This is a genomic window from Micromonospora sp. DT201 (genome assembly GCF_049841575.1).
Classification (GTDB): Bacteria; Actinomycetota; Actinomycetes; order Mycobacteriales; family Micromonosporaceae; genus Micromonospora.
In genome coordinates this window covers 1-56,024 of the sequence record NZ_JBNCKP010000032.1, presented here as the reverse complement: position 1 = coordinate 56,024, position 56,024 = coordinate 1, and the positions used below count along the sequence as shown (strand labels likewise).

The following is a 56,024-nucleotide window of genomic DNA, read 5'->3' as shown; positions in this document are numbered from 1 at the left end:
GACGACAACCTCTGCCCCGGCATGACCCCTCATCCTGACGAGAATCCACCCCGTTGCAACAACCACTTGAGCCCAAGGCAGCTGATGCCCCAACATCGGCGATACGGTGTCGATCAAAGCTCTCCGGCGCATTATCGGCCCACTGGCACGCCTCGCCGGACCACGGCCAGGCCGTCATCAGTCCGGATTGCCGCGAGGTCGCCGTCTGTGTCGGTGCGTAGCACTCGGGCGCCTCCCCTACTCAGCCGGGCGAGCAGCCCCAGGTTCGGGTGCCCGTACGTGTTGCCGCTGCCCACCGGCACGAGAGCGACTGCCGGCCGTACCGCGTCAAGGAAGCCCAGGTCCTGATACGCCGAACCGTGATGGGCGACCTTCAACACGTCCGCCCGCAACTGGCCGGGCGCCGCCCGCGCCAATATCGCGTGCTGTTCCTCGGTCTCCGCGTCGCCAGGCAGCAGGATCCGCACCCCAGCCACCGTGGCGCTCAGCACCAGCGAGTTGTTGTTCGGGTCGGATCTCGTACCGGCCAGCGGGTACGGCGGGCCGAGCACCAGCAGTTCGACCCCACCAATCGGATGGCGTGCACCGGCCACGGTGGTCAGCATCGAGGCCCGCCCGTCGGCCGCCGCAGCTCTGACCACATCCCCGCCGCTATCCGGATCGGTTGACGAGGGCATCAACACGGCGTCCACCCGTCGACCCTGGAACACCCCGGCCACCCCGCCCATATGGTCGGCATGAAAGTGGCTGATCACCAGCAGCGGCACCTCCCGTACGCCGAGCCGACGCAGGCAACCGTCCACCGCCCCTGGCTCCGGCCCGGCGTCCACCACCACGGCACGTCCGGGGCCGGCCGGTAACACCACGGCATCGCCCTGGCCCACCGCGCAGACCACCACCACCCAACCCGCTGGCGGCCAGCCGGCGGCCACCAACCGCACCGGGAGGGCACCCAGCACCACGGCGACGCCGATCACCGCCACCAGTCGCCGTACGAGTGGCCGGCGCACCGCGACCAGCAATGCGACGGTCAACACGGTCAGCAGCAGGGCACCCGGCACCCCACCTGGCCAGGGCAGCGTCCCACCCGGCAGTCGGGCGCCATGACGGGCGATGACCACCAACCACCAGGCCGGCCAACTCGCCAACCAGGCGACGAACTCGGCACCAGCCGGCCAGATCGGCGACACCGCGGCCGCCAGGACGCCCAGCACGGTCGCTGGCGCGATGGCCGGCACCGCCAGCAGGTTGGCCGGCACCGCCACCAGGCTGACCGTGCCGGAGATGCCGGCGACGACCGGCCCGCAGGCCAGTTGTGCGGCCGCCGGAACGGCCAACGCCTCCGCCAGACCGGGCGGGACGCCCCGCCGCCGCAGCCCGTCCCGCCAGCGGGGTGCGAGCAGCAGCAGACCGCCGGTGGCCAGCACGGAGAGCGCGAACCCGGCGTCGCCGGCCAACTCCGGGTCAGCCAGCACCAGCACGGTGACGGCAGCGGCCAACGCGGGCAGCGCGGCTCGTGGACGACCGGCGGCCAGCGCGGCGAGCCCGATCGCCCCCATCGTCGCGGCCCGTACGACGCTCGGTGACGGGCGAACCAGGATGACGAAGCCGACCAGCGCCACCCCGCAGAGCCCGGCAGCGAGCCACGGGCCAGCCCGCGCCCACCGGGCCAGCAACAGCACCGCACCTACGACAATTGCCACGTTGGAGCCAGAAACTGCCGTCAAATGTGTCATTCCAGTTGCTTTGAAGTCCTCCTCGACGGCCGCAAGCAGTCGGCTCGTGTCGCCCACCACCAATCCCGGCAACAGCCCACCCGGCTCGTCGGCCAACGGCAGGCAGGCGCGTTGCAACCCGGAGCGAAGCGATCCGGCAGCCCGCTGCACCCACGGGGGCTCACCCAATCGGACCGGCGCGCTGTTGACCGACAGGACGGCGGCGGTCAGGTCACCGCCCCGAGGTGCCGCCAACCGGCCGGTGGCGCTAAGTCGCTGCCCAGGCAACAGATCCTGCCAGCCCGGACCGCTGGCCAGCACCAGGATCCTGGCCGGTGTCTCGATCCGCCGCGTGCCCGGCTCGCTCAGCCAGGACAGCTTGGCGGAGAACAGCAGCATCGCTGGCCGACCGGGTGCCCCGGACACCTGCCGAGGGTCGTCACGGACAACCAGCCGGGCGGTGACCGAGGCGCCGGACCGGACCACCTCGGCCAGTGGCGCCGCGTCCCGTACGGCCAGCCGGGCTGCGGTCGCCGCGCTGCCGCAGACCACGCCGAGCAGGACGGCGACGGCGATCCAGCCGAACCGCACCACGACCGAGCGGCGAGCACCGTGACTGAGGTGTGCGGCCAGCGCCAGCGCGGCGGCCCCCGCCACCGACGCGATCAACACCCCGCTCCGGATTGACAGGTAGAGCACGGCAAGGGCGGAGAGCCAGGCCGCCACCGCAACGCCGGCAAGCCGCAGGTCCAGCGGCGCCGTCCGGCTGCCCGACTCACTCGCTGGCGGCTCCGCCACCGGGGCGTCGCCCAGTGCGGCAACACCGACCCCCACCGGCAGGGCGGGACGAGCCGCCGCACCACCGAGGAGCCGGGTCAGTCGCTCCGGCGCCCTCGTCTCGTCGTCATCGGACACCAGCCGGACGGTAGGCGGGGTCGACCGGCCGCGCCGCCGACCGTCCCTCGCCTGTGGACAGCCGACCCGCCTGTGGACAACCCCCTGATCATGCTTAAATCTGCTACGGCCGTACCGGGAGGAAGCGGTAATCCTCCGCGTGCTGGCTGAGGCGATGCAACCCTCAGCAGGGAGTCCGTCGCCTGCCCCGGAAGACATGATCGTTTACAGTCGGGCTGGTGCGTGAACAAGCCCCGCGTGATGCCACGGACGCCAGCGACCGAGGGTCACTAGACCAGCCGTTGAATTCGACTCCTTCAACGGCACGGAGTCCGTCACCTGATCCAGAACCCGCGCCCTCCTCCGGTCCGGCTGCGGCTGAACGGACCGGGCGTCACGCCAGGGGCGCCGACGACCGACGGTCCGCCGACGAGAGATTGGGTGTTCGCGACACTTCTGCCAAGGGGATGTGGTCAAGCGTACTTTTTGACCTGTCCTGGGTACGGGAGGCATCCCGACGGTCGGCAGATACGGGATCACCCACCTCCACCAGTTATCCGTCGAGGCTCTGGAAAGGGCGTCTCTCGGATCTGTGGCGGATCCCGCTCCTACTGCTCACCCTGGGCGGGGTGATCTTCCTCGCCTCCGGAGTGTGGGGGGATTTCAAGGTCGGCGCCGGAATCGAAGGACAGCCCGGCAAATTGACCATCACGTCGTGCGCCAGGGATCACACAACACGCAACCATTCGTACAAGTGCGAGGGGCGATTCGTCCCGACGGATGCCGGATCACCACCGACGACGGCGTGGGAACAGACTCATCAGGTTGTTGCCGCAGGCAGCGTCGTCAAAGTAACCAGGACAGCCAACGGCGAGGCCATGACTCGACTGAACGCATGGGCCGAGGGATTCGGCGCGATCAGCCTAGCCCTGTTCCTGTTCGGGGCCGCATCTATCTTCCTGTCGAGAAGGAACTCTCAGTGGGGCCCCTGGGTCTTATGGATCGGTCTCATTCTGTTGCCCCTTGGACTCGCCGGCGGGTTGCTCTTCGCCATTGCATCGCTATCCACTGAAGCAATTTAATGATCGGTCGTCCATTTCGTTAGCCCCGGAAGGGCCGGCCGCCGGACAGCCCGCCACCACGGGCGCACGGGTCAGTTACGCCGCCGCTCACACCGTCACCAGGTCTTTGAGCTGCTCGTACCGTGCGTCGCCGATCCCGTCGACCTGGCGGAGGTCACCGACCGCCTTGAACCCGCCGTGCTGGTCCCGGTGGTCGAGGATGCGCTGGGCGAGCACCGGCCCGACCCCGGGCAGCGCGTCGAGCTGCGCCAGGGTGGCGGTGTTGAGGTTCAGCGGTCCGGCGGCGGCCGCGGCCGCACCGCCGGGCGGCCCGGCCGGCACCGGCGGCGGCGTTATCCCGACCACGATCAGCTCACCGTCGGTGACCTTGCGGGCGGGGTTGAGCAGCGCCACGTCGACCCCGGGGAGTGGGCCGCCGGCCGCCTGCACCGCGTCGGCGAGCCGGGACCCGGCCGGCAACCGCACCAACCCAGGTCGGCGGACCTTGCCCGCGACCGCCACCACCAACTCACCGGAGCCGGACGCGCTGAGGTCGCCTGCCGGAGTGACCGCTGCGGCCTCGCTGCCCAGCGGTGCGACCGGCTCGGCGTCCGGCCGGGACCGCCAGGCCCATCCGGCGGCGGCCAGCACCACCACCGCCGCGACGACGGCCAGCGCCCGCACACCGCGTCGCCCCGGGTCGAACGCGCCAGGCCCGGACAGCCGCGGGGCCACCGAGTCTTCTACCGCAAGGGGTACGCCCGCGTCCGGCTCCTCCAGCGGCACCCCGGCCCGGGGCTCCACCAACGGTGCCCCGGCCCGGGGCTCCACCAACGGCACCCCGGCCCGGGGCGGCAGCCCCCCAAACGGAGGTACGCCCACGAGCGGTGCCCCTGCCGGGTGCGACGACACGTCCAGCGGCGCCTCCGTCAGCCGGCGCAGGCGCTGGCGGACCTCGATCTCATCGTCGTGCGACACAGGGTGACGCTACGGCGACGGCGAGGGCGGTGAGGTGTGGCGACGCCGCCCTGTGGATAACCCGTGCCACTGTGGACAACGCCCTGATCAAGCTCAGACCTGCTATATAGCGCTCAGCAGCACCCGGAGCATGGCTAGCAGCCCAGAAGTTGGGCGGCGGCGCTGCGCCGCCACCGCAGCAGCCGGCGAAAGCGATGGCGCAGGGCCGACGGATCGGCAAAGATCCGACCGGGGGGTGGGCTGCGTGCGGACTCGACTGCGGCAAATACGGATCGACGGGCGCACCTTTGTGTGGCGCGCGGTGATTCATTGCGTGCGGGGCAGCGGCGACTGCCACCGGGCCATCCGCGTTCGAGCCTGGGGTGCCGGTAAGACCAGCCAAAAACTCGAGGCGGATCTGCTGTCGATCACCGGGCCAACGTCATCGGAGGCGTGTGCGACAGACGACAGCTATCCCACGGCCGTCGACGTGCGGGCAGTCATCAGCTATGCGCTGGAGAACGGTTGGCAGCCAGAGCAGCGGGGCGGAACGTTCATGCTCTCTGAGCGCGAGCATGGTGCCCGGTTCTCGCTGCCGAGTTTCCTGCTGGTCGATCCCGTACGCACGGCCGGGAGTGGCGACCCCACTGCGCAGGTGACAGGCGCCTACGAGGCTCAGCGGCGAGGCTGACGGCCGGCAGGCCCGCTACAGGTACGGCCGGGTGATGATCTCGATCGCGTGTCCCGCCGGGTCCATGAAGTAGAAGCCCCACCTACCGTGCTCGGTGTCGGTCCCCCTCCCGCCTCAGCTGCGGGTCAGCCCAGTACGTGATGCCACGCCTTTCGACGTACGCCAGGCACCGGACGAACGGCTCATCCCAGAGGGGCGACCGGTTCCGACTGTTGACCTGGTCTGGTCAGGGCTGGCCCCGGACGCCAGAGGATGAGCCAAGCCATGGTTCAGGATTGGTGGCGGGCCTGGCGAGGCGAGGGCTCCGAGCGCGGCGGACCGGACTTGCGACGACCAGCCTTTCCCCGCGGGCGCTTCCGCCGCGGGCGAGTGCCAGTCTTGGCAGCAGCGCGTCTAGAAGGTCGCCGTCGACTCGAGCCTGTCGTTCCGTCATCGTTGATCACGCGTCGGCCGGCGGCCAGCGTACTGAGCACAGCGGTGACGACGAAGATGCTCGGCCAGAGGGGCCACCCGCTCGCGCTTTCGACGAGTTCTTCCGGCAACCGTGGGTCGACCAAGCCCTGGGGATCACGCACCACCGTGACTCGTTGCCCCACTGCGCCTTCCGGCTTGTCCGACGCGCCAGTGGGGTTCCCTGGCCAACGCCCCAATTCCCCAGGAATACGCTGGTTGTGCTGATCGGCAAGCGTGTAGTGAAGCTGATGGACCTTCCCCGTTTCGTCGCGCAGAGAAACGACGGTGGCCACGACCCGCTCGCCGCGATGCGTGAGCACAGTTGACCACAGTCCCTCGGCAGCAGCGAGCATGAAAAAGGCACTCACCAGCGAAGTGAGGACCAACAGGACCACGTGCGGTGGCATCCCGGGCGAGGTCACCCGCACGGCCACCGCCAGGGAAACGCACCACAGCAGGAGGGCTGGAATGCCTGCGTCCTCGGCTCGGATCCAGGTAGTCGCTCCCACGGTCCCGACCGCCTCGGTGAGGGTGAACACCAACAGGTACACCCCGGCCAACGGGTTGATCCATCGACGAACAACGACGGCCCCCATGGGCGCAGCGTAGGTACGGTAAGCAAACTCCTGGCGGTCTATTGGAGAGTGTGAAGTAGAGTGCACCTTGTCGATCTTGAATGATCCGACGACGGAGGTGGCTCAGATGCGGGCTCGACTACGGCAGATGCATATCGACGGGCGTACCTTCACGTGGCGCGCGGCACTGCACCGCGTGCAGGTCGACGGTTTCTCCCACCGGGCCGTATACGTTCGGGCCTGGGGATCCGGCGGCAAGAACAGCCAGAAACTCGAAGCGGACCTGTTGTCGACCCCCGGGCCGTACGTTGTCGACAACGGCTACCCCACACCCGCCGAGGTGCGGGCGGTCATCATCTGCGGCCTGAAGAGTGGTTGGCAGCCAGAGCAGCGGGGCGGAACGTTCGTGCTCTCCGATCGCAAGCATGGTTCCAAATTCGCGGTGCCGGGGTTCCAACTGACTAATACTCCAACGTAATTTGGTGTCGGCGTACCGGCTCCGGTGCAGAGACAGGTACGGCTTGACGACAAAGCTGCATCGGGAGCGGGCGGCTTGCCGATGGTCGACTACCGCGACGGCTGGGAAATTCAGTGGTCGTGGCGCTGTCACTCCACTCAGGATGCTGTGCATGAGTGGTCACGACGCCGGTGCAGCGATCGGGCAGGAGGAGGTGCTGGCGGGAGGCAACATGGGCGGCGCCGTACGCGTTGGCGTCAGCGTTCGCCGCCGGGCCGATGCCTGGAGCCCAACGATCCAGAGACTCCTACGGCACCTGAGACAGCATGGCCTGGACTGGGCCCCTGAGCCCCTGGGGCGCGATCAGGACGGACGCGACAGCGTCTCCTACCTGACCGGTGAAGTGCCGCAGTACCCGCTGCCGGAGTGGATCTGGAGCGAACAAATCCTTACCGACGCGGCCCGGCACCTGGCCCAACTACACGCAGCCAGCGCAGACTTCGACACCGCCGACGCGAGCTGGCAGATCCCAGCCCACGAGCCGGTCGAGGTCATCTGCCACAACGACTTCGCCCCCTACAACATGGTCTTCACCGATGGCCGGCTCACGGGGGTAATCGACTGGGACACCGCCTCTCCTGGCCCACGGGTTTGGGATCTGGCCTACCTCGCCTACCGGTTGGTGCCCCTGACCGATCCGGCCAACGGTGACGGCCTGGACAGTGACGTGGACCAGCGAGCCCGACGCCTGCGCCTGCTCTGTGACACCTACAGCCGCCACCACGGCCACAAGGTGGGCCCGGCAACTGTGCTTCCTGTCACCGTGCGGCGCCTGCATGACCTCGCCCACTTCACTCAAACCTGCGCCGATGCCGGTCAAGAAGACCTTCGCAGCCACGTGCACCTCTACCGGCGAGACGCGGCATGGATCTCCGCCCACACCAAAGCCCTGAACGGGTACCGCCGACTGAGGCCGTCATAGCAGCCAGCGCGCATCGGCCTCTGCACATCCGCACATGCCGCGATCCGCGCACGCACCTCCGCCCTGCGGTAACCGAACGTAGTCAGTTCAGACGGCCGTCCTGGCGGTGATGACAAGGCAGAGACGTCGATCTGTCGGCATGCGGATCTCTGGCGACGAACATCCCAAGCCCGAGCCCGACGAGCCCACTACCAGCGCAGACAGGCGAAGTGACGTTGGAGTACTAATCCCGTACGCCCGGGCGAGAGCGCGGACCCCACGACCCACGAGGCTCAGCAGCGAGGCTGACGGCCGGTGGGGCAACCGCGCCCGACCGGCCGGGGCCGCTACAGGTACGGCCGGGTGATGATCTCGATGGCGTGGCCGGCCGGGTCGAAGAAGTAGAAGCCCCGCCCACCGTGCTCGGTGTTGGTTTCCCCTTCCCGCTTCAGCTGCGGGTCGGCCCAGTACGTGATGCCACGCCCCTCGACGAACGCCAGGCACCGTGCGAACAACTCGTCGTCAACCATGAAGGCGTAGTGCTGCATCTGGATGTCCACCGGCGGCTCGGCGAACTGGAGCAACACACCGCCGTCCAGCAGGATGTTGACGAACGGCCCCCACGACGGCGCCTCCGGCAGCTCGAACAGCTCCCGGTAGAACGCGGCCGAGGCGTGCTTGTCCTTGCTGGCGATGATGGTGTGGTTGAACGTGACTGTCATGCGTACCGTCTTCCCGGTCGATCCGAAGACCCGACCGGAAGCCCCGAGCGTTCACCCCGCCACACCGATGACAAAGCCCCGAGGGCGCCGACGCCCCGGATCCCGCACGAGAGACGCGCGTATCGCGTCGATCTCGGCGTGGTGGCTGAAGTAGCCAGAACCTCCGGGGGGGTAGGCCCATCTGGGGCGCGTACGGAGGCTAACACAAGGAGCCGGATCAGCTGTGCGGCGCAAGCCGGTCAGTGGGCCTCCGGGTCGAGGCCGAGCACGGCTCGTCCTCCGTCCACCGGCAGGATCACCCCGTTGACGAAGCTCGCCGCTGGTGACAGCAGGTACGCGACGGCCTCGGCCACCTCGTCGACCCGCCCGATGCGGCCCACCGGGTGCAGTCGATTCAGCTCGGCGTCGATCCATTGGGCCTGGGTGGGCTCCTGGGCGGCCAGGAAGTCGGTGTGCCGCTCGGTGGCGATCGAGCCGAGCGCGACGGCGTTGGCGCGGATGCCGTGCCTGCCGTACTCGACGGCCAGCGCCCGGGTCAGCCCTTCGACGGCGGCCTTCGCGGTCGCGTACGGCAGGGCGCCTGACACGGGCCGGCGGGCCTGGTGCGACGAGACGTTGACGATCGCGCCTCCGGCGGCGCGGGCCAGGAACCGCCGGACGGCCACCGCTGCTCCCACCACGGCCGGGCGCAGGTTCAGCCCGATCAGGTCCAGCACCGTGTCGGCCGACGCGGAGTGCAGCGTGGCGTCGCGGAACACCGCCGCGTTGTTCACCCAGCCGGTCAGGGGCGCGGCGCGTTCGGCCAGCTCGGCGGCGTGCTCGGCCACCCGCTCGTCCGCGGCGTCGCCGATCACCGCGGCGAGCCGGTCGGCGGCCGGGTGGCCGGCCAGCCAGTCGGCCGCGTCGGCGTCTCGTTCCAGCACGACGACGAAGGCTCCGGTCGCCACCAGGCGCTCCACCACGGCCCGGCCGACACCGCGACCGCCGCCGGTAACCACGCAGGACGGGGGCACTGCTCAGCCCTGCGGTCGCCGGTGGACGACCACGCAGGCCAGGCCCGGCCCGGCATGGGCGGCGACGACTGCGCCCGCCTCGGAGACGTACGTGTCGTGCAACCGGTCACCGAGGCGCTCGGTCAGCGCGGCGCGCAGCGCCTCGGCCCGTTGCGGCGCGGCCAGGTGGTGCACCCCGAGATCCACGTCGTCGCCCCCGGCTGCTTCGACGGCCAGGTCCACGAGCCGGGCCACCCCTCGGCTGGCGGTGCGGACCTTCTCGCGCAGCACGATCGCCCCGTCCGGCATATGCATGATCGGCTTGACGGACAGGGCGGTGCCGAACAGCGCCTCGGCCGCGTTGATCCGGCCGCCTCGGCGGAGGAACTCCAGCGTGTCGACGTAGAAGTAGACGGTGGTGCGGGCGACGGCGGCGAGCGCCGCGTCGCGTACACCGGCAAGGTCGACGCCGGCCTCGGCGGCGGTGACGGCCGCGATGGCCGGGAAGCCCAGCCCCATGCCGGCCGCGCGGCTGTCCACGACCTCCACCCGGCCGTCCAGGTCGGCAGCGGCCAGGCGGGCGGCCTCGACCGTGCCGGACAGCGCGGCGGAGAGGTGCACTGAGACGACCCCGTCGGCGCCGGCGTCGAGCAGCTGGCGGTACGTCCGGGCGAACTGCTCGGGTGCCGGACGGGAGGTGGTCGCTGTGACCCGGCGGGCGCTCAGCGCCAGGGTGGCATCGGCGGGCTGGGTCTCCACCCCCTCCAGGCCCTCCGCGCCGTTGAGCACGACGGTCAGCGGAATCACCGTCAGCCGGTGCGCCTGCGACAGCTCGGGCGGAAGGTAGGCGGTGGAATCGATGACGACCGCGACGGGCATGCCCGGCACGCTAGCCGATCGAGGGCCCGAACGCCGAAGCGCGAGCCCTCAGATCGCGTCGGCGACGACCGGGGCGGTGATCCGGCCGACGTTGTGTGCCCGCAGCTGCCAACCCCGGACGTCCTCGGAACGACCGACGGTCGGCGCGCTGGGTGCGCGCCGCAGCTCGGTCCAGTGGCAGTTGGCCAGGGAGCCGACGCCGCGCAGCACGGCCGGGTCCCAGCCGAGCAGGTGACCGATGCCCTGCCGGGAGGCGCCACCGTGGGTAGCGAGCACCACGGTGCCGTCGGGGGCCGCGTCGGCCGCTTCCAGCAGGGCGGCGGCGACCCGTTCGCCGAGGTCGTGCAGCGGTTCCAGATCGGCGCCCGGGTCGGGGTCACCGGCCCGCCAACGGGCGTACTCGTCGGGGAATCGCTCGGCGACCTCGGTGAGGTGCAGACCCTGCCACTGGCCGAAGTGCCGCTCGCGCAGCCGGGCGTCCGTGCGTACCGGAAGCCCGGTCAGCGCGGCGAGCGCGGCGGCGGTCTCCGCGGCGCGGCTCAGGTCGCTGGCCACGATGGCGTCGGGCCGCAGCGCCGCAAGCAGCGGCGCAGCGGCACGGGCCTGGTCGCGGCCCAGCTCGTTGAGGGGTACGTCGGTCTGCCCCTGGACGCGGTTGGCGGCGTTCCAGTCGGTGTTGCCGTGCCGCCAGACGATCAGTCGGGTCATTCGGCGGTGGCGGACCCAGCGTCGGCCTCGACGAGGTCGCGGTCGACGAACGGGATGGTGGGGCAGTCCTTCCAGAGGCGGTCGAGCCCGTAGAACTCGCGCTCCTCGGTGTGCTGGACGTGCACCACGATGTCGACGTAGTCGAGCAGCACCCAGCGGCCACCACGCTCGCCTTCACGCCGGATCGGCTTGGCCTTCTCCGGCATCTCCAGCAGGCGCTCCTCGATGGCGTCGACGATGGCCAGCACCTGACGCTCGTTGGGGGCAGCGGCGAGCACGAACGCGTCGGTGATGGCGAGCTGGTCGCCGACGTCGATGATCGCGATGTCCTGCGCCTTCTTGTCGGCGGCGGCCTGGGCGGCCGCGATAGCCAGCTCGTGAGCGCGTTCGGAAACTGTCACCGTTCTCCTTCGATCAAGCGTGCGATCCTCCAAGCGTCTCATACCCGGCGACACCCCGACTCTGCAGTTCTGGCCAGTTTGGTGCACAAACCGGCCTATATCCGGCGCAGTTAGCGCTGATAGAGGCTCCGCTTGGCGATGTACTGCACCACACCGTCGGGCACCAGGTACCAAACTGGCTCGCCCCGGGCGACCCGGGCGCGGCAGTCGGTCGACGAGATGGACATCGCGGGGACCTGGATCAGACTGACGGTGTCCGCCGGCAGGTGCTTGTCGGTCAGCGGGAAGCCGGGCCGGGTCACTCCGACGAAGTGAGCCAACTCGAAGATCTCCTCCAGGTCCTTCCAGGACAGGATGCGTTGCAGGGCATCCGCGCCGGTGATGAAGAACAGCTGCACCTTGGGGCCGTACTCAGCCTGGAGGTCGCGCAGGGTGTCGACCGTGTAGGTCGGCCCGCTGCGGTCGATGTCGACCCGACTGACCTGGAAGCGGGGGTTGGAGGCGGTGGCGATGACGGTCATCAGGTACCGGTCCTCGGCCGGGCTGACCGGCTCGTCAGCCTTCTGCCACGGCTGCCCGGTCGGAACGAAGACCACCTCGTCCAGACCGAACCGGTCCGCGACCTCGCTGGCCGCGACGAGGTGCCCGTGGTGGATCGGGTCGAAGGTGCCACCCATGATCCCGATCCGCCGGATATCTTCCTCCACCCCGTGATCGTAGGCCGACCGTTCTGGGCGACCGTCTCGGCCCAGCACTGGGTGGCGGGCGCGCTATCCGTCTGCGTATACTCGTGGACAAGTAATTGGTTACGAGGAGCGGAGGGTGACCGTGCCGAAGCGGCGCAAGGTCAGCAACCTGCTGGCACTGGCTGTGCTGTCCGCCCTGGTTCAACGGCCGATGCACCCGTACGAGATCGCCACCGCACTGCGTGCCTGGGGCAAGGACCAGGACATGGAGTTCAAGTGGGGGTCCTTCTACACGGTCATCCGCAACCTGGACAAACACCAGCTGATCGACGCGGTGGAGAGTGTCCGCGAGGGCCGACGGCCAGAGCGCACCGTCTACCAGATCACCGACGCGGGGCGCGCCGAGCTGGTCGACTGGGCCCGCGAGCTGGTCTCCAGCCCGATGCCGGAGCACCCCCGCTTCCGCGCCGGGTTGTCCGTCCTCGCCGCGCTGCACCCCGACGAGGCCACCGACCTGCTCCGTCAGCGGCTCGACCTGCTGGACGACGCGCTCCGGCACGACCGCGAAACGCTCGACGCCCACCTGCGGGAGGTCCCGCGGCTGTTCCTGGTGGAGTCGGAGTACGACCTTGCCATGCGGGCCGCGGAGGCGGCCTGGCTACGTGCCCTGCTCGCCGAGCTGACCTCGGGCACCTATCCGGGGCTGGACTTCTGGCGGGCCTACCACGAGACCGGCGAGATTCCGGCCGAGCTGACCGAGCTGGCCGAAAGGACCAGCACCCCACCCTCGGACACCACCGACTGACGAACGGCTCCGGCGGGGTGCGCCAACACCCCGCCGGAGCCCTTACCTCGAACCGACACCTGGGAAGGCACCCGGCCCGAAGCGGCAATCAGAGGATAGCCGGGCTCCCTCCCAGGTCGGTTCGCACGCGCACGAACCGACGACACCCAGGGAGAGACCATGACCACGGCACGAACCGCGATCGTCATCGGCGGTGGCATCGCCGGACCGGTGACGGCGCTCGCGCTGCACCGCGCCGGCATCATCGCCACCGTCTACGAGGCGTACCCCGCCACAGCCGGCGGGCTCGGCGGCACCCTCGCACTCGCGCCCAACGGCGTCGCGGCGCTGCGCACGGTCGGCGCGGACGAGGCGGTGACCGCGATCGCCACCCCGATCGAGCGCAGCGCGATGGCCGTCGGCCGCCGCCTCATCGACCTGCCCACCCTGGCCGGGGTGCCGCCGCTGCGCGTGGTGCACCGGGCCGAACTGCACCGCGTGCTGCGCGACCGGGCGGTCGCCGAGGGCGTCCCGTTCGCGTACGGCAAACGGCTCGTCGACGCCGAGCAGACCGACAGCGGGGTGACCGCCCGATTCGAGGACGGCAGCACCGCCACCGCCGACATCCTCGTCGGCGCGGACGGCATCCGGTCCAGGGTCCGCGGCCTCATCGACCCGGCCGCGCCCGACCCCCGGTTCACCGGGCTGCTCAGCTTCGAGGCGGTCGCCCGTCACGAGGTGGACGTCGAGCCGGGCACGATGACGTTCGCGTTCGGGCGGCGCGGCTACTACCTGTACTGGCCGGAGCCCGGCGGCGGCACCCGGTGGGGGGCCAACCTGCCGCAGCAGCGGCCGATGAGCGTCGTCGAGGCGCGCGCGGTGCCGGCGGCGCAGTGGCTGGACACGCTGCGCACCAGCTACGGCGACGACGACCCGGGCCGGGAACTGATGGCGACCAGCCGGGCCGACGAACTCCAGGTGGCCGGGTCGTTGCAGATCATGCCGCCGGTGCCGAACTGGTACCGGGGCCGGATGGTGCTGGTCGGCGACTCGGCGCACGCGCCGTCGAACAGCTCCGGGCAGGGCGCGTCGCTGGCCATCGAGAGCGCCGTGCAGCTCGCCCGCTGCCTGCGCGACCTGCCGGACGTGGAAACGGCGTTCGCCGCGTACGTGCGGCTGCGTCGCGCCCGGGTGGAGAAGGTCGCCGCCCGCGCCGCTCGGATCAACCAGGCGAAGACGCCGGGGCCGGTCGCCCGGACTCTGATGCCGTTGCTGATACCACTGATGATGCGCACCGTGCTGGACCCGGAGAAGACCGTCGCCGACGAGCAGCGCTACGTCATCGACTGGGACGCTCCGGTCACGACGGAGCCGGCGCTGCGCTGAGCCCAGGCGCGGGGTGACCCACCAGCCACCCCGCGCCCGCCCAGCTCCGCGCCGCCGCGGCGGCCCAGCCTCACGCCGCCGCGGCCGCCACCGCCGTGCGGGCGACCAGCGCGCGGCGCAGGTCGTCGTCGGCGTCGGTCACCACCCGCCGCAGGCCGGGCGTCAGGTCGTCACGGGCCAGCAGCGCCGCGGCCGCCTCCCGGGTCGGCAGCGCCACGGCGTGTTGGGGGAACGCCAGCTTCGCCACCCGGTCGGCCGTCCACGGGGTACGCCGACGCGCGGCAGCCGGCATGTCCGCGAAATACCGCTCGACGTACGCGGCGGTCAGCTCGGCCTGCTCGGGTTGCCAGAAACCCTCGGCGGTCGCCTCCAACAGTCGGTTGGACAGCTCGGTGTCCCGCACGATGATCTCCCATGCCGCCTGCTTCGCGGCCGGGTCGGGCAGAGCGGCCCGGCAGCGGGCGGCCCGTTCCGCGCCCGTGGAGCTGTTGTCGGCGGCCGCCTCGATGGCGATCTCCGCCTCGCCGGCGGCACCCAGCACCACCAGCCGGCGCACCACCGCCCAGCGCAGCTCCGCGTCGACCTTCAACCCGACCGGCACGTCCCGGCCGGCGAGCCAGCCGACGAGCAGATCCGCGTCGGTGGTCGCGGCGATCCAGCCCCGCGCGGCGGCGAGCTGCAGTGACCCGCCCGCCGACGTGCCATCGAGCAGTTGCTGGCACGCCCCGGCGACCCGGGCCAGCGCCGCGGACCGGGTCAGCGGGTCGAGGTAGCGGTCCACCAACGACCGGCTGAGCGTGAGCACGTCCTCGGCAATGATCACTTCAGTCTCGGTGGGCAGGGCGGCGACCATAAGATCGACCAGGGCGGTGACCGGCCGCTCCCCGTCGGTCACCGCATCCAGCGCCTCGCCCCAGAGGAGCGCCCGGGTGAGGGGGTCGGCCAAGCCGGGCAGCATCAGCGGAACGGCATCCGCCGACGCCCGGTCGAGGCGCACCTTGGCGAAGGTGAGGTCGCCGTCGTTGAGCAGCAACAGCCGGGCCGCCGGCGTGCCGGCCAGCTCACCGAGCACCGTCCGGCCACCATCGACAGCCGGGTCGATGTCCACCTCGTCGCGCTGCACCGTGCCGTCCGCCGAGTAACGACCCACGCCGATCCGGTGTGGGCGCAGCACCGGGTGCGACTCCGGGGCGGTCTGCACCACGGCCACCTCGGTGTAGCTGCCGTCGGCGTCGACGGCAACCTCGGCGCGCAGCGTGTTGACCTGCGGACGGCGCAACCACACCTCGGCCCAACCGGAAAGGTCCCGGCCGCTGGCGGTGGAGAGGCTGGCCAGCAGGTCGGCGAGGGTGGCGTTGCCGAAGCGGTGCGCGGCGAAGTGCGCGTTGAGGCCGGCGAGGAACGCCTCGTCACCGAGCCACGCGACCAGCTGCCGCAGCACGCTGGCGCCCTTGGCGTACGAGATGCCGTCGAAGTTGAGCAGGCCCTCGTCGGCGTCAGCCACCTCCTGCGGCGCGACCGGGTGGGTGGAGGGGCGCTGGTCGGCCGCGTAACCCCAGGCCTTGCGGCGCATCGCGAAGGTCGTCCACGCCTGGTCATGGGGGGTCGCCTCGGCGACGACCCGGTAGCCCAGGTACTCCGCGAAGGACTCGTTCAACCACAGGTCGTCCCACCAGCGCATGGTGACCAGGTCACCGAACCACATGTGCGCCATCTCGTGGGCGATGGTGCTGGCCCGCTGCGCGCGCTGCGTGTTTGTGACGGCCGAGCTGAACACGTAGTCGTCGCGGAAGGTGACGATGCCCGGGTTTTCCATCGCGCCGGCGTTGAACTCGGGCACGAACGCCTGGTCGTACTTGCCGAACGGGTAGCGCTCGGTGAAGAGCTGGTGGAACCGGTCCAGGCACTGCCGGGTGATGGTGAAGATCTCCTCAGCGTCGGCGTCCAGGTGCTCGGCCAGCGAACGGCGGCAGTAGATGCCCAGCGGCACGCCATCATGCTCGGCCCGCCGGACGTGGTACGGCCCGGCGATCAGCGAGAAGAAATACGTGGCCAGCGGTGCGCTCGGGGCGAACTCCCAGCGACCCGGAGCCGGCTTGGCGGCCACCTCGGCGTTGCCGGAGACCGTCCATTCCGGCGGCGCGGTGACCGAGAGCACGAAGGGAGCCTTGAGGTCAGGCTGGTCGAACGCGGCGAAGATGCGCTGCGCATTGTCGAGGAAGCTCATCGCGTAGAGGTAGGTCTCGCCGTCGGCCGGGTCGACGAAGCGGTGCATCCCCTCCCCCGCGTTGGAATACGCCATGTCCGCCTCGACGACCAGCGTGTTCTCCGCCTCCAGGTCGCTCAGCGGCAGCCGGTTGTCGGTCAGCAGGTCGGGGTCGAGGTGACGGTCGTTGAGGCGTACACCCAGCAGTTTGGCGGGCTTGACCTCGGCGAAGGTCGCGGTGCCGGGGGTCGCCCGGAACCGGATCGCGACGCGGGAGCGAAACACCTCCGCGCCGCCGGTCAGGTCGAGGTCCACCTGATAGGACTCGACAGTAATCGCCGCGCCACGCGCGGTCGCCTCTACACGGGTCAGGCTCGGCATCCGCTTATCCTGCCCGATGGGGATCGGCACTCGGTCACCCACACGGCTTTCGGCACTGGAGGAAAGAACCATGGCGCAACACCCCAAGGGCGACTTCGACCTCTCTCGAGCGGTCTGGCAGCGGGCCGAGGGGGACACCTCCGACAGCGCCGTTGAAGTCGCCTTCGTCGACGATCTGATCGGGATGCGCAATTCCGCCGAGCCCGAAGGACCGGTGCTGGTCTTCACCCAGGCCGAGTGGGACGCGTTCGTGGCCGGCGCACAGGACGGCGAGTTCGACCTGGACTGACTGCCGACACCACCTCGGCGCTGATGGCGTCGCCGTGCCGGTGCCCGTAACTCGGACACCGGCACGGCGACGCAAGCGAAGGCCTGCTCGGGATGCCAGGGTCTGCCGATTTTGGTCGCCTGTCCGGCGAAGCTGTCGGACGCAGAGTTGCTGACCCCGGCTGTCGGCCCAGGCGGGCACGAGCGACGGTCACCCGCCGCCTGGGCCGTCGCCGTCACCCCAGCCGAGGCCGCCGGGGCCGGGGGCATGGTGGAAGCCGGGGTGATCGGCCACGTCGACGCAGTGCTCCCCGTCCGGGCCGACCGCACCGCAGAACAGCCGCTCGGCCCGGTGCCAAGCGTCGGCCGGCGACAGGGCCGCCGCACCGAGGGCCACCTCCGGGCGGAGCAGGCTCAGCGCCTCCGCATACGCCACTGCCACCTCGCGGGCATCGGCCGCGCCGGGCGCGGTGAAACCCAGGTGCACCGTGAAGAACCGGTGCGGCCGCGTGGGCCGTCGGGGCGGCCCGATCAGTGCCCTCGCGTCTCGACCAGAGCCCAGCGCATCGGCCGCTCGCCGCTGCCGCCAGTGTGGCGACCTGTTGTCCCGCATGCTTCCTCCCCGTGGTCGTGGCCGTCGGCCCACCAGCAGCCAACCAGGTTTCGCCGCCCCTGGGAGGGGCCAGCCGGCGCGCCGTCGGCGCGGGGATTCAGCGGCGGCGACAGGGGTAAACGCAGCCGGCCGGCGGCGACCTACTGCCTGACCCCGCCCCGCCGATCGTTGTCCTGCCCAGGAGGCGTCAATGCCCGCGGTCGACCCCATCGGTGCCGGGCGGGACGCCAGGCACGGTGCCAGCACACCGCCGGCCCGCCTGCCGATGGCGTACGTGCTGCCGCTGCGCTGGCACACCGACACCGGCCTGCCCGAGCTGACCGACTACCTGCGCTGGCTGGCGGGGAGAGTCGAGGTGCTCGTGGTCGACGGCTCGGCACCGCACCTCTACGGACGGCACGCCGAAGCATGGCGAGGGCTGGCCCGGCACCTCCCACCCGACCCCGCCGATCGCGGGCTCAACGGCAAGGTGATCGGTGTGTGCACCGGCGTCCGCGCGACGCGCCACGAGCACGTGGTGATCGCCGATGACGACATCCGGTACGACGATGCCGGGCTGATCGCTGTGCACCGACTGCTCGGTCGGGTCGATCTGGTACGCCCACAGAACTACTTCGACCCCCTGCCCTGGCACGCCTGGTGGGACACCGGCCGGACGCTGCTCAACCGGGCGCTCGGCGCGGACTACCCGGGCACCCTCGCCGTGCGTCGTAGCACCTTCCTCGCCATGGGCGAGTACGACCCGGACGTGCTCTTCGAGAACCTCGAGCTGATCCGCACCATCCGCGCGTACGACGGCACCGAGGCCACGCCGGCCTGGCTGTACGTCCGCCGACTCCCTCCGGATGCCGCCCACTTCCGCAGCCAACGGGTTCGCCAGGCGTACGACGATCTGGCCCAGCCGACCCGCCTGCTGACCGCGCTCGCGGTCCTGCCGGCGCTGGCCGCGGCGGTCGCCGCCCGGCGGCACGCACTGTTGCTCGCAGCGGCGGCCGGCACCGTCGCCCTGGCCGAACTGGGCCGCCGTCGCGCGGGTGGCACCGCGTTCTTCCCACCGACGACGGCGCTGGCGGCCCCGATCTGGCTGTTGGAGCGCGGCGTGTGCGGCTGGCTCGCGGTCGCCCAGCGGTTCCTGCTCGGCGGCGTCCGCTACGGCAACATCCGGATCCGCCGAGCCGCCCACCCGACCCAAACCCTGAAAAACCGCCCCCGCCCCCACTAACCCCACCCCACCCGCAATCCCCGCCCCCGCCCCCGCCCCCGCCCCCGCCCCCGCGATCTTGCACTTTCTGTCGGGGCAAAGGGTACTAACCCGGCAAAAGTTGAACCGAAACTGCAAGATCGCGGAGAGCGGGGGGCGGGGCGGGGCGGGGCGGGGCGGGGAGAGCGGGGGCGGGCGGGGCGGTTTGGGGGTGGGGTTAGGGGCTGACCTGCTGCCGGGCCTGCTGGGCCTGGTCCTTGACGTCGTACGCGGCGGACTTCGTGTCGTCCCTGACCACGCGGGCAGCATCCTGAGCGGTGGACTTCACCGACTCGGCAGCGTGCTGGGCCGGCTCGCGCAACTCCTCCTTGAGTTCGCTGGCGACCGCGCCCAGCTTCTCCGTCACCGTCCCGCTGTGCTCGCTGACCTTGGTCTTCACCTGGGTCGCGACCTCCTGCTCACGGCGGGAGGCGGGGATCAGCGACGAGGCCAGCCAGCCGACCCCGAACGCGATCAGACCGGCGGCGAGAGGGTTGCCCTGGGACTTGTGCCGGATCACCCGCGGCGCGCTGTGGGCGGCATCGCTGACAGTGGTCGCCGCCGAGTGCGCGGCGTCGCTGACGCTGGAGGCCGCCGACGAGGCGCGGTCACCCACCGAGTGGGCGGCCTGGCCGGTGCCGTGGCCGAGGTCAGACGCGGTTCCCATGACCTTGTCCCTCACATTCTGCAGAGCGGAACGGGCCCGCTGCTTGCGGTCGTCGACGATGCGGCTGGGGCTGACCTTGTACGCCAACGCGTCCACATCCGAGCTGAGGCTGTTACGGGTGGCTTCGATCTCCCGGCGGATCTGTTCGGGATCGGTGCTCATCGGGTGACTCCTTCCGGGTGCGGCTTGAGCGCGTCGGGGATCCGCTGCACGCTGTCGTTGGTCTGCTTGAGCCCGCGTACGTGCTGTGCGTTCTTCTTGGCCATGGAGTAGAGGACCGCGGCGATCGCAGCCCAGATGACGGCCACGATCAGCCCGGCCCAGCCGGCGTCCATCACGTTCGACAGCCCGGCCCAGAGGGCCAGCGAGAGGAAGAGCGCCACCATGTAGCCGCCGAAGCCGGCGCCGCCGAAGAGCCCGGCCGCCTTGCCGGCCTTCTTGCCCTCCTGGCGGATCTCGGCCTTGGCCAGTTCGACCTCCTGACGCATCAGCGTCGACAGGTCGGTGGTGACCTGACGCATCAGGTCACCCAGCGAGCTGCTCTTCACCTCCGCGGCGGTGTGCGGGGCACCCGCGTCGGGGTGGTATCCGGAGTCCAGTCCGGACCCCTGCGTCGGCATGGTCATGCCGTCGCCTCCCTTCGGATGGCTCGGTGGCTCACGGGCGAGGGCTGCCGCTGGACGGCACGCCCGGCAGCGGGTCGGTCTGGGTCACCGGCGGCAGCGGCTGGCCGGTGCCGGAGTGCTCCGGGTAGTCACCCCGGTTGGGCTCGGCATAGCTACCGGGCGCCGGGTCCGCATAGCCACCGGGCGTCGGCGCGGCATAGCCACCGGGCGCCGGATCGGCATAGCCACCGGGGGTCGGATCGGCATAGCCGCCGGACGCCGGCGCTGCGTGCGTGCCGGGGGTCGGGTCGAGGTAGCCGCCCGGCGTGACGGCGTCCGGCACCGCCCGGGGCGCTGGCGTCGGCGGCGGCGTCGGGATCACCGCGGTCTGCTCCGGGTCGTACGCCCCAGCGCCCCGGTAGGTCGAAGATCCGTTGCCGGAGTCGTCGCCAGCGGCGGAGATGCCGCGGGTCAGCCGGCCGGCCAGCACGCCGAGGACCGCCGCGCCGACCAGGAAGGTGCCGGGGTTGCGCCGCGCGTAGTCGCGTACCTCGTTGATCAGGTCGCCGGGCTCGCGCTCCTCAAGCCAGCCGGCGACGCCGTGCACCCGGTCGGCGGCCTGGCGGGTCAGCTCGCTCACCGGGCCGGCCTGGCCACCCTGCTCGACCATGGAGCGCATCTCGTCGGCCAGCGAACGTAGCCCACCAGCGGCCCGGCGTTGCTGCTCACCGGTCTGGCTGGCGAGCTGGGTGCGAGCCTCGCCGTAGAGGTTGCGGGCCTGCCGGGCCGCCTCACGGCCGACCTCGGTGCCCTGCTCCTTGGCCGTCTGGGCGACCGCGCCGCCAGCCTGCGCGGCCTCGGAACCGACGTGGCGCGCCTGGTCACGGACGCCACCGCCGTTTGTCGACTCCTGCCCGTACGTGGAAGACGTAGGTGAAAGATCGTAAGACATGATTTCCCTTCCGCTCAGAAAGTCGTCGCGGTTGTGCTGGGGGATGCGGCCGGCGTTGCCGCGGCCGCTGACCAAATCCCTACCCTGCGTTCGGGCTTCCATACCTCTTCGTGCATTTCTCTGCGCGGCAGGCCGGATCGACTTCAAAATGGAGGATCGTCGGGATGCGTCACGTCGCCGCTGCGGACAGTGAGGTTCGCGAGGGCTGGCAGATCCACGGAGGGGGCAGCGATGGCACGAGACGCGCGAGGTGGCCGACGGGCCGGCCACCGACCCCGGGTCCAGTCAGTCGCGTTGGCCGTGGCCGGGGTCTTCCTGCTGATCGGCGTGCTCGGCTTCATACCCGGCATCACCACCGACTACGGCAGGCTGAGGTTCGGCGGGCACCACTCCGACGCACTGCTGCTCGGGCTCTTCCAGGTGTCGATCCTGCACAACGCGGTGCACCTGCTGTTCGGGCTGGCCGGTCTGGTGCTGGCCCGCAGCCTCGCCGGTGCCCGGCTCTTCCTGGCCGGCGGTGGCGCGATCTACCTCGCGCTCTGGCTGTACGGCCTGGCGATCGAGGCCGTCGACCCGGAGGCCGGGGCCAACATCCTGCCGGTCAACGACGCCGACAACTGGCTGCACCTCGCGCTCGGCTTCGGGATGCTCGCGCTCGGGCTGTTGCTGTCGAACCAGGCGGGCACCGGCGGGCGCCTGGACAACCCCGCCGACCGGCACTGACCTGGCACTACGGGGTTTCGCGGTCGCCCCCGCAGGGGTAATCGATCAGCGAAGGAGGTGCGATATGCCTCGTTGGCTTCGCAACAACGCGCTGGCCGTCGCCATGCTGGGGGCGTTCCTGGTCTTCCTCGTGCTGCAGAGCGTCTTCGGCTGGCAGACCCACAACGAGGAGCTGACCGAGTTCGGGGCCGCGCCGCTGAGCTGGCCGGCGTACCTGACCAGCGGGCACTTCATCGAGTCGGTCTTCGAGAACTGGGAGTCGGAGTTCCTCCAGATGGGGGGCTACGTGCTGCTCACCGCGTACCTGGTGCAGCGGGGTTCGGCGGAGTCGAAGCCGGTGGGCCAGACCGACCGGCCGGAGGACGACGAGCGCCGGGCCACCCCGCAGTCACCCTGGCCGGTACGCGTCGGCGGCCTGCCGCTGGTGATCTACCGCAACAGCCTCTCCCTCGCGCTGCTGCTGATCTTCGCCGGTTCGTTCATCGGCCACCTGCTCGGTGGCACCGCCGCGTACAACCAGGAGCAGGCGCTACAGAGCGGCGCGCCACCGATCGGGGTGTGGGAGTTCCTCGGCACGAGCGATTTCTGGTTCCAGTCCATGCAGAACTGGCAGAGTGAGTTCCTCGCGGTCGGTGCGCTGATCCTGCTGAGCATCGTCCTACGCCAGCACGCCTCACCCGAGTCGAAGCCGGTGACCGTCGAGCATGCCAGCACCGGCACCTGACCGGCGGCGGCCCAGCGCTCAGGCCGCGACCGGCAGCCGCTTGGCGAAACAGATGCTGTACGGGTTGCCCACGTACTCGCCGTAGACCGGGACCTCGTCGTAGCCACACGAGGTGTACAGCGCGATCGCGGCCGGCAGGTAGGTGCCCGTCTCCAGGCAGACCACCGAGTACCCCTGCCTGAACGCACACTCTTCCAGCGCGGCCAGCAACTGACGGGCGATGCCCCGACCCCGGTACGCGGGCCGGACGTACATCCGCTTGACCTCGCCGGTTTCGGCGTCGATCGGCTGGAGCCCCCCGCAGGCGACCGCCCGACCGTTCACCACCACCGCCAGGTAGCGGACGTCGTCGTGTGGGACGAAGACCTGCCCATCCAACCCGCCATCAGCCTCGCGCAGCTCACGCTGCTGCGCGATGACCAGGGCGGCGATCTCCGGATCGATGGCAGGACGGGACTCGATCAGCATCACCCCACGCTAGGACGGGGGGATTTCGCGCAGGTTTCCGGAAATCAACCCGATCACAGAGCGCAATGGGCTACTCGGCGTCGTCCTCGTCGTCGATGTCGTCGAGGTCGTCCGACTCGTCCGCGCCAACCTCGTCCGCCGACCGCACCCGGCGGGCCTTGCGGGCAGCGAGCCGGTCCGCCGCGGAGAGCCGGTTCGACTTTTCCTCCAGACGGACGTCGGTGCCTCGGTTGCCGGGTACGAAGTCCACGCCGGCGTAGAGCGTCGGCTGCCAGTCGAACTCGCGTTCACCGATCCGGACCAGGTCACCGGGCTGCGCGCCGGCCTTGGCCAGCTTGTCTTCCACCCCGAGCCGGGCCAGCCGGTCGGCCAGGTAGCCGACCGCCTCGTCGTTGTCGAAGTTGGTCTGCTTGATCCACCGCTCCGGCCGGGCACCGCGAACGGTGAACGAGCCGTCGGCCTCGGCCGTGATGGTGAAGCCGTCGTCGTCCACGGCGAGCGGACGGATCACGATCCGGGTCGGCTCGGCAGGCGGCGCAGCCTTGCGCTCCGCCTCGACAAGATCGGCCATCGCATAGGTGAGTTCCTTGAGCCCTTCCCGGGTGGCCGCAGAGACCTCGAACACCCGGTAGCCGCGCTCCTCCAGGTCGGGGCGCACGATCTCGGCGAGGTCCCGGCCGTCCGGCACGTCGACCTTGTTCACGGCGACCAGCCGGGGCCGCTCGGAGAGCCCGGCACCGTACTCGGCCAGCTCGGCCTCGATGGCGTCGATGTCGGCGACCGGGTCGCGCCCGGGCTCCAGGGTCGCGGAGTCGATGACGTGCACCAGCACCGCGCAGCGTTCGATGTGCCGTAGGAACTCCAGGCCCAGCCCCTTGCCGGTGGCCGCGCCGGGGATCAGGCCCGGCACGTCGGCGACGGTGAAGGTGTGGTTGTCCATCCGGACCACGCCGAGGTTGGGCACGAGGGTGGTGAACGGGTAGTCGGCGATCTTCGGCTTGGCCGCGGAGATCACCGAGATCAGCGACGACTTGCCGGCCGACGGGAAGCCCACCAGGCCCACGTCGGCGACGCTCTTGAGCTCCAGCACGATGTCCAGCTGGTCACCGGGCTCGCCCAGCTCGGCGAAACCGGGAGCCTTGCGCTTGGCATTGGCCAGCGATGCGTTGCCCCGCCCGCCGCGCCCGCCCCGGGCCACCTCGAAGGTGGTGCCGGCGCCGACCATGTCCGCCAGCACTGTGCCGTCGGGGGTCTGCACCACGGTGCCGTTGGGCACCTTGAGCACCAGGTGGTGGCCGTTGGCCCCGTCCCGGTTGGACCCGGCACCGCCCTTGCCGTTGTCGGCCTTGACGTGCGGGTGGTAGTGGAAGTCGAGCAGCGTGGTCACCTGCGGGTCGACCACCAGGGACACGCTGCCCCCGTGCCCGCCGTTGCCGCCATCCGGCCCACCGAAGGGCTTGAACTTCTCGCGGTGGATCGAGACACAACCGTGCCCGCCATCGCCGGACTGCAGATGCAGAACGACCCGGTCAACGAACGTTGCCACGGCGTCAATCCTTCCAGCGAGGTCCAACCCCGCACTTCGAAAAAAAACTAAGCGGGCCGGGACCCGGAGGTCCGCGGCCCGCTTAGCCCGAGAACTACTGCTGCGGAACGATGCTGACGGTCTTACGACCGCGCTTGGTGCCGAACAGGACCGCACCGGCGGACAGCGCGAACAGCGTGTCGTCGCCGCCACGGCCGACCAGGTCACCGGGGTGGAACTTGGTGCCACGCTGCCGGATGATGATCTCACCGGCGCTGACGACCTGACCACCGAAGCGCTTCACGCCGAGTCGCTGGGCCGCGGAGTCACGACCGTTACGCGAGCTGGACGCACCCTTTTTATGAGCCATTGGAGGACGACCTACTTCCCGCTGGAGATGCCGGTCACCTTGACCTGGGTCAACGGCTGGCGGTGACCCTGGCGCTTGTGGTAGCCAGTCTTGTTCTTGAACTTGTGGATCCGGATCTTCGGGCCCTTGGTGTGCGCGGCAATTTCGCCGGACACCGCGACCTCGGCAAGCTTCGCCGCGTCGGTCACCAGGTCGTCACCGTCGACGAGGAGCACCGCGGTGAGCTTCACCGCGTCACCGGGGGCACCGGTGAGCTTCTCGACCTCGATCACGTCGCCCTCGGCGACCTTGTACTGCTTGCCGCCGGTCTTGACGATCGCGTACATCGGAGGCGGACTCCCTGTCGTTGAGGCTGCTGGCGGTTGTCCCCGCGGCGGCTCGCCGGGTAGCAGTGCACGGCGGCGCGGGCACACGGGAACTCGGCACACCAAAAGTGCGCCGCAGGCAAGAGTACGCCATTGCTGGCCCAGACCCCAAACCGGCCCGCCCTGGTCAGCGCGCGCAGAGCTGGTCGAGGCGCTGTTGGAGCCGGTCGAGCTCGGTTTCGTCGATCGACTCGACGTCGACGCTCAGCGTGGCCACTTCGGTGCCGATGTCGGTGAGCAGAGTCTTGAGCTGCGGATCGGTGGCCCGCTCCGACTGCTCCCGCAGCTGGGTCCGCCAGCCGGCCAGCGCCGCCTCGGCCCGCCTGCGGGCAGCCTCGGCCGCGCTGCTGTCCCCGGCACCCACCGCCGCGATCATCTGACCCAGCTCCGCCACATATGTCCGGACGGCGTTGGTGCTGGCCTGCTGGGCGGCGGCACAGATGCCCCTCGCCGCACCACCACTGGCCGGCAGGGCGGCCGCCCCGGGGGACGTGTCACCAGCCGCCGGGGCGGGGCCCTCGGTGGTCACACCCGTCGGACCCGACCCGACAGTCGCGGGCCGGTCGGCCGAACAGCCCGCCGCGCCGAAGAGCACGGTGACCAGCGCGGTGACGGCGAGCAGACGACGCATCTTCTTCTCCTGACCCGGGACGGCCGATCCTGGACCGGGGTGGCCGCAACGACGAGGTCCCTCCCCCGTCACTTTGCCGGGGAAGGGACCTCGCCAAACACTTGGCCGGTCAGGCGGTCAGGGGCGGGTACGCCGGCGGGCGCCACCCCGACGTGAACGGCGACGGCCAGCGCCACCCTCGGTGCTCTCCTCGTCGCCGTCGCCGTCGGCGAGCGCGTCCGGGTCGTCCGCCGCAGCCAGCCGAGCCGACTCTCCCTGCTGACTGTCGGAGATCGCCGGCGCGGCGGCGGTGTCCGACTCGTAGCGGGACAGGTCGTAGCCCATGGTGTCCTGGTAGTCGGCGTCCGGTTCGGCGCTGGTGTCGGTGTCGACGACCTCCACCGCGGCCCGCTCAACCGGGGCGTTCTTACGCGCCCGGCGGCGGGACGAGGCGGTGCCCTGCTCGGCGGCCGGAGCGGCGGCAACCGACGAGGCGACCGCCTTGACCTTCTCCCCCGCACCGGCAGGGCGCGGCTTCTCCGGCACCGGCTCGGTGTGCATGATGACGCCCCGACCCTTGCAGCACTCGCAGGTCTCGCTGAACGCCTCCAGCAGGCCCGCGCCGATCCGCTTACGGGTCATCTGCACCAGGCCGAGGGAGGTGATCTCGGTGACCTGGTGCTTGGTGCGGTCCCGGCCCAGGCACTCGGTGAGTCGGCGCAGCACCAGCTCACGGTTCGACTCGAGCACCATGTCGATGAAGTCGATCACCACGATGCCGCCGATGTCGCGCAGCCGGAGCTGGCGGACGATCTCCTCCGCCGCCTCCAGGTTGTTGCGGGTGACGGTCTCCTCCAGGTTGCCCCCGGAGCCGGTGTACTTGCCGGTGTTGACGTCGACGACCGTCATCGCCTCGGTACGGTCGATCACCAGCGAGCCGCCGGAGGGCAGGAAGACCTTGCGGTCCAGGCCCTTGATGATCTGCTCGTCGATCCGGTACTCAGCGAAGACGTCGGTCGTGCCGACGTGCCGACGCACCCGGTCGACCAGATCCGGGGAGACGTGCGACAGGTACGACTCGACGATGTCGTACGACTGCTCGCCCTCGATCACCAGCTCGCGGAAGTCCTCGTTGAAGAGGTCCCGGACCACCCGGATGACCAGGTCGGGCTCGCCGTAGAGCAGCGCCGGGGCACCACCCTCGGCGGCCTTGGCCTGGATGTCCTCCCACTGCGCCTGCAGCCGCTTGACGTCACGGGCCAGCTCGTCCTCGCTGGCACCCTCGGCGGCCGTACGGACGATCACGCCCGCGCCGTCCGGGACCAGCTTCTTGAGCACGTCCCGCAGACGCTTGCGCTCGTTGTCCGGCAGCTTCCGGCTGATCCCGGAGGCGTTGCCGTTGGGCACGTAGACCAGGTGCCGGCCGGAGAGCGCGATGTGGCTTGTCAGCCGTGCGCCCTTGTGCCCGATCGGGTCCTTGGTGACCTGGACCAGCACCGAGTCGCCGGAGCGCAGCGCCTGCTCGATCGAGCGGGCGCGCCCTTCCAGACCGGAGGTGTCCCAGTTGACCTCACCGGCGTACAGCACCGCGTTGCGACCCCGGCCGACGTCGACGAACGCCGCCTCCATGCTCGGCAGCACGTTCTGCACCTTGCCCAGGTACACGTTGCCGGCCATCGTGCCGGAGGAGTTGCGGGTGACGTAGTGCTCGACCAGCACGCCGTCCTCCAGGACGGCGATCTGCGTACGGTCTCCGCGCTGGCGGACCGCCATCACGCGGTCGACGGCCTCCCGGCGCGCCAGGAACTCCGACTCGCTGAGGATCGGCGGCCGCGTACGCCGCTGCTCCCGGCCATCCCGGCGGCGCTGGCGCTTGGCCTCCAGCCGGGTCGAGCCGGACACCCCCTGCACCTCGTCGACGGTCCGGCGCGGTTCGCGGATCTTCACCACGGTCGGTACGCCGTCGTCGGCGGCACCCTCCGTGTCGCCAGCGCCTCGGCGACGACGCCGCCGACGGCGACGGGTCAAGCCGTCCCCGCCCTCGGACTCCTCGTCCTCGTCGCCTTCGGCCTCGACCTCGGCGGTCTCTTCCTCCTCGGCCTGCGCCGCCTCCTCGGACTCCTCGTCCTCGGCGTCGTCGGCCCCGCCCTTGCCCCGGCCCCGGCCGCGGCGACCACGCCGGCGGCGGCGGCGCGCGGCGGCGCTATCCTCGTCGTCCTCATCCGCCTCGGTGGCCTCGTCGGCCTCCTCGGTCGGCTCTTCCTCGGCCTCGATCGCCTCGACCGGCTCCACCGGCTCGACCTCACGGCGACCACGTCGGCGGCGGCGGGACGGCTCTGCGGCCTCCTCGACTGCCGGCTCCTCGGCGACCGGGGTGGGCTCGACCGGCCGGGTCACCGGCACAGCGTCCGGCTGGGGTGCCATGAACAGCACGGTGGGCGCGGAGAGGGCGGCCCTCCGACGACGGGTACGGGGCTGCTCCGGCTCGACCTCGGCCGGCTCATCGGTCACACCGGAGACAGCGGCACCTGGGGACACCTCACCGGAGCGCTCCTGCGCGCCACTGGTCCAGGCCAGCTCGGCGGCGGCCGCCCTCGGGGTGGCCTCCGTGTCGTTCAACTCGGCCTCGGCCTCGCGCAGGTCGGACTCCGCGGGCTCCTCGGCGACGACGGGCTCCTCGGCGACCGGCTCCTCGATCGCGGCTGGTTCCGTGGCGACCGGCTCCTCGACCGCGGGCGGCTCCTCGACGGCAGCCGGCGTGGCCTTCTTACGCCGGGTACGGGTCACCTTTACCGGCGGGACCACCTCGGCCGAGGCCGCTTCCGCGGAAGCGGCGACCAACGGCTCATCGGCGGTCGTCTCGACGGGGGTGGCCTTGCGGCGGCGCCGGGGGGTCTTCGGGGCGACGTCCAGGTCGCCGGAGATCGGGGCGAAGACCTCCGCCTGCGGCGACTCAGCACTGCCGGCGTCGACGGTGGGCGCCTCGATCGGCGCGTCGGTCTGCTCCGGCTGGTTGAGCGGGGCGGCCCGACGACGGGTCGCCCGGGTACGCCGCACGGGCGCGGCGGGCTCGGCGCTCTCCGCGCCGCTCGGGTCCACCGAGGCTGAACCAACAGCCGTGGTGGGGGTCGCGACGGGGGCACCGTCGGCACTGGTGCTGTGGTCGGCGGTCTCACCGGCCGGCTGTGAACCGGTCCGTTCGCCGCCCTCGGGCTCGTTCTCGAGCATGGACGTTCTCCAGTTCTGGCTGCCCCGGGCGCGTGTGAGCGCTGCCACGCAGGGTCGCCGCAAAAGTGTTTCCGCCGGGCGCGCGTGGTGCGCGACCGCCGAAGTCTGCCTGCCAGAGCACGGACCGTCGGTCAGTGCCCAACGATGGCTGCCCCGTCGCGGTCCGCATCCAACGGATCCACGATCGCACCCTGCGCGGTCAACGTGCCCTGAGCCAGCCGGGTCACCCTCGGCGAAACCGGCGGCTCCAGGTCGGCCACCACGCGGAGGCCGGAAAGGACGTCATCGGGCCGTACGGACGGGGTGACCTGCCGCACGACCAGTTCGAGTATCGCACACGGTACGGCCGGCGCCCCGGAAGGCGTCGGCGTTGGCGCGAGGACATCGATAGATATCACAGCCGCGCGGGCGTCGAAAGTGCGTCGGCCCTGCTTGGTCATCCGCTCGACCAACACCTCTTCGGCCGCGAGGAAAGCGTCGACTGCCGCGCGTAGGACCTCCGTGTCGACCTCGGGCAACTCGATGTGCCAGTGCGACGCCTCGATCCGGTCCGGAAGGTTGCCCCCCTCGGCGATCACGGCGTCCAACACGTCCAGCCCCGGCGAGAGCGCGGCGTCCAACGCGGCCCGCAACTGCTCCGGGTCGACCGCCGCCTGAAGACCGATCTCCAGGTACTCCGCCTCGCTCGCCACCCCGGTGGGCGCGGCACTGGCGTAGGAGATCTTCGGGTGCGGGTGGAAGCCCTGGGAGAATGCGATCGGTACGGCAGCCCGGCGCAGCGCGCGCTCGAACGCCCGGGCGAAGTCCCGGTGCGAGGTGAACCGCAGCGGGCCGCGCTTGGCGTACCGGATTCGGACGCGCTGGACGACCGGGGCCTGGCCGCCCTCGGGTTGAGGCTTCTTGGCGATCGTGGGCTCCTCGGGTGTACCTGCGTGTCCACCCATCCTGGCGCAGTGCCCGTGACGGTACGCATCCGGGGCGGGTGTCCTGCCCTGGCGAACCGGTTCAAACCAGTCGATAGGACCACAATCACCTACCGGAACGCAGATGGCCGGCCGGCAAACCCGCAGGTCAACCGGCCGGCCATCACGATCAGGACCGGTTGCCGCTCCCCGGTGGGGGCGGCGGTGGCCCACCAGGCGGGCCGTAACCGGGCGGCGCGTAGCCGGACGGTGGGGGGTAACCACCACTCGGCGGGGCGTAGCCGGGAGGCTGGGGGTACCCGGGAGGCTGGGGGTACCCGGGAGGCTGGGGGTACCCGGGAGGCGGCGGGTACCCACCACCCGGCGGGGCGTAGCCGGAAGGCGGGGGGTAACCAGCGCCTGGTGGCCCGTATCCGCTTGGTGGCCCGTATCCGCCGGGAGGTTCCTGGTCGAGCAGGTGGTCCGGGACGTTGGCGGCCAGGGCCGCCTCACGGCGGTACCGACGTCGGTTCCAGATCAGGAACACCGCAAGCCCCAACAGCAGCACCAACACCACGGCGACACCGATGACGACCACCATGACCTGCTGATCCGTCGGGCCACCGCGATCCCCATGCTGGGTGACGTCGAACTCCTCGGCCGCGTCGGCGGTCTGGGTCGGCGCCGGGTCGGCGGTCGCGGCGGTCGGGGCGAGTAGCGGGTTCGCGGTGACCGGCGGCACGTTCGCGCTCAGTGCGGTCACCGGGTCGATCAGGCCGAAGCCGTACTGCGGGTCCCGGCCGGCGGGACCGGCGTCCCTGGCGGTGCGGATGATCCGGTTGATCACATTGGGGGCGTCGAGGTTCGGGTACTTCGATCGGATCAACGCGGCGAGGCCGGAGACGATCGCCGTGGAGTCGGAGGTCCCGTCGCCCCAGCCGTAGCCGTTGTCCGGGCCGGCGTTGTAGATGTCATCGCCGGGTGCGGCGACAACCGCCTCCGGACCCTGGACCGACCCGGACCAGAACTTGCCGCCCCGGGTCGTCCCGGTCACGGCGATCACGCCGGGGACATTGGCGGGAGCATCGACCTTGACGCTGCCCTTGGCGGTGTTACCGGCGGCGATCACCACGACGACGTCGTGGTCCAAGGCGTACTGGATGGCGCTGATCTCTTCGGGGGTGGCGACCGACGGCTTGCCCAGTGACATGTTGATCACCTTGGCGCCACCATCGACGGCCATCCGGATGCCGAAGACGAGCGCCTCATCGTCGTACGGTGCGTCCTTACCCGCGTTCAGCTTGATGGGAAGGATCTTCACGCCGGGGGCAATGCCGTCCACGCCGTCAGGGCTGGCGTTCGTCGCCGCGATGATGCCAGCCATGTGCGTGCCGTGCCCATCCTCGTCGGCCCGTCCGTCTCCGCTGGCGCCGTAGCTGCGGCGACCGGGAAGCACCCGGCCCTTCAGGTCCGGATGGTTGGCGTCGACGCCGCTGTCGAGCACGGCCACGACCACGCCCCGCCCGGTGGACAACTTGTGCGCCTGCGCGATCCGGAGCTCGTCCACATACCACTGCTCGGCTCGCCGAGGTGCCGCCGCCGCCGGCTGGGCGGCCCCCAGCACCAGGAGCCCCGCCAGCAGGCAGGCCGCAGCCGGCCGGAGCGCTCCGACGTTCACTGTCATCCGTTCGTCCTCATCGCAGGATGCCTGGGGATGCCCCGTCACCGGGACCCCACGGATCGTCGTCCTCAGTCAACCACGACGAGTGCTCAGAACCCGTACCACCACCGCCGCCGTGTCCGGCGCCGCCCGCGCCGCCCATCATGCCGCCGCCCATCCCGGCACCGCCACGCGCGCCGCCCGCCAGGCCGGCGCCGCCCGCGCCTGCGCCTGCGCCTGCGGCGGTGCGCAGCGCGTTCGCCGCGCTCGTCATCGGCGGCACCTTGCCGTTGCCACCACCCATCATGCCGGGGATGCCGCCCATGCTGCCCACGCCGGCGGCGCCCAGGCCACCGCCGCCGGACCCGATGCCACCGCCCGCGCCAACGCCGCCACCAAAACCACCGCCGGCGCCACCGAGGCTGGAGCCACCGAGGCCGCCACCGGCGCCGCCGTATCCGGTGCCAATGCTGCTGGGCGCGGCGCCGGCCAGACCGGTGCTGTAGCCGTCGTCGGCACCCGGATATCCCGAACCGGTGGGCGGAGGGCTGAACGATCCGGAGCCGCCACCGGTGGAGGAGTCGTCGCCGAATCCGCTGGACGGGGGCGGGGAGAACGGGCCCCCGACAGACGTCGGCCCACCGCCGATGTCGACGCCGCCGGGCGGCTTGCCGATGCTCGGGCCGCCGCCGGCGTCGAACCCGCCACCACCACCACCGCCGCCACCGCCGCCACCGATGTCGCCGACGTCAGGTCGTCCCTTCGGCGGTGTCCGATCGTCAGGGCGATAGGTGTCCGATTCGTTGTTCGGATCGCCCACCACCAGCTTCGGACGCTCCGTGTACACGGCCGCGGGCAGCGGTGACATCGCGGTGTTGGCCGCCTGCTGGTTGTCCCGGTACCAGTTGTCCAGATGGGACTTGGTGTCCCACCAACCACCCCGCTTGTGGTCACCCGCCTGGCCGTCGACCTTCATGGTCGCCTCCAGGTCGTCGGCCTTGTCGCGGAACGCGCCGTCGGCGTACGACGCGGGATTGCTCTGGTAGTCCTTGCGCAGCGCGGCGAGGAAACCCGACGCGCTCTCGCCGTCGCGGGCGTCGTCGAGCTCGGTGCCGTTGGGCAGGCTCCACTCGTTGATGCCGAAGTCGTCCCCCAGCGGGATCGGGATCGAGGCGACCGCCGTGCGGATGTCCGTCTCGATCCGCCCCAACGCGCCGCTGACGTTTGTCGCATCGGTGATCAGATCCTCGATCTGCTTACCGATCTGGCCCAGATGCTCGCGGTAGGCGTCACCGCCGCTGCCCTTCCAACCGGCGAGCATCCCGGGCAGACCACCGACGTGCGGGCGCTCCTGACCCGTGGCGATCGGGCCGACGAACGATCGGCCGACGAGCGCGTCCCGCAGCTGCGTCAGGCCGGAGGAGAGGTTGCCCCACCCCTGCCCGACCGATCCGACCGTCTCCGGGTCCGCGGAGAGCGTCACTTCGCGGACGCACCGCTCCCAGGTTCCTCCAGCCATGACGTCCCCCTCAGGCCGTGTACGGGTAAATGGGCGCGCCGCCGGCAGGGGGCGGCGGAGCCGCCGCCTCGAGTAGCCGCTCGATCTCCTTGCCGTTGGCGCCGTTGCGCTCTTCGGTGTCACGGAACGCCTTGGCGATGTCCTCGGTGCCCTGCTTCAGCGCGGCGAGTTTCTGGGAGAGCGTCTTGAGGTGCATCTCCATGTTGCCCGTGGACTTGGTCAGCGCCTGCCACTGCATGCGGGCGTCCTCGTAGGCGCCGAAGGGGGTGCCGTTCGGGACGCTCTGGGCGCTGTTGCTGTCGCCCTTCATCCGCTCCTTGACGCGTTCCATCTCGTAGCTGATGGTGTCGTCGACGTACTGCTTCAGCCGCTCGACGTACGCCGCCGCGGCGTCCAGGTCCTCGACGCTGACGTGTAGATCGCCGGTGTTCGGCGGCGGAATGGTCCCCATTAGCTTCCTCCCCCGTTCCCGACCCACCGGGTCGGTCCATGTCGGACCCAGCGTATCGAGTCTGACCCAGTCGGGGCAGCCCGGCCGACGTCACGCCGCACCAGCCGTCGTCGATGCCGACGAGGGCCGCACCGTCGACCGTTGCGCGCGGTGCGGCCCGACCAGCGCCAACGGGCCCGCGAGACGCGGACCCGTTGGGTGACATGTCGGATGTGGAGTTTAGTGGCTCACCGCCGCCAGGCGCTGCCCTGCGACGGGCGGTCAGTGGGAGTGGCCGCCTGCCGGGACCTTCATACCGCTGCCGCCCAACGGGGTGAGCGGCAGCAGCTTCTTGCCGGTGGGGCCGATCTGGATCTCGGTGTCCATCGATGGGCAGACCCCGCAGTCGAAGCAGGGCGTCCATCGGCAGTCGTCCTGCTCGAACTCGCTGACCGAGTCCTGCCAGTCCTGCCAGAGCCAGTCCTTGTCCAGGCCCGAGTCCAGGTGGTCCCAGGGCAGGACCTCCAGCTCCTCGCGCTGCCGGGTCGTGTACCAGTCGAGGTCCACCCCGAACGCGGGCAGCGTCTCGGCAGCCGCGTCGACCCAGCGCTGGTAGGAGAAGTGCTCACTCCAACCGTCGAAGCGGCCGCCGTTCTCCCACACCTTGCGGATCACCGAGCCGACCCGGCGGTCACCCCGGGAGAGCAGCCCTTCGATCAGGGACGGCTCGCCGTCGTGGTAGCGGTAGCCGATGGCCCGGCCCAGCGAACGGTCCGAGTTGATCGCCTGCTTGAGGATCTTGAGCCGGTGGTCGATGACCTCCGGACGCTCCATCGCGGCCCACTGGAACGGGGTGTGCGGCTTCGGCACGAAACCACCGATGGAGACCGTGCAGCGGATGTCCTTGGAGCCGGTGGCGGCCCGACCGGCCTTGATCACCTCGTGCGCCATGTCCGCGATCTCGAGGACGTCCTCGTCGGTCTCGGTGGGCAGGCCACACATGAAGTAGAGCTTCACCTGCCGCCAGCCGTTGGTGTACGCGGTGACGACGGTGCGGATCAGGTCTTCCTTCGACACCATCTTGTTGATGACCTTGCGGATCCGCTCCGACCCGCCCTCCGGGGCGAAGGTCAGACCGGTACGCCGCCCGTTGCGGGACAGCTCCTGCGCGAGGTCGATGTTGAAGGCGTCCACCCGGGTCGACGGCAGCGACAGCGAGACGTTCGTGCCCTCGTACTGCTGGGCGAGGCCCGAGCACATGTCGCCGATCTCGGAGTGGTCCGCCGAGGAGAGCGACAGCAGGCCCACCTCGTTGAAGCCGGAGAACTCCAGGCCCTCGCGGACCATCTGCCCGACCGTGGTGATCGACCGCTCCCGCACCGGACGGGTGATCATGCCGGCCTGGCAGAACCGGCAGCCCCGGGTACAGCCTCGGAAGATCTCCACCGCGTACCGCTCGTGCACGGTCTCGGCCAGCGGCACGAGCGGCTTCTTCGGGTACGGCCAGGCGTCCAGGTCCATCGTCGTGCGCTTGTGCACCCGGAACGGCACGTCCGCCCGGTTTGGCACGACCCGCTGGATCCGCCCGTCCGGGAGGTAGTCGACGTCGTAGAAGCGCGGCACGTAGACGCTCTCGGTGCGGGCCAGCCGCAGCAGCAGCTCGTCGCGGCCACCCGGGGAGCCTTCGGCCTTCCACTCCCGGACGATCGCGGTGATCTCCAGAACCGCCTCCTCGCCGTCGCCGAGGACCGCGGCGTCGATGAAGTCGGCGATCGGCTCCGGGTTGAACGCGGCGTGCCCGCCGGCCACGATCACCGGGTCGGCGTCGGTGCGGTCGGCGGCCAGCATCGGCATGCCGGCCAGGTCGATCGCGGTGAGCATGTTGGTGTAGCCGAGCTCGGTGGAGAAGGAGATGCCGAACACGTCGAAGTCGCGGACCGCCCGGTGCGCGTCGACGGTGAACTGCGGCACGCCGTGCGTGCGCATCAGGGTCTCCAGGTCCGGCCAGACCGCGTACGTCCGCTCGGCGAGGGTGTCGGGCAGCTCGTTGAGCACCTCGTAGAGGATCTGCACGCCCTGGTTGGGCAGGCCCACCTCGTAGGCGTCGGGATACATCAGCGCCCAGCGCACGGTGGCCGCGCCCCAGTCCTTGGTCACGGCGCCCAACTCGCCCCCGACGTACTGGATGGGCTTGGAAACCTGGGGCAGCAGCGGCTCGAGCTGGGACCAGACCGATGGCTCCAGGTCGCGGCCCGGCGTCAGACGCGCCGAGCTGGAGTCTTCGCCAGAGTTGGTCGCGGCCGCACGCGGCGTCGGGGACGTGGCACTCATGATGCCCAAGGATACGCGCCCGCCTGGCGGTGGCGGCGCGGTACTAACCTCGGACCGGCGCGAGAGGAGATTGCCGCGATGCCGGAGCCCCAGCCGGGAGCACGGCCGGCCGACGGGAGCACCCCGGGCGCAGAGCCGGACCGGGATCCGGCGGCCGCCGACGAGCCGACCGCCCCACCCGTACCGTCGGACCAGCCGGAACCCCCGACGCAGCCCGAGACTCCGGATCAGCCGGCCCCCTCGGACCAGGCCGAGGCCGCCGCCACCGCGGAGGTCCCCGCGCCCCGGTGGAGCGGCTCGGCGCCGGTGCCGCCCCCACGGCCGCGCCGACCCGCCTGGGGCGAGTCGGCCGAGCCGACTCCGCCGCCGCCCGTGCCCGTCGGCCCGCCGGAGCACCAGACCCCGGTCGACCCGTGGGCTGGCGTGGACACCGGCGGCTGGGACCTGCCCTCCGCCGAGCTGCCCCCGCTGCCCCCGACGACGCACTACCCGACGCCGCGGGCGACCCGGCAGTGGTCCGGTCCGCCCGCTGCCCCGGTCGGGCCGCAACCGGTGTCTCCGGCGGCCGCCCCGAGGCCGCCACAGGGCGCCGTGCCCAGCATCCCGACCCGGCCGATGTCGCCGCCCGCGCCACCGCCCCCAGCGCCGAAGCAGCGCCGGGGCAGGCGATCTGCCACGCCACCTTCGGCGCCGCCGCCGGGCTGGCAGGCCCCCAAGGGGTACGTGCCGGTGCCGGTCCGCCGACGTCGCCGCTGGCCGTGGTTCCTGCTGCTCACCCTGGCGTGCTGCTGCGGCTGCCCCGCCTACTACGGGTTCCCGATCTCGGCCCAGTACCCGGTCCGGGCGTCACTGCCCGTGCAGGTGGACGACCTGAGTCTGCGCCAGGACAACCACAGCGCGGAGACCGCCCAGCAGTTGGAGAGCGAGGTACGCAAGGAGCACTTGCTGGCCGAGGACACCTTCGCTGGTGTCTACTCCACCTCGGATGGCAAGCAGGTGACGGTCTTCGGCGGCACGGGCTTCCGGTTGAACCCGGAGTCGGAGGCGGAGGCCGAGATCAGCCGGCTCACCGAGCGCTACTCGTTGGACGCCCCCGAAAGCGTGGACACCGGTGTGCGGGGCCGGCACGAACGATGCGCGGTTGGCCAGTCCGATGCCGACGACGTCGTCGTCTGCACCTCGGTTGACTACGGCAGCATCGCCACCGGGGTGTTCACCCGGCTCTCCGTCAGCGACAGTGCCGCGCTGCTGGCCACCCTGCGCGACCAGATCGTCCAACCCAAGGGCTGACTTCGGGTCCGGCCTCGCGCTTCGGGTCAGGCCTCGCGGGTCGGATGCGGGTGGGCGCGCGGCGGGGCGTAGCGGGGGACGTACTCCTGGCCGGTGAGCTTCTGGATCTCGCTCATCATCTCGTCGGTCATCTGCCGCAGTGAGGTGCGGTCGGTCGGCCGTCCGCTGAAGTCCAGTGGCTTGCCGAACCGAATGGTGATCTTGGCAGTGCCGGGACGGGGCACCCGGGCACCGATCGGCTGCGCCTTGTCCGTGCCGATCATGCCGACCGGAATGATCGGCACGCCGGTTGAGGTCGCCAGCCGAACCGCCCCGGTCCGCCCCCGGTAGAGCTTGCCGTCGGGCGAGCGAGTGCCCTCCGGGTAGACCACCACGAGGTCACCGCCCTTGAGTGCCGGAATCGCCGCGTCGAACGCGGACAGCGCGGCCCGACCGCCGCCCCGCTCGACCGGAATGGCGCCCAGACCGGTGAGGACGAACTTGGAGATCGCGCCCTTCACGCCGGTGCCCTTGAAATACTCCGACTTCGCCCAGAACGCCAGATGCCGGGGCACGACCGTGCCGAGGAACAGCTCGTCGGCCACCGAGAGGTGGTTGCCGGCGAAGATCGCGCCGCCGGTCACCGGAACGTTCTCCAGCCCCTCCACGGTCGGGCGGAACGCCAACCGCAGCGTGGGCCCCACGGCGAGCTTGCCGATGGTGTAGAGCAGGGGCACTGGTCCTCCGGCAGATGAGGTGCGGACAGGCGGTGTCACGGTAGCGGACGCCTCCGCACCTCCCAGACGGAGGTGGTGAGGCGCCCGCACCCTGACGATGGTCCCGCCCTTCCTACGCACGAGGCGTCAGGAAGGGCGGGTTCCTCACACGCGGCGGACTGTAACCGTTACCCGATCACCCTCGCCGACCTCACCGGCAAAGCCGTCGAGGCCCTCGGCGAAGTCCACCGAGTCGGCCAGCACCTCCCCGGAGACGAAATCGGCGTACGCGGTCACCGCCGCACGCACCTCCTCGGACGCCGACACCGACACCACGATCCGATCCGAGACGTCCAGGTCGGCGTCCCGGCGTGCCTGCTGGACCACCCGCACCACGTCGCGGGCCAGCCCCTCGGCGGCCAACTCCGGGGTGACCTCGGTGTCCAGCACCACCACACCCTCGGAGCCGGGCAGTGGCGCAGAGTGCTCAGCGTCGGCGGCGACCAGGCGCAACTCGTACTCGCCCTCGGCGAGGGTGACGCCAGCGGCCACCGGGGCGCCGTCGACCAGCTCCCAATCGCCCGCCTTGACCGCCTTGATGACCTGCTGCACCTGCTTGCCGACCCGCGGGCCGAGCGCCCGGGGCACCACGGTCAGGACCTGCTCGCAGTACTCGGACAGCTCGGCGCTGAACTCCACCGCCTTCACGTTGACCTCGTCGGCGACAAGGTCGGCGAACGGGCGCAGCTGCTCCGCCGCCGGCGAGGCCACGGTCAGCGTGGACAGCGGCAGGCGTACCCGCAGGCCCTTGGCCTTGCGCAGCGACAGCGCCGCCGAGGCGACCGCCCGGGTGGCGTCCATCGCGGCGACCAGGTCGTGGTCGGCCGGGAACTCGGTCGCCTCGGGCCAGTCGGTCAGGTGCACCGAGCGTTCCCCGGTGAGCCCGCGCCAGATCTCCTCCGCGGTCAGCGGTGCCAGCGGTGCCACCACCCGGCAGAGCGTCTCCAGCACGGTCCAGAGCGTGTCGAACGCTTCTGTGTCACCGGACCAGAATCGGTCCCGGGAGCGACGCACGTACCAGTTGGTCAGCGCGTCCAGGTAGGACCGGACGGTGGCGCACGCACCGGAGATGTCGTACGCATCCATCTGCGCGCCGACCGTCGACACCAGTTCGTTCGTCTTGGCCAGCACGTACCGGTCGAGCAGGTGCGTCGAGTCGGTCCTGCGACGAGCGGTGTGGGAGTCCGCGTTGGCGTAGAGCGTGAAGAAGTACCAGACGTTCCACAGCGGCAGCAGCACCTGCCGGACGGCGTCGCGGATACCCGCCTCGGTGACCGCCATGTCGCCGCCGCGCAGCACCGGCGAGGACATCAGCATCCACCGCATCGCGTCTGAGCCGTACGCGTCGAAGACGTGGTAGACGTCCGGGTAGTTGCTCAGGCTCTTGGACATCTTGCGCCCGTCCGAGCCGAGCAGGATGCCGTGGCTGAGGCAGTTGCGGAACGCCGGCCGGTCGAACAGCGCGGTGGCCAGCACGTGCATGGTGTAGAACCAGCCGCGGGTCTGCCCGATGTACTCGACGATGAAGTCACCCGGGTAGTGGTGCTCGAACCAGTCCGCGTTCTCGAACGGGTAGTGCACCTGGGCGAACGGCATCGAACCGGACTCGAACCAGCAGTCCAGCACCTCCGGCACCCGGCGCATCATCGACTTGCCGGTCGGGTCGTCCGGGTTGGGGCGGACCAGGTCGTCCACCGCGGGTCGGTGCAGGTCGGTCAGGCGTACGCCGAAGTCCCGCTCGATGTCCGCGAGCGAGCCGTAGACGTCCAACCGTGGGTAGTTCGGGTCGTCGGACTTCCAGGCCGGGATCGGCGAGCCCCAGAACCGGTTCCGGCTGATCGACCAGTCCCGGGCGTTGGCCAGCCACTTGCCGAACGAGCCGTCCTTGATGTGCCCCGGCGTCCAGTTGATCTGCTGGTTCAGCTCGACCATCCGGTCCCGGAACTGGGTCACCGCCACGAACCACGACGACACCGCCTTGTAGACCAGCGGGGTGTCGCAGCGCCAGCAGTGCGGGTACGAGTGGGTGTAGGTGTCCTGCTTGAGCACCACCCCCCGCTCCTTCAACTCCCGGATCACCGGCTTGTTGACGTCGAAGACCTGCTCGCCCTGGTATGGCGGGACAAGCGCGGTGAATCGCGTGTGATCGTCGACCGTGACGATGGTGGGGATGCCGGCAGCGTTGCAGACGTCCTGGTCGTCCTCACCGAACGCCGGCGCCAGGTGCACGATCCCGGTGCCGTCCTCGGTGGTGACGAACGCCGCGCCGAGCACCTGGTAGGCGTTGTCCCCGGCCTGCTCGACGAGGAAGTCGAACAGCGGGGTGTAGCGGCGCCCGACCAGGTCCCGGCCGTACACCGTCCCGACCTGCTCGTAACCGTCCAACTCCTTGGCGTACGCGGCCAGCCGCGCCGCGCCGACGACGTACCGCTCGCCGTCGCGTTCGAGCACCGCGTACTCGATGTCCGGGCCGACGGCGAGCGCCAGGTTCGACGGCAGGGTCCACGGCGTGGTGGTCCAGACGCCCAGCTTCACGGCGCCGCGCAGCAACTCCGGGGCGGACTCGTCGGGGGTCAGCCCGAACCACACCGACAGCGTCGGGTCGTGCCGGTCCCGGTAGACGTCGTCCATCCGGGTCTCGGTGTTCGACAGCGGCGTCTCACAGCGCCAGCAGTACGCCAGCACCCGGAAGCCCTCGTAGATCAGACCCTTGTTGTGCAGGGTCTTGAAGGCCCACATGACGCTTTCCATGTAGTCCAGGTCGAGGGTCTTGTAGTCGTTTGTGAAGTCGACCCAGCGGGCCTGCCGGTTGATGTACCGCTCCCAGTCCTGGGTGAACTCCAGCACCGAGGAACGGCAGGCCTCGTTGAACCGGGCCACGCCCAGGTCGACGATCTCCGCCTTGCTGGTGATGCCGAGTTGCTTCTCGGCCACCACCTCGGCGGGCAGGCCGTGACAGTCCCAGCCGAAGCGCCGCTCGACGTGCCGGCCGCGCATGGTCTGGTAACGCGGCACCACGTCCTTGACGTAGCCCGTGAAGAGGTGGCCGTAGTGCGGCAAGCCGTTGGCGAACGGCGGGCCGTCGTAGAAGACGTACTCGTTCTTGCCGTCGTCGCCGGCCGGACGGGCCTCTATCGACGCCTCGAAGGTCTTGTCGGCCGTCCAGTGCTCCAGCACCCGGCGCTCGACCGCGGGCAGGTCCGGGCTCGCCGGGACACCGGCGGCGGTCGGGTCGTGCATCGGATAGGCCATCGGGGGTCGCTCTCCTCATGCAGCTCACTCAACGTGGGTCTGCGAGGACGAACCGTCCGGGGTACGCCTGGAAAAACGGCGCTCCCGGGTGGTCCGCGGTACCACCCCGCTTGGCGGTCAGGATCGACCGCCCGCTCATTTGCCGGCTGTGACGGGCCGCACCCGTCCGGTTCTACTGGGCCGGTTGCCCGGCTGTTCTTCCGGAGGCTCACCGGTGATGGCCGGGTCATCGCCTTACGGTGCTCACGATACTCGACCCGCCCACCGGTCCGCCGCCGAGTAATCCCGCCCGCCGAACGCCGCCTAGGCTGGCCGGGTGATCCGGATCGAGTTGGACGAGCCGACGCTGGCCCGTACCCGGATCGCCACCAGCCCGCTCTGGGAGGTGATGACCAGCCTCTACGTGTTGCAGCGAAACCAGGGGGAGGCGCCCTGGCCGTACACCGGTTGGGCGCGGCACGCGCGGCGGGTGCTCGACGAGGTGCCGGCGACCGCGCCGGCGCGGCTGCTGGCCATCGGTTCGCGCGCACCGGATTTTCTCAGCCCGGTCCCCACGTCTGCCGCGCCGACCCTGGCCGAGCAGCTCGCCGAGCTGCGCGCAACGCCGGCGGAGGTGATCGCCGAGCAGATCCCCCGCTACCACCACCCTGACGACGTGCCCGGCTGGTTGAGCCCGTTCGTCACGGACCGGCAGGCCGCCCTGGACCGGCTCGCCGACGGCATCGAGGCGTACTGGGATGCGGCCATCGCGCCCTGGTGGCCCGCGATGCGGGCCGCGCTCGACGAGGAGGTGCTGCACCGCGCGCGGGCGCTCGCCGCGCACGGTCCAGACGCGCTCCTGGCCGACCTGCACGAGCGGGTGCGCTGGGACAAGCCGGTGCTGACCCTGGTCAAGCCGCTGGAGCAGCACTTCGAGGCGGTCGGCCAGCGGCTGCTGCTGATCCCGTTGATCTTCTCGCGGGGCGCGCTCGCCTGCTCCACCGATCACCCGGAGATCGTCGCCGTCTCCTATCAGGCGCGCGGCGCGGCACTGCTCGCCGAGGGCACGCCCGCCCCAGCGATCGGGACCGGGCCGACCACCGACCGGCTGGCGGTGCTGGTCGGTAGGGGGCGCGCCCAGGTGCTGCGGGCGCTGACCCGGCCGGCGAGCACCGCCGGCCTCGCGGCCACCCTGGGGCTGGCACCGAGCACCGTCTCGGAGCAACTCTCCGCGCTGCTCAGCGCCGGTGTGGTGCACCGCCGGCGGGTCGGCCGCCGGGTGCTGTACGGCCTGGAACCAGCCGGCCTGGCCCTGGTACAGCTGATCGGCGACGAGCTGACGACCGCCTCGGCCTGAACATTCGGTCGGATCCGAATTCGTTTCCCACCACCCCCGGCCACTTCTAGCCTCCGGGCATGAGCGAACACGCGATTGAGGCGGTGGGGCTGCACCGCACCTACCGCAGCCGCACGGGATGGTTACGTCCACAGCGCCGCGAGGTGGAGGCGGTCCGCGGCGTCGACCTGACGGTCGGCAACGGGGAGTTGTTCGGCCTGCTGGGACCGAACGGCGCTGGTAAGACCACGACCATCAAGCTGCTGAACACGCTGCTCATCCCGACCGCCGGCGAGGCCCGGATCTGCGGCTTCGACGTGGTCCGGCAGACCCGGGAGGTGCGCCGGCGGATCGGGTACGTGTTCGGCGGCGACCGCGGCCTGTACGACCGACTCTCCGCCCGGGACAACCTGCGCTACTTCGCCGAGCTGTACGGCGTCCCGGGGCGGGAGCAGAAGCGGCGGATCGCCGAACTCTTCGAGCTGGTCCGGCTGACCGGCCGGGAGAACGACCGGGTGGAGGGCTACTCCCGCGGCATGCGGCAGCGGCTGCACATCGCCCGGGGCCTGCTGCACCGGCCGAACGTCCTCTTCCTCGACGAGCCGTCGATCGGTGTGGACCCGGTGGCCGCCCGGGAGCTGCGGCAGACCGTCGCCGAGCTGGCCGCCACCGGCACCACCGTGCTGCTCACCACGCACTACATGGCCGAGGCCGACGAGCTGTGCGGCCGGATCGCGGTGATCGCGAACGGCACGATCCAGGCCCTCGGCACCCCCGCCGAACTGCGGCACCACGCGGACGGCCGGCAGGTGCTGGAGGTGGAGGCGTACGGGGTCGGCGACGCCCAGCTCACCGCCATCCACGCCCTGCCCGGGGTACGGGAGGCGAGCGTGGTCGTCGCCGGTGCGGCGCAGGTGTTGACCGTGCAGTCCGATGCGGGGGTGGACGTGCAGGCAGACGTGTTACGCGCGCTGGACGGGGTGCGGCTGGGCCGGGTCACGGCCCGGCAACCCACCCTTGAGGACGCGTACGTGGCGATCGTGAACCGGGTCGACGCGCAGGCCCGCCCGCTTGCGGCGGTGGCCGGGTGAGGACGCTGCGGATGATCGCGCTCGGCGCGCTGCTGCACGCCAAGCAGCTCAGCCGGTCGCCGTTCGAGATCGCTACGGCGCTGATCGTGCCGGTGGTGCAGGCGACCCTGGCGGTCTACCTGTTCCGGGCGGGTGGCGAGCCGGGCCGGCTGTTGGAGGCCGCCGTCGGGGCGGGGTTGATGGGCATCTGGTCGTCGGTGCTGTTCGGTTCCGGTGGCGCCATCCAGAACCAGCGCTGGCAGGGCACCCTGGAAATGATCATGTTGGCGCCCCGGCCGCCGGCCCTGGTGGTCCTGCCGATCACGCTGGCCACCGCGCTCACCGGCACGTACGCCATGGTCGCCACGCTGGCCTGGGGTCGCCTGCTGTACGGCATCCCGCTGACCTTCGCCGACCCGCTGGCCTTCGCGGTCGCGGTGCCCGGCTGCATCATCGGGCTCGGCATGTTCGGCCTGCTGCTCGCCTCCACGTTCGTGCTGTTACGCAACGCCAACGCGCTGACCAACACGCTGGAGTACCCGATCTGGCTGGTCTCCGGGATGCTCGTGCCGATCACCGCGCTGCCCAGCTGGACCAGCCCGATCGCCGCCGTGCTGCCCACCACCTGGGGAGCGCGTGCGGTCCGCGAGGCGACCACCGGCAGCGGGCCGGTCTGGCCGTCGCTCGGCGTCTGCCTGGCGATCAGCCTGGCCTGCCTGGCGCTCGGCGCGATCATGATGACCCACGTCGAGCGGCGAGCCCGCGCGGCGGCCACCCTCGCTCTGGCCTGAGGAGGCGACGATGACCGCACTGCTCCGCCTGGTCGGCACCGGTGGCGTGATCGCCTACCGGGCACTGTTCAACTGGACCACCCCGGCGATGTTCGTCGGCACACTGCTCATCGGCCCGCTGTTCCAGCTGCTCTTCTTCGCCTACCTGGGACGGCAGCTCGGGGTCGCCGACGACGGTTTCTACATCACCGGCAACGCCGTGCTGGCAGCCTCCCTGGCCTGCGTGTTCGGCGGCACGATGGCGGTCTCCAACGAGCGCCGCTTCGGCACCCTCGGGCACGTCCTGCTGTCGCCGCGCAGCCGCACCGCGGTCTTCCTCGGCCGAGTCCTGCCGTACGCCGGCAACGGGCTGTTGATCGCGGTGACCACCATGACCGCCGCGTCGCTGCTGCTCGGCCTCCGGATGCCGCTCGACGCGCTGCCGGGGTTGCTGCTCACCCTGGCGGTGGCGGCGTTGGCCTGCGGGTTCTTCGGCCTGACGCTTGGTGCGATAGGGCTGCGGTTCCGCGACGTCTGGCTGGTCTCCAACGTGGCGGTGGCCCTGCTGCTCCTGCTCACCGGGGTGAACGTGCCCGCCGCCGAGTTACCGACCTGGATGCGGGTCACCGGCGAGCTGCTGCCGATCACCCACGCCGCCGAGGCGGCCCGTCGGCTGGTCGCGGGCGACGGCTTCCAGGCCGCCGCACCCCAACTCGCAGCCGAACTCGCCATCGCCGTCGCCTACGCCGTCCTCGCCGCGCTCCTGCTCAAGGTCTTCGAAGCCGAGTCCCGCCGCCGAGCCTCCCTAGAAACCCTGTAACCCCACCCCGTCCCCCGTCCCCGGCCCCGGCCCTCAGCCCTCTCGACCCCGTTGATCATGAGGTTATTGCCGGCCGCACCGGCGTGTCGTGACGATAACCTCATGATCAACCGGGGTCAGGCCCCCGGGACCGGGCCGAGGCGCCCGGGACCGGGGCCAGGCCGGTTCCGGTCCCGGGGGCGGGGGTGGGTTAGGGGGCTGGGAGGGTGGTGGACCAGAGGGAGGCCCCGTCGCGGTCGCGGAGGTGGACCGTCAGGGCCTCCGACTTCCCGTCGATAAAGACCTCACCGAAGTGCTGGAAGCCCTCCGCCGGCGAGCTGTTCGCCAGCGGCGGGGCGTGCACGAAGGCCGCCTGCGGGCCGAACGTGCCGTCCAGCGCGTTCGGGCCGAACGCCCCGGCGTGCGCGGGCCCGGAGACGAACTCCCAGAACGGGGTGAAGTCACCGACTGCCGCACGGGACGGGTCGTAGTGGTGCGCGGCGGAGTAGTGCACGTCGGCCGTGAGGAAGACCATGCCGGTCACCCCAGCGCGGTGGGTGGCCCGCAGCACCTCGGCGAACTCAAGCTCACGCCCGGCCGGTGCGCCCGGGTCGCCCTGCGCGACACCTTCCTGCGCAGTCGGACCGTCCGGCACCACCACCCCGATCGGCAGGTCGTTGGCGATCACCTTCCAGGTCGCCGTGGACCGCTTGAGCTCCCGGATCAGCCACTCCCGCTGCTCGCGGCCGAGCAGACCGCGCTTCGGGTCGGCGTACGTGTTGCCGTCGTTCGGGTCCTTGTGGGTCCGCATGTCCAGCACGAACACGTCCAGCATCGGTCCGTACGACAGCCGCCGGTACATCGGGCCATCGACCGGCACCGGCAGCCACTCGTTGAATGCCTGCCGGGCCCGGGCGGCGAGCACGTCCACCCGCTGCTCGGTGTAGCGCGGGTCGTCCAGGATCTCCCCCGGGTACCAGTTGTTGAGGACCTCGTGGTCGTCCCACTGGTTGATCTGCGGCACCACGGCGGCGAACTCCCGTAGGTGCTTGTCGAGCAGGTTGTAAGCGAACTGCCCCCGGTACTCGGCCAGCGTCTCGGCGACCTTGCTCTTCTCGGGGGTCACCAGGTTGCGCCAGATCCGGCCGTCGGGCAGCGTCACCGACTCGACCAGCGGGCCGTCGGCGTACACCGTGTCGCCGCTGCACAGGAAGAAGTCCGGCCGGGTCTCCCGCATTGCACGGAAGATCGACATCCCGCCGAAGTTCGGGTCGATCCCCCAGCCCTGCCCGACGACGTCGCCGGTCCAGACGAACTTCACGTCGCGGCGCCGCTGCCGTCCCGGCGCGGTGGTCAGCGACCCGGTCAGCGGCTCACTGACCACCCCGTGCCGGTCCAGGCTCTCGACCCGGACCCGGTAGTGCAGCCGCTCGGCGTCCGGCAGGCCACGCAGCCGGACCTTCCCGGTGAAGTCGCCGTTCGGGGTGAGCACCGGGCCGCGCAGCTTCCGCGCGCCCCGGAAGTCCGGCCGACGGCTCACCTCGACCAGCATCCGGCCCGGCCGGTCGGCCCGCGTCCAGACCAGTGCCGAGTCCGCGGTGACGTCACCGCTCTGCACACCGTGGGTGAGCACCGGGCGTCCCGCCGGGCGCCAGGCCGGGGCCGCGGTCGCACCGGCACCGCCCAGCAGGGCGCCGCCGGCGACTCCGGCACCGGCCACCAGGCCAGCCCGCAGCAGGGTACGTCGATCAAGCTCGGTCATGTTTCCTCCCGGTCATGGATTGACCCCGTCGGTCTACCGGGTGGAGATGACCGCGATCGTCGATGCGGATGACGCGGATCGGAACGCAGGTTGTCCGGTGAGCATGACCGGAGTCACAGCCCCGGCTGTCACGACCCGCCCCGGCTGTCACGTCGTGTCGGTGTCGAACCGAGCAGGGGAGGTAGTCATGCAGCGAATGAATCCCGGTGAGGTGGCGCCGAAGGCGTACCAGGCCGTCATGGGGCTGGAGAAGTACGTCCAGTCGAACGTCGACCACACCGTGCTTGAGCTGATCAAGCTGCGGGCGTCGATGATCAACGGGTGCGCGTACTGCGTGGACATGCACAGCCGGGACGCGCTCGCCAAGGGCGAGTCGAGCCGGCGGCTGTTCGCGGTCGCCGCCTGGCGGGAGTCGCCGTTCTTCGACGAACGGGAGCGGGCCGCACTGGCGCTCACCGAGGCGGTCACCCGGCTTGGTGAGCACGGTGTTCCGGACGAGGTGTGGGATGACGCCGCGAAGGTCTGGTCGGAGAAGGAACTGGCCGACCTCGTCATGGCGATTGCCACAATCAACGTGTGGAATCGGATCGGAGTGACAATGCGGTTGGAGCCTCCGGCCCAGGCGTGACCACCGAAGCGGCAGAGGCGGCCGGTGCGCTCCAGGCGCACCGGCCGATGCTGCTCGGGCTCGCGTACCGTCTGCTCGGCAGCCGGCACGACGCGGAGGATGTGCTGCAGGAGGCGTACCTGCGCTGGCTGGGTGTGGACCGCTCAACTGTCGACGAGCCGCGCCGGTACCTGTCCCGGGTGGTCACCCGGTTGGCCCTGGACCGGCTGCGGGCCCGCCAGGCCGCCCACGAGACGTACGTCGGGACGTGGCTGCCCGAACCGGTGCCGACCGCGCCCTCGCCGTTCGGGCCGTTGGACCGCGCGGAGTTGCGCGACTCGCTCTCCACCGCCTTGTTGCACGTCCTGGAGCGGCTCACCCCGCCGGAGCGGGCGGTGTACGTCCTACACACAGCCTTCGAGCTGCCGTACGCGGAGATCGGCGAGATCCTGGACCGGTCCGCTGCCGACTGCCGGCAACTGCATCATCGGGCGATGGCCCGGGTGCGGCAGGAGCAGCGCCGGTTCACCGCCAGCCGCTCGGAGCGGGAACGGCTGCTCGAGGCGTTCCTGGCCGCCGCCCAGGACGGGGACCTGGCGACGCTCACCGATTTGGTCGCCTCGGACGCCACGGCCTGGAACGACGGCGGTGGGCGGGTACGGGCAGCCCTCAACCCGGTCAGCGGCGCGGACCGGATCGCCCGGTTCTACGCCGGGATCTACGGCCGACGCCACGCTATGACGGTCGATCGGATCGAACTCAACGGGGAACCAGCGATGGTGATCACCCGCGCGGACGGCAGTCGGTACACCCTCAGCATCGCCGCAGCGGGCGGTCAGATCACCGGAATCTACGTGGTCGGCAACCCGACAAAACTGTCGTCGGTCGACTGAACCCCGCCGCCGTCGGTCGGCCCCGGCCGGGTCGCGTCAGCCCAGCTCGGGGAACCAGAGCGCGATCTCACGCTTGGCGCTGTCAGTCGAGTCGGAGGCGTGCACCAGGTTCTCCCGGTTGGACAGCGACAGGTCACCCCGGATGGTGCCGGCGGCGGCCTTGCGGCCGTCGGTCGCGCCGACCAGCCCGCGGACCACGTCGATGACCTGGTCGCCGGAGAGCACCAGGGCCACGAGTGGACCGCTGGTCATGAAGCCCTTCAGCGGCGGGTAGAAGGCCTTGTCGACGTGCTCGGCGTAGTGCTCGTCGGCGAGTGCGGCGTCCATCGTCCGGTGCACCATCGCGTCGATCCGCAGCCCCTTGCGCTCGAAGCGGGAGAGGACCTCGCCGACCAGGCCGCGGCGGACCGCGTCGGGCTTGATCAGAACGAGGCTGCGCTCATCCGGGCTGTTGCTGGACACGCTGGGTTCCTCCTGTACGCGTTGAACGCTTGGGATCGGTACGGTCAGCCTAGCGACCCGGTCCCGGCGCCGGCGCGGCGGCCGGTCTTTCCCCCGGTGGCCGATCCGGCCTAGCCTGGTCCTGACCCCAGGAGGTCCACTGTGGCGAATGGCGGGAACCGGCCCATCGCGCCGGTACGCAAGCTGATCGGCACGGTGCTGGGCACCGTGGCCACGTTCGTCGTCCTCTTCGGGCTGGGCATGACCAGTTGGGCCATCGTGGCTCTCGGGGTCGCCCTGCTGGTGCTGGCGATCGCGCTGGCGACCGTACGCGGCAGCGGGCGCACCTGGGTGGTCGGCGTCGGGCACGTGCACAGCGCCTCCGAACCACCCACCCAGTACGCGTTCGGCCGCTGCGAACTGCAACTGGTGATCGACGCGCCTGGTCTGCCGCCCCGATCCAAAAAGATCATCGAGCCGAGGGTGCCGGTCTCCAAGTGGCCGTCGCTGGGGCAGACCCTGCCGATCCGGGTCGCGTTGGACGATCAGCGGCACGTCAAGGTCCTCTGGGACGAGGTGCCGACGCACGCCGAGACCGCCGCCGCCGTCGCCGACCTCCCGCCGGAGTTCGCCGATGGCGACGCCATGGACGAGGTGCTGATCCAGCAGGATGCCCCGCCGTGGGCCGACCGCGCGCCGGAGGACGACGTCCGGGACGACTTCCGCGACCCGTTCCGGGACCCGCTCGGCCCCGACCCTCTGCGCACCGACCCCCTGCGGGACGACCCGGACGTCGTGTCCGAGGAGCGCGAGCCCGTGGTGATGCGCCAGAGCCCGGGCGGCCCCGTGGTGTTGGAGGGCGTCGTCGTCGAGCAGCAGGCCAGTGGTGGTCTGCCCCGGCGGGCCACCCCGGCGCCGCGCCCACCCGCCGAGGAGCGCTTCGACGAGCCCGCCGGTGACCGGTTCGATCTGCCGGAGGACGACCGGATACCCGACCCACCACCCGCGCAGCACTTCGACCCGCCGCCGGCGCAGCGCTCCGACCCGCCGGCGCAGCGCTCCGACCCGCCGCCGGCGCAGCGGTCCCGCCCGGGCGCGACCGACCCACTGGACCCAATCGACCTTCCGCTGGACGACCCCTCCCCGGTCGGGGCGGCGCGGGAGACCGTCACCGATGCCGAGCTGGACGAAGCGATCTTCGGGTTCGACGGGGGCGCGGCTGCGGATCCGGCCGGGCCGATCAGCGGGGTGGGCCTCACCCTCCTGGTGACCGACCTGTCCCGTTCGCTCGGCTTCTACCGTGACGTGCTCGGCTTCACCGAGGTCGACCAGGGTGCCGGCAACGCCGTACTCGCCTCGGGCACGACCCGGCTCGTTCTGCGCGAGGTGACCGGCGCCGCGCCCATCAGCCGCCGGCTCGTGCACGTCAACCTTGAGGTCAACGACATCGAAGCGGCGTACGAGCGGCTACGCGAGTCGGGCGTCCGATTCACGTACGCGCCCCGGGTGGTCAACCGAGGTTCCAAGCTGGAGGTGTGGGCGGCGGCGTTCCGCGACCCGGACGGCCACGGCATCGCGCTCACCCAGTGGCGTGAACGCGCCGAGGCCTGACCCGGCCCGCACCACCTCAAGGTGCCACCAAACCGGGTCGGACGTCAGCCGAGGATGACCCGGCGGACGTGCAGCGCGTACGCCCAGACCAGGGCGAAGATGATGCCCAGGCCGAGCAGTGACCAGTGCAGCAGGCCCCCCAGCATCAGCAGGCCCTGCAGCACGGTGCCGGCATGCCAGGCCCAGGGGCGGCGCATCATGCCGGCGAGCACGACGGCGGCCACCGCCAGTGCCACCACGGCACCGATCGCGGCACCGCTCAGATCACCGCCGACCACCCGGATCGGCTGGATCGCCAGCAGCAGCACGAGCGCTTCCAGGCTGAGCGTGCCGGCGCCCAAGCCGCGTACCGCCCGCTCCGGGTTACGCAACCCGGAGCGGCGCGGCTGCCCGGTCGCCGGCTCCTCCCCCGTGGGCTGATCGGCCGGCGACCCGGCTGAGCTCTGATCGGCCGGTGACCCGGTCGGGTCCTCGGTGGCGCGCGGGTCCCGCTCCGGGCCGGTCATCGCTTCAGCAGCCGACGGGCGTCGGCGACCGTCACTACCGAACCTGTGACCAGCACCCCCACCCCGCTGAGTTCCCCGGGAACGTCCTCCTCGGCCAGCGCCACCGCCAACTCGATCGCGTCCGGCATCTCCTCGGCCAACTCCACCCGTTCCTCGCCGAAGATCTCCTCGGCCAACTCGACGAGTTCCGCAGTAGGCATCGCCCGCGGCGAGCTGTTGCGGGTGACCACCAGCTGGTCGACCACCGGCTCAAGCAGCTCCAACAGCCCTTCGGCGTCCTTGTCGGCGAGGACTCCAACCACCGCCACCAGCTTGCTGAACGCGAACTCCTCCTGCAGGGCCGTGACGGTGGCCGCCATGCCGTGCGGGTTGTGCGCGCCGTCCAACAGAATGGTCGGGGCGTTGCGTACCCGCTCCAGCCGCCCCGGGGAGCTGGTCGAGGCGAAGCCCTCCCGGACCGCCTCGATGTCCAACTGCCGTCGGGCCCCGGCACCCAGGAACGCCTCCACGGCGGCGAGCGCCACGGCGGCGTTCTGCGCCTGGTGGGCGCCGTGCAGCGGGACGAACACGTCGTCGTAGACGCCACCCAGGCCCTGCAGGCTGAGCACCTGCCCGCCGACCGCGACCGCCCGGGTCAGCACGCCGAACTCGGTGCCCTCCCGAGCGATGGTCGCTCCCACTTCGGCGCAACGGTCGAGGAGCGGACGGGCCGCCTCCTCCTCCTGCGCCGCAGCGATCACCGTGGCGCCCGGGTGGATGATGCCGGCCTTGGCCAGCGCAATGTCCTGGAGCGTGTCACCCAGCCACTCGGTGTGGTCCAACCCGATCGGAGTGATCACACAGACCCCGGCCTGGATGACGTTCGTGGCGTCTTCGGCGCCACCGAGGCCCACCTCGACCACCGCGATGTCGACAGGTGCGTCGGCGAACGTGGCGAACGCCAGCGCGGTGGTCATGTCGAAGTACGTCAGCGGCTCGTCCGACCGCGCGTCGATCAGCTCGGCCAGTGGCTTGATCTCCCGGTACACCGACGTGAAGCGCTCCTCGCTGACCGGCTCACCGTCCAGGCTGATCCGCTCCCGGACGGTCTCCAGGTGCGGGCTGGTGTACCGGCCGGTGTGCAGCCCGTGCGCCCGCAACAGCGAGTCGATCATCCGCGCGGTGGAGGTCTTGCCGTTGGTGCCGGTCAGGTGGATCGAGGGGTACGCCCGCTGCGGACTGCCGAGCAGGTCGAGCAGCGACTCGATCCGGTCCAGCTCGAAGACCATGCGGGTGAAGCCACGGGCGTTCAGCTCGGCCTCGACGGCGGCGAATTCGGTACGGTCGGTCACGAGGAAAGTGTCTCCAGAGCAGCGTCGATCCGGACCAGGTCGGCCTCGGCGGTGGCGAGCCGGTCGCGGATCTTGGCGACCACCGGCTCGGGGGCCTTGCCGATGAAGGCCGGGTTGTCGAGCTTCGCCCGGGCCTGCGCGACCTCCTTCTCGGCCGCCGCGCGGTCCTTCGTCAGCCGAGCCCGCTCGGCGGCCACGTCGATCGACCCCCGGGTGTCCAACGCGACACCGACCGCGCCGGGCATGGCCAGCGTGGCGCTGGCCTGGAAATCGTCACCGGCCGGGTCCAGTCGGACCAGCGAACGGATCAGCGGCTCGTGGGCGTCGATGCCAGCCCCGGCCAGGCCGTCCAACCGGGCGGCCACCCGCTGGGTCGGGCGCAGCCCCTGGTCGGAACGGAACCGTCGGATCTCGGTGACAACCCGCTGCACACTGACCAGCTCGGCCTCCGCAGCGTCGTCGACCAGCGACCGGTCGGCCACCGGCCAGGCAGCGGCCTGCACCGTCTCGCCACCGGTCAGCGCGAGCCACAACTCCTCGGTGACGAACGGGATGACCGGGTGCAGCAGCCGCAGCAGCTGATCCAGCACGTGCCCGAGCACCCGCCGGCTGGTCTCCGCCCGCTCACCACCCGCGGCGAGCACAGGCTTGCTCAGCTCGACGTACCAGTCGCAGACGTCGTCCCAGGCGAAGTGGTAGAGCAGGTCGCACACCTTGGCGAACTCGTACGCCTCGAACTGCTCGTCGACCTCGGCGGTGACGTGCGTCAGCCGGGACAGGATCCACCGGTCGACGGTGGACAACTGCTCGGCAGCAGGCAGGTCGCCCGTGGTGTGCGCGCCGTTCATCAGGGCGAACCGGGTGGCATTCCAGAGCTTGTTGCAGAAGTTGCGCGAGCCCTGGCACCACTCCTCGCTGACCGGCACGTCCTGGCCGGGGTTCGCACCACGGGCCAGGGTGAACCGGGTGGCGTCGGCGCCGAACCGGTCGATCCAGTCCAGCGGGTCGACCACGTTGCCGAACGACTTGGACATCTTCTTGCCATGCTCGTCGCGAACCATGCCGTGCAGGGCCACCACGTCGAACGGCTGCTTGCCGTCCATCGCGTACAGGCCGAACATCATCATCCGGGCGACCCAGAAGAACAGGATGTCGTAGCCCGTGACCAGGACGCTCGTCGGGTAGAACTTGGCCAGGTCCGGGGTCTGCTCCGGCCAGCCGAGGGTGGAGAACGGCCAGAGCGCGCTGGAGAACCAGGTGTCCAGCACATCCTCGTCCTGCCGCCAGCCGTCACCCGTCGGCGGCTGCTCGTCCGGGCCGACACAGACGATCTCACCCTGCGGGCCGTACCAGACGGGGATCCGGTGACCCCACCACAGCTGGCGGGAGATGCACCAGTCGTGCATGTTGTCGACCCAGGCGAAGTAACGCTTGGCCAGCTCGGCCGGCTCGATGCGGACCCGGCCGTCACGGACGGCATCGCCGGCGGCCTGGGCGAGCGGTGCGGTGTTGACGAACCACTGCAGCGACAGCCGCGGCTCGACGGTCGTCTTACACCGCGAGCAGTGCCCGACCGCGTGCACGTACGGCCGCTTCTCCGCGACGATCCGGCCCTGCTCGCGGAGCGCCGCCACGATCGCGGGCCGTGCTTCGAACCGGTCCAGCCCTTCGAACGGGCCCGGCACGGTGATCACGCCACGCTCGTCCATCACGGTGATGGCGGGCAGGTCGTGACGCTGGCCGATCTCGAAGTCGTTCGGGTCGTGCGCGGGGGTCACCTTGACCATGCCGGTGCCGAACGACGGGTCGACGTGGGCGTCGGCGACGATCGGGATGCGGCGGCCGGTCAGCGGCAACTCGACCTCGGTGCCGATGAGGTGCTGGTAGCGCTCGTCGTCCGGGTGCACCGCCACCGCGGTGTCGCCCAGCATCGTCTCGGCCCGGGTGGTGGCCACCACGACCTCGTCGCTGTAGCGGATGGAGATCAGCTCGCCGTCGTCGTCGGTGTGCTCGACCTCGATGTCGGAGAGCGCCGTCAGGCATCGCGGGCACCAGTTGATGATCCGGTTGGCCCGGTAGATGAGGCCCTCGTCGAAGAGCTTCTTGAAGATCGTCTGGACGGCGCGGGTCAGCCCCTCGTCCATGGTGAACCGCTCACGGTCCCAGTCGACGGAGTCGCCGAGGCGCCGCATCTGACCGAGGATGGCGCCGCCGGACTCGGCCTTCCACTGCCAGACCCGCTCGACGAACTTTTCCCGCCCGAGGTCGTGCCGGGAGAGGCCCTCGGCGGCGAGTTGACGCTCGACCAGGTTCTGGGTGGCGATACCGGCATGGTCCATGCCAGGCAGCCAGAGCGCCTCGAAACCCTGCATCCGCTTACGCCTGGTCAGGGCGTCCATCAGCGTGTGCTCGAACGCGTGGCCCATGTGCAGGGAACCGGTGACGTTCGGCGGCGGAATCACGATGGTGAAGGGGGGCTTGTCGCTGTCGGCGGTCGCCCGGAAGTGCCCGGCGGCTACCCACTGCTCGTACCGTCGCTGCTCGACCTCGCCGGGCTGGTACTGGCCGGCAAGGGTAGGGGCGTCGGGGCGGTGGGCATCCAGTCTCTCGGTCACCTGACAAGTCTACGGAGGGCTTCCGCAGACCTGACGTGCGCCACCTGTGGTTCGCGTACGGTGTCGGCTATGTCCGACGCACATCTCACCGAGCGGTCGCTCGACGGCGGCCGCGAGCCGGTCGAGCTGACCGAAGAGCCGATCCAGCTGAGCACCCGAGACTCCGGGGGTGACCCCGACGAACGGTCGGAGGGCTGGTCCCGACGACGCAAGATCGGTTGGACGGCCGCATTGGTGGTGGGCCTTGCGGGTGCCGGGGTGCTGGGTGTCGGTGGGTGGCGGATCGCGCAGCAGAAGGACACCCAGCTGACCTCGCCTGACCGGGTGGCGGGTCTGATCCGGGATGACAGCGAGCGCGCGAAGAGCACAGCCGACTACCTGCGCAGTGGTCTGGCGGCGGACATCGAGTTGGACCGCAGCTTCGGCACGGTCTACCGCGACCCGGCCGACGACAAGCGTTCGGTGCTCATCTTCGGGGGCACCACCCTGCTCTGGCAGCCGGAGGGAGACCTGGACAGCCTCTTCCGCCTGATGTCCGATGAGACGGGTCCGGTGAATGGTCTGCGCGAGGTGCCCGCGGGCGACCTGGGCGGCGTGATGAAATGCGGCAACACCAGCGGTGAGGGCGGCGACTTCGCGGTTTGTGGCTGGGCCGACCACGGCAGCGTGGTGATGGCGATGTTCCCGGGGCGGTCGGTCAGCGACGCCGGCGGCCTGCTGCGTAACCTACGCACGGACATGCAGTCGCGGGACTGACTGGGCACGAGCATTCCGGGATATGCAGAAAGGGCCACCCCGGAGGGGTGGCCCTTTCTGAAAAGTTTGTCCGGCGGCGTCCTACTCTCCCACACCCTCACGAGTGCAGTACCATCGGCGCTGGAGGGCTTAGCTTCCGGGTT

Annotated in this window: 51 protein-coding genes and 1 rRNA gene; 19 read left to right on the top strand and 33 right to left on the bottom strand. The window is 70.8% G+C overall.

The features are described 5' to 3' along the window. Positions 1-131: 131 nt before the first annotated feature. A complete protein-coding gene (locus ACLQ28_RS32170; protein WP_425690020.1) occupies positions 132-2,528 on the bottom strand; it encodes a ComEC/Rec2 family competence protein in 2,397 nt (798 codons plus the stop codon). A 710-nt stretch (positions 2,529-3,238) separates the two neighbouring features. On the opposite strand from ACLQ28_RS32170, the gene ACLQ28_RS32165 reads away from it, so the two are divergent. Beyond that, on the top strand, positions 3,239-3,691 hold the full coding sequence (locus ACLQ28_RS32165) for a hypothetical protein (protein WP_425690017.1): 453 nt from the start codon (positions 3,239-3,241) through the stop codon (positions 3,689-3,691). 87 nt (positions 3,692-3,778) lie between these two features. Here the strand turns inward: ACLQ28_RS32165 and ACLQ28_RS32160 are convergent, their stop codons facing one another. Further along, the gene (locus ACLQ28_RS32160; protein WP_425690016.1) at positions 3,779-4,648 is read right to left on the bottom strand and encodes a helix-hairpin-helix domain-containing protein; all 870 of its coding nucleotides are present in this window, start codon (positions 4,646-4,648) and stop codon (positions 3,779-3,781) included. Between the two features lie 244 nt (positions 4,649-4,892). On the opposite strand from ACLQ28_RS32160, the gene ACLQ28_RS32155 reads away from it, so the two are divergent. Beyond that, positions 4,893-5,318 (top strand): integrase, encoded by a 426-nt coding sequence (locus tag ACLQ28_RS32155; RefSeq protein ID WP_425690015.1) that lies wholly within the window; start codon positions 4,893-4,895, stop codon positions 5,316-5,318. A gap of 269 nt (positions 5,319-5,587) precedes the next feature. On the opposite strand, the gene ACLQ28_RS32150 is transcribed toward ACLQ28_RS32155, so the two are convergent. Beyond that, positions 5,588-6,367, bottom strand: a complete 780-nt coding sequence (locus ACLQ28_RS32150; RefSeq protein ID WP_425690014.1) for a hypothetical protein — start codon at positions 6,365-6,367, stop codon at positions 5,588-5,590. 106 nt (positions 6,368-6,473) lie between these two features. Between ACLQ28_RS32150 and ACLQ28_RS32145 the strand changes: the two genes are divergently transcribed. Both ACLQ28_RS32145 and ACLQ28_RS32140 read left to right on the top strand, forming a co-directional pair. Continuing rightward, on the top strand, positions 6,474-6,824 hold the full coding sequence (locus ACLQ28_RS32145) for an integrase (protein ID WP_425690013.1): 351 nt from the start codon (positions 6,474-6,476) through the stop codon (positions 6,822-6,824). Positions 6,825-6,975: 151 nt separating this feature from the next. Continuing rightward, positions 6,976-7,785, top strand: a complete 810-nt coding sequence (locus ACLQ28_RS32140) for a phosphotransferase enzyme family protein (protein WP_425690012.1) — start codon at positions 6,976-6,978, stop codon at positions 7,783-7,785. 326 nt (positions 7,786-8,111) lie between these two features. On the opposite strand, the gene ACLQ28_RS32135 is transcribed toward ACLQ28_RS32140, so the two are convergent. The 6 genes from ACLQ28_RS32135 to nadD all read right to left on the bottom strand — a co-directional run bounded on the left by ACLQ28_RS32135 (position 8,112) and on the right by nadD (position 12,173). Further along, on the bottom strand, positions 8,112-8,486 hold the full coding sequence (locus ACLQ28_RS32135) for a VOC family protein (protein ID WP_425690011.1): 375 nt from the start codon (positions 8,484-8,486) through the stop codon (positions 8,112-8,114). Between the two features lie 239 nt (positions 8,487-8,725). Further along, the gene (locus ACLQ28_RS32130; protein WP_425690019.1) at positions 8,726-9,484 is read right to left on the bottom strand and encodes an SDR family NAD(P)-dependent oxidoreductase; all 759 of its coding nucleotides are present in this window, start codon (positions 9,482-9,484) and stop codon (positions 8,726-8,728) included. A gap of 18 nt (positions 9,485-9,502) precedes the next feature. Next, positions 9,503-10,357, bottom strand: coding sequence for a DegV family protein (locus ACLQ28_RS32125; RefSeq protein WP_425690010.1), 855 nt, complete (start codon positions 10,355-10,357; stop codon positions 9,503-9,505). A 48-nt stretch (positions 10,358-10,405) separates the two neighbouring features. Beyond that, on the bottom strand, positions 10,406-11,065 hold the full coding sequence (locus tag ACLQ28_RS32120) for a histidine phosphatase family protein (RefSeq protein WP_425690009.1): 660 nt from the start codon (positions 11,063-11,065) through the stop codon (positions 10,406-10,408). Then, positions 11,062-11,466 carry a ribosome silencing factor gene (gene rsfS, locus ACLQ28_RS32115; RefSeq protein ID WP_184177743.1) on the bottom strand — a complete coding sequence of 135 codons (405 nt, stop codon included), beginning with the start codon at positions 11,464-11,466 and terminating at the stop codon, positions 11,062-11,064. The genes ACLQ28_RS32120 and rsfS overlap by 4 nt, the downstream gene beginning before the upstream one ends. Before the next feature lie 110 nt (positions 11,467-11,576). Continuing rightward, positions 11,577-12,173 (bottom strand): nicotinate-nucleotide adenylyltransferase, encoded by a 597-nt coding sequence (nadD, locus tag ACLQ28_RS32110; RefSeq protein WP_030491753.1) that lies wholly within the window; start codon positions 12,171-12,173, stop codon positions 11,577-11,579. 115 nt (positions 12,174-12,288) lie between these two features. Between nadD and ACLQ28_RS32105 the strand changes: the two genes are divergently transcribed. Both ACLQ28_RS32105 and ACLQ28_RS32100 read left to right on the top strand, forming a co-directional pair. Then, positions 12,289-12,957, top strand: coding sequence for a PadR family transcriptional regulator (locus ACLQ28_RS32105; RefSeq protein WP_425690008.1), 669 nt, complete (start codon positions 12,289-12,291; stop codon positions 12,955-12,957). Positions 12,958-13,116: 159 nt separating this feature from the next. Beyond that, on the top strand, positions 13,117-14,322 hold the full coding sequence (locus ACLQ28_RS32100) for an FAD-dependent monooxygenase (protein WP_425690007.1): 1,206 nt from the start codon (positions 13,117-13,119) through the stop codon (positions 14,320-14,322). 70 nt (positions 14,323-14,392) lie between these two features. Here the strand turns inward: ACLQ28_RS32100 and pepN are convergent, their stop codons facing one another. Further along, positions 14,393-16,909, bottom strand: coding sequence for an aminopeptidase N (gene pepN, locus ACLQ28_RS32095; RefSeq protein WP_425690006.1), 2,517 nt, complete (start codon positions 16,907-16,909; stop codon positions 14,393-14,395). 70 nt (positions 16,910-16,979) lie between these two features. Between pepN and ACLQ28_RS32090 the strand changes: the two genes are divergently transcribed. Continuing rightward, positions 16,980-17,198: a DUF397 domain-containing protein gene (locus tag ACLQ28_RS32090; protein WP_030491749.1), complete on the top strand. Its 219-nt coding sequence runs from the start codon at positions 16,980-16,982 to the stop codon at positions 17,196-17,198. A 189-nt stretch (positions 17,199-17,387) separates the two neighbouring features. Here the strand turns inward: ACLQ28_RS32090 and ACLQ28_RS32085 are convergent, their stop codons facing one another. Continuing rightward, positions 17,388-17,789 carry a hypothetical protein gene (locus ACLQ28_RS32085; RefSeq protein WP_425690005.1) on the bottom strand — a complete coding sequence of 134 codons (402 nt, stop codon included), beginning with the start codon at positions 17,787-17,789 and terminating at the stop codon, positions 17,388-17,390. Positions 17,790-17,979: 190 nt separating this feature from the next. Here ACLQ28_RS32085 and ACLQ28_RS32080 point away from each other — a divergent pair, with 190 nt between their 5' ends. Further along, positions 17,980-19,011: a glycosyltransferase gene (locus tag ACLQ28_RS32080; protein WP_425690004.1), complete on the top strand. Its 1,032-nt coding sequence runs from the start codon at positions 17,980-17,982 to the stop codon at positions 19,009-19,011. Between the two features lie 196 nt (positions 19,012-19,207). Here ACLQ28_RS32080 and ACLQ28_RS32075 read toward each other — a convergent pair whose 3' ends face one another. Genes ACLQ28_RS32075 through ACLQ28_RS32065 form a run of 3 tightly spaced genes read right to left on the bottom strand, consistent with a single transcriptional unit; the run spans position 19,208 to position 21,253 of the window. Next, entirely contained in the window at positions 19,208-19,858 is a 651-nt protein-coding gene (locus ACLQ28_RS32075) for a DUF3618 domain-containing protein (protein ID WP_425690003.1), read from the bottom strand. Then, complete coding sequence (locus ACLQ28_RS32070) at positions 19,855-20,322, bottom strand: phage holin family protein (protein WP_110566010.1); 468 nt, start codon at positions 20,320-20,322, stop codon at positions 19,855-19,857. The genes ACLQ28_RS32075 and ACLQ28_RS32070 overlap by 4 nt, the downstream gene beginning before the upstream one ends. 31 nt (positions 20,323-20,353) lie before the next feature. Next, on the bottom strand, positions 20,354-21,253 hold the full coding sequence (locus ACLQ28_RS32065) for a hypothetical protein (RefSeq protein ID WP_425690002.1): 900 nt from the start codon (positions 21,251-21,253) through the stop codon (positions 20,354-20,356). A 231-nt stretch (positions 21,254-21,484) separates the two neighbouring features. Between ACLQ28_RS32065 and ACLQ28_RS32060 the strand changes: the two genes are divergently transcribed. Both ACLQ28_RS32060 and ACLQ28_RS32055 read left to right on the top strand, forming a co-directional pair. Continuing rightward, entirely contained in the window at positions 21,485-21,976 is a 492-nt protein-coding gene (locus ACLQ28_RS32060; protein WP_425690001.1) for a DUF4383 domain-containing protein, read from the top strand. A gap of 64 nt (positions 21,977-22,040) precedes the next feature. Beyond that, positions 22,041-22,700, top strand: a complete 660-nt coding sequence (locus ACLQ28_RS32055) for a DUF6766 family protein (RefSeq protein WP_425690000.1) — start codon at positions 22,041-22,043, stop codon at positions 22,698-22,700. Between the two features lie 18 nt (positions 22,701-22,718). On the opposite strand, the gene ACLQ28_RS32050 is transcribed toward ACLQ28_RS32055, so the two are convergent. From ACLQ28_RS32050 to ACLQ28_RS32000, 11 genes are all read right to left on the bottom strand, one after another. Continuing rightward, entirely contained in the window at positions 22,719-23,168 is a 450-nt protein-coding gene (locus ACLQ28_RS32050) for a GNAT family N-acetyltransferase (protein WP_425689999.1), read from the bottom strand. 70 nt (positions 23,169-23,238) lie between these two features. Then, entirely contained in the window at positions 23,239-24,714 is a 1,476-nt protein-coding gene (gene obgE / locus ACLQ28_RS32045; protein WP_425689998.1) for a GTPase ObgE, read from the bottom strand. A gap of 94 nt (positions 24,715-24,808) precedes the next feature. After that, on the bottom strand, positions 24,809-25,063 hold the full coding sequence (rpmA, locus tag ACLQ28_RS32040) for a 50S ribosomal protein L27 (protein ID WP_007464062.1): 255 nt from the start codon (positions 25,061-25,063) through the stop codon (positions 24,809-24,811). A gap of 11 nt (positions 25,064-25,074) precedes the next feature. Continuing rightward, positions 25,075-25,389 (bottom strand): 50S ribosomal protein L21, encoded by a 315-nt coding sequence (rplU, locus tag ACLQ28_RS32035; protein WP_007464063.1) that lies wholly within the window; start codon positions 25,387-25,389, stop codon positions 25,075-25,077. A gap of 166 nt (positions 25,390-25,555) precedes the next feature. Then, on the bottom strand, positions 25,556-26,059 hold the full coding sequence (locus tag ACLQ28_RS32030; RefSeq protein WP_425689997.1) for a hypothetical protein: 504 nt from the start codon (positions 26,057-26,059) through the stop codon (positions 25,556-25,558). Between the two features lie 117 nt (positions 26,060-26,176). Next, positions 26,177-29,266: an Rne/Rng family ribonuclease gene (locus ACLQ28_RS32025; protein ID WP_425689996.1), complete on the bottom strand. Its 3,090-nt coding sequence runs from the start codon at positions 29,264-29,266 to the stop codon at positions 26,177-26,179. A 131-nt stretch (positions 29,267-29,397) separates the two neighbouring features. Next, positions 29,398-30,210, bottom strand: a complete 813-nt coding sequence (locus ACLQ28_RS32020; RefSeq protein ID WP_425689995.1) for a TIGR03936 family radical SAM-associated protein — start codon at positions 30,208-30,210, stop codon at positions 29,398-29,400. 148 nt (positions 30,211-30,358) lie between these two features. Then, positions 30,359-31,852: a type VII secretion-associated serine protease mycosin gene (mycP, locus tag ACLQ28_RS32015; protein WP_425689994.1), complete on the bottom strand. Its 1,494-nt coding sequence runs from the start codon at positions 31,850-31,852 to the stop codon at positions 30,359-30,361. Between the two features lie 10 nt (positions 31,853-31,862). After that, positions 31,863-33,347, bottom strand: coding sequence for a WXG100 family type VII secretion target (locus ACLQ28_RS32010; RefSeq protein WP_425689993.1), 1,485 nt, complete (start codon positions 33,345-33,347; stop codon positions 31,863-31,865). Positions 33,348-33,357: 10 nt separating this feature from the next. After that, complete coding sequence (locus ACLQ28_RS32005) at positions 33,358-33,798, bottom strand: hypothetical protein (protein ID WP_425689992.1); 441 nt, start codon at positions 33,796-33,798, stop codon at positions 33,358-33,360. Between the two features lie 261 nt (positions 33,799-34,059). Then, positions 34,060-36,108: a TIGR03960 family B12-binding radical SAM protein gene (locus tag ACLQ28_RS32000; protein WP_425689991.1), complete on the bottom strand. Its 2,049-nt coding sequence runs from the start codon at positions 36,106-36,108 to the stop codon at positions 34,060-34,062. 78 nt (positions 36,109-36,186) lie between these two features. Here ACLQ28_RS32000 and ACLQ28_RS31995 point away from each other — a divergent pair, with 78 nt between their 5' ends. Further along, positions 36,187-37,398 (top strand): hypothetical protein, encoded by a 1,212-nt coding sequence (locus ACLQ28_RS31995; RefSeq protein WP_425689990.1) that lies wholly within the window; start codon positions 36,187-36,189, stop codon positions 37,396-37,398. A 26-nt stretch (positions 37,399-37,424) separates the two neighbouring features. Here the strand turns inward: ACLQ28_RS31995 and ACLQ28_RS31990 are convergent, their stop codons facing one another. Beyond that, positions 37,425-38,114, bottom strand: a complete 690-nt coding sequence (locus ACLQ28_RS31990; RefSeq protein WP_425689989.1) for a lysophospholipid acyltransferase family protein — start codon at positions 38,112-38,114, stop codon at positions 37,425-37,427. A 144-nt stretch (positions 38,115-38,258) separates the two neighbouring features. Then, positions 38,259-41,405, bottom strand: coding sequence for an isoleucine--tRNA ligase (gene ileS / locus ACLQ28_RS31985; protein WP_425689988.1), 3,147 nt, complete (start codon positions 41,403-41,405; stop codon positions 38,259-38,261). 316 nt (positions 41,406-41,721) lie between these two features. Between ileS and ACLQ28_RS31980 the strand changes: the two genes are divergently transcribed. The 4 genes from ACLQ28_RS31980 to ACLQ28_RS31965 are packed head-to-tail and all read left to right on the top strand — an operon-like array spanning position 41,722 to position 45,380. Continuing rightward, positions 41,722-42,741 carry an ArsR family transcriptional regulator gene (locus ACLQ28_RS31980; RefSeq protein WP_425689987.1) on the top strand — a complete coding sequence of 340 codons (1,020 nt, stop codon included), beginning with the start codon at positions 41,722-41,724 and terminating at the stop codon, positions 42,739-42,741. A gap of 59 nt (positions 42,742-42,800) precedes the next feature. Next, on the top strand, positions 42,801-43,811 hold the full coding sequence (locus ACLQ28_RS31975; protein WP_425689986.1) for an ATP-binding cassette domain-containing protein: 1,011 nt from the start codon (positions 42,801-42,803) through the stop codon (positions 43,809-43,811). Next, the gene (locus ACLQ28_RS31970) at positions 43,808-44,581 is read left to right on the top strand and encodes an ABC transporter permease (protein ID WP_425689985.1); all 774 of its coding nucleotides are present in this window, start codon (positions 43,808-43,810) and stop codon (positions 44,579-44,581) included. Before ACLQ28_RS31975 ends, ACLQ28_RS31970 begins: the two co-directional genes overlap by 4 nt. A gap of 10 nt (positions 44,582-44,591) precedes the next feature. Further along, positions 44,592-45,380 carry an ABC transporter permease gene (locus ACLQ28_RS31965; protein WP_425689984.1) on the top strand — a complete coding sequence of 263 codons (789 nt, stop codon included), beginning with the start codon at positions 44,592-44,594 and terminating at the stop codon, positions 45,378-45,380. 190 nt (positions 45,381-45,570) lie between these two features. Here the strand turns inward: ACLQ28_RS31965 and ACLQ28_RS31960 are convergent, their stop codons facing one another. Continuing rightward, entirely contained in the window at positions 45,571-47,121 is a 1,551-nt protein-coding gene (locus ACLQ28_RS31960) for an alkaline phosphatase D family protein (RefSeq protein ID WP_425689983.1), read from the bottom strand. A 196-nt stretch (positions 47,122-47,317) separates the two neighbouring features. On the opposite strand from ACLQ28_RS31960, the gene ACLQ28_RS31955 reads away from it, so the two are divergent. Then, on the top strand, positions 47,318-47,749 hold the full coding sequence (locus ACLQ28_RS31955; RefSeq protein WP_425690018.1) for a carboxymuconolactone decarboxylase family protein: 432 nt from the start codon (positions 47,318-47,320) through the stop codon (positions 47,747-47,749). Further along, complete coding sequence (gene sigJ / locus ACLQ28_RS31950) at positions 47,746-48,621, top strand: RNA polymerase sigma factor SigJ (RefSeq protein WP_425689982.1); 876 nt, start codon at positions 47,746-47,748, stop codon at positions 48,619-48,621. Before ACLQ28_RS31955 ends, sigJ begins: the two co-directional genes overlap by 4 nt. Positions 48,622-48,657: 36 nt before the next feature. Here sigJ and ndk read toward each other — a convergent pair whose 3' ends face one another. Beyond that, entirely contained in the window at positions 48,658-49,083 is a 426-nt protein-coding gene (gene ndk / locus ACLQ28_RS31945; RefSeq protein WP_425689981.1) for a nucleoside-diphosphate kinase, read from the bottom strand. Between the two features lie 141 nt (positions 49,084-49,224). Between ndk and ACLQ28_RS31940 the strand changes: the two genes are divergently transcribed. Further along, positions 49,225-50,673: a VOC family protein gene (locus ACLQ28_RS31940; protein WP_425689980.1), complete on the top strand. Its 1,449-nt coding sequence runs from the start codon at positions 49,225-49,227 to the stop codon at positions 50,671-50,673. Between the two features lie 44 nt (positions 50,674-50,717). Here ACLQ28_RS31940 and ACLQ28_RS31935 read toward each other — a convergent pair whose 3' ends face one another. The 3 genes from ACLQ28_RS31935 to ACLQ28_RS31925 are packed head-to-tail and all read right to left on the bottom strand — an operon-like array spanning position 50,718 to position 55,125. Further along, entirely contained in the window at positions 50,718-51,179 is a 462-nt protein-coding gene (locus ACLQ28_RS31935; protein WP_425689979.1) for a DUF4233 domain-containing protein, read from the bottom strand. Beyond that, positions 51,176-52,510: a bifunctional folylpolyglutamate synthase/dihydrofolate synthase gene (locus ACLQ28_RS31930; RefSeq protein ID WP_425689978.1), complete on the bottom strand. Its 1,335-nt coding sequence runs from the start codon at positions 52,508-52,510 to the stop codon at positions 51,176-51,178. The genes ACLQ28_RS31935 and ACLQ28_RS31930 overlap by 4 nt, the downstream gene beginning before the upstream one ends. Further along, positions 52,507-55,125, bottom strand: coding sequence for a valine--tRNA ligase (locus ACLQ28_RS31925; protein WP_425689977.1), 2,619 nt, complete (start codon positions 55,123-55,125; stop codon positions 52,507-52,509). The genes ACLQ28_RS31930 and ACLQ28_RS31925 overlap by 4 nt, the downstream gene beginning before the upstream one ends. Before the next feature lie 69 nt (positions 55,126-55,194). On the opposite strand from ACLQ28_RS31925, the gene ACLQ28_RS31920 reads away from it, so the two are divergent. Next, on the top strand, positions 55,195-55,881 hold the full coding sequence (locus ACLQ28_RS31920; RefSeq protein WP_425689976.1) for a hypothetical protein: 687 nt from the start codon (positions 55,195-55,197) through the stop codon (positions 55,879-55,881). Positions 55,882-55,949: 68 nt separating this feature from the next. Here ACLQ28_RS31920 and rrf read toward each other — a convergent pair. Beyond that, positions 55,950-56,024 (bottom strand): 5S ribosomal RNA (gene rrf / locus ACLQ28_RS31915); the annotation flags it as partial.

Excerpts from the sequence above, each read along its gene's own strand:
- ACLQ28_RS32030 (WP_425689997.1), bottom strand. The coding sequence starts at position 26,059 with ATGCGTCGTCTGCTCGCCGTCACCGCGCTGGTCACCGTGCTCTTCGGC.
- ACLQ28_RS32150 (WP_425690014.1), bottom strand. The coding sequence starts at position 6,367 with ATGGGGGCCGTCGTTGTTCGTCGATGGATCAACCCGTTGGCCGGGGTG.
- ACLQ28_RS32070 (WP_110566010.1), bottom strand. The coding sequence starts at position 20,322 with ATGACCATGCCGACGCAGGGGTCCGGACTGGACTCCGGATACCACCCC.
- ACLQ28_RS32025 (WP_425689996.1), bottom strand. The coding sequence starts at position 29,266 with ATGCTCGAGAACGAGCCCGAGGGCGGCGAACGGACCGGTTCACAGCCG.
- ACLQ28_RS32080 (WP_425690004.1), top strand. The coding sequence starts at position 17,980 with ATGCCCGCGGTCGACCCCATCGGTGCCGGGCGGGACGCCAGGCACGGT.
- ACLQ28_RS32075 (WP_425690003.1), bottom strand. The coding sequence starts at position 19,858 with ATGAGCACCGATCCCGAACAGATCCGCCGGGAGATCGAAGCCACCCGT.
- ACLQ28_RS32085 (WP_425690005.1), bottom strand. The coding sequence starts at position 17,789 with ATGCGGGACAACAGGTCGCCACACTGGCGGCAGCGGCGAGCGGCCGAT.
- ACLQ28_RS31965 (WP_425689984.1), top strand. The coding sequence starts at position 44,592 with ATGACCGCACTGCTCCGCCTGGTCGGCACCGGTGGCGTGATCGCCTAC.
- ACLQ28_RS32055 (WP_425690000.1), top strand. The coding sequence starts at position 22,041 with ATGCCTCGTTGGCTTCGCAACAACGCGCTGGCCGTCGCCATGCTGGGG.
- ACLQ28_RS32120 (WP_425690009.1), bottom strand. The coding sequence starts at position 11,065 with ATGACCCGACTGATCGTCTGGCGGCACGGCAACACCGACTGGAACGCC.
- ACLQ28_RS32005 (WP_425689992.1), bottom strand. The coding sequence starts at position 33,798 with ATGGGGACCATTCCGCCGCCGAACACCGGCGATCTACACGTCAGCGTC.
- ACLQ28_RS32060 (WP_425690001.1), top strand. The coding sequence starts at position 21,485 with ATGGCACGAGACGCGCGAGGTGGCCGACGGGCCGGCCACCGACCCCGG.
- ACLQ28_RS31960 (WP_425689983.1), bottom strand. The coding sequence starts at position 47,121 with ATGACCGAGCTTGATCGACGTACCCTGCTGCGGGCTGGCCTGGTGGCC.
- ACLQ28_RS32125 (WP_425690010.1), bottom strand. The coding sequence starts at position 10,357 with ATGCCCGTCGCGGTCGTCATCGATTCCACCGCCTACCTTCCGCCCGAG.
- pepN (WP_425690006.1), bottom strand. The coding sequence starts at position 16,909 with ATGCCGAGCCTGACCCGTGTAGAGGCGACCGCGCGTGGCGCGGCGATT.
- mycP (WP_425689994.1), bottom strand. The coding sequence starts at position 31,852 with ATGACAGTGAACGTCGGAGCGCTCCGGCCGGCTGCGGCCTGCCTGCTG.
- ileS (WP_425689988.1), bottom strand. The coding sequence starts at position 41,405 with ATGGCCTATCCGATGCACGACCCGACCGCCGCCGGTGTCCCGGCGAGC.
- ACLQ28_RS32010 (WP_425689993.1), bottom strand. The coding sequence starts at position 33,347 with ATGGCTGGAGGAACCTGGGAGCGGTGCGTCCGCGAAGTGACGCTCTCC.
- ACLQ28_RS32000 (WP_425689991.1), bottom strand. The coding sequence starts at position 36,108 with ATGAGTGCCACGTCCCCGACGCCGCGTGCGGCCGCGACCAACTCTGGC.
- ACLQ28_RS31935 (WP_425689979.1), bottom strand. The coding sequence starts at position 51,179 with ATGACCGGCCCGGAGCGGGACCCGCGCGCCACCGAGGACCCGACCGGG.
- ACLQ28_RS31955 (WP_425690018.1), top strand. The coding sequence starts at position 47,318 with ATGAATCCCGGTGAGGTGGCGCCGAAGGCGTACCAGGCCGTCATGGGG.
- ACLQ28_RS32050 (WP_425689999.1), bottom strand. The coding sequence starts at position 23,168 with ATGCTGATCGAGTCCCGTCCTGCCATCGATCCGGAGATCGCCGCCCTG.
- ACLQ28_RS32090 (WP_030491749.1), top strand. The coding sequence starts at position 16,980 with ATGGCGCAACACCCCAAGGGCGACTTCGACCTCTCTCGAGCGGTCTGG.
- ACLQ28_RS32100 (WP_425690007.1), top strand. The coding sequence starts at position 13,117 with ATGACCACGGCACGAACCGCGATCGTCATCGGCGGTGGCATCGCCGGA.
- ACLQ28_RS32065 (WP_425690002.1), bottom strand. The coding sequence starts at position 21,253 with ATGTCTTACGATCTTTCACCTACGTCTTCCACGTACGGGCAGGAGTCG.
- ACLQ28_RS32020 (WP_425689995.1), bottom strand. The coding sequence starts at position 30,210 with ATGGGTGGACACGCAGGTACACCCGAGGAGCCCACGATCGCCAAGAAG.
- rpmA (WP_007464062.1), bottom strand. The coding sequence starts at position 25,063 with ATGGCTCATAAAAAGGGTGCGTCCAGCTCGCGTAACGGTCGTGACTCC.
- ACLQ28_RS31995 (WP_425689990.1), top strand. The coding sequence starts at position 36,187 with ATGCCGGAGCCCCAGCCGGGAGCACGGCCGGCCGACGGGAGCACCCCG.
- ACLQ28_RS32135 (WP_425690011.1), bottom strand. The coding sequence starts at position 8,486 with ATGACAGTCACGTTCAACCACACCATCATCGCCAGCAAGGACAAGCAC.
- ACLQ28_RS31920 (WP_425689976.1), top strand. The coding sequence starts at position 55,195 with ATGTCCGACGCACATCTCACCGAGCGGTCGCTCGACGGCGGCCGCGAG.
- ACLQ28_RS31975 (WP_425689986.1), top strand. The coding sequence starts at position 42,801 with ATGAGCGAACACGCGATTGAGGCGGTGGGGCTGCACCGCACCTACCGC.
- rplU (WP_007464063.1), bottom strand. The coding sequence starts at position 25,389 with ATGTACGCGATCGTCAAGACCGGCGGCAAGCAGTACAAGGTCGCCGAG.
- ACLQ28_RS32140 (WP_425690012.1), top strand. The coding sequence starts at position 6,976 with ATGAGTGGTCACGACGCCGGTGCAGCGATCGGGCAGGAGGAGGTGCTG.
- ACLQ28_RS32145 (WP_425690013.1), top strand. The coding sequence starts at position 6,474 with ATGCGGGCTCGACTACGGCAGATGCATATCGACGGGCGTACCTTCACG.